This is a genomic window from Microcoleus sp. B4-D4, from assembly GCF_036705185.1.
Classification (GTDB): Bacteria; Cyanobacteriota; Cyanobacteriia; order Cyanobacteriales; family Microcoleaceae; genus Microcoleus.
Map to the genome: position 1 here is coordinate 213521 of NZ_JAUBTX010000004.1, position 57671 is coordinate 271191.

56 protein-coding genes and 1 tRNA gene (1 of these 57 cut by a window edge) are annotated in these 57671 nt (G+C 45.9%); 24 read left to right on the forward strand and 33 right to left on the reverse strand.

Annotated features, from left to right (window positions below):
* The 7 genes from QUB13_RS05610 to ndhC form a co-directional block, all read right to left on the reverse strand.
* Positions 1–1339, reverse strand: the 5' portion of a protein-coding gene (locus QUB13_RS05610) for a class I SAM-dependent methyltransferase (protein WP_333379623.1). It extends 134 nt beyond the left edge of the window; only the first 1339 of its 1473 coding nucleotides appear in the window; it begins with the start codon at positions 1337–1339; its stop codon lies off the left edge, out of view.
* Between the two features lie 68 nt (positions 1340–1407).
* Entirely contained in the window at positions 1408–1863 is a 456-nt protein-coding gene (locus QUB13_RS05615) for a type II toxin-antitoxin system VapC family toxin (protein ID WP_333379624.1), read from the reverse strand.
* Positions 1860–2144 (reverse strand): hypothetical protein, encoded by a 285-nt coding sequence (locus QUB13_RS05620; protein ID WP_333379625.1) that lies wholly within the window; start codon positions 2142–2144, stop codon positions 1860–1862. Before QUB13_RS05620 ends, QUB13_RS05615 begins: the two co-directional genes overlap by 4 nt.
* A gap of 169 nt (positions 2145–2313) precedes the next feature.
* The gene (locus tag QUB13_RS05625) at positions 2314–3084 is read right to left on the reverse strand and encodes a hypothetical protein (RefSeq protein WP_333379626.1); all 771 of its coding nucleotides are present in this window, start codon (positions 3082–3084) and stop codon (positions 2314–2316) included.
* 145 nt (positions 3085–3229) lie between these two features.
* A complete protein-coding gene (locus QUB13_RS05630; RefSeq protein WP_194067010.1) occupies positions 3230–3733 on the reverse strand; it encodes an NAD(P)H-quinone oxidoreductase subunit J in 504 nt (167 codons plus the stop codon).
* Positions 3726–4451 (reverse strand): photosynthetic/respiratory NAD(P)H-quinone oxidoreductase subunit K, encoded by a 726-nt coding sequence (gene ndhK, locus QUB13_RS05635; protein WP_333088609.1) that lies wholly within the window; start codon positions 4449–4451, stop codon positions 3726–3728. Before ndhK ends, QUB13_RS05630 begins: the two co-directional genes overlap by 8 nt.
* Positions 4442–4804: a photosynthetic/respiratory NAD(P)H-quinone oxidoreductase subunit C gene (gene ndhC / locus QUB13_RS05640; protein WP_006635500.1), complete on the reverse strand. Its 363-nt coding sequence runs from the start codon at positions 4802–4804 to the stop codon at positions 4442–4444. Before ndhC ends, ndhK begins: the two co-directional genes overlap by 10 nt.
* A 161-nt stretch (positions 4805–4965) precedes the next feature.
* Between ndhC and QUB13_RS05645 the strand changes: the two genes are divergently transcribed.
* The 7 genes from QUB13_RS05645 to QUB13_RS05675 all read left to right on the forward strand — a co-directional run bounded on the left by QUB13_RS05645 (position 4966) and on the right by QUB13_RS05675 (position 9933).
* On the forward strand, positions 4966–5301 hold the full coding sequence (locus QUB13_RS05645) for a rubredoxin (RefSeq protein WP_194009013.1): 336 nt from the start codon (positions 4966–4968) through the stop codon (positions 5299–5301).
* A complete protein-coding gene (locus QUB13_RS05650; RefSeq protein ID WP_333088607.1) occupies positions 5288–6301 on the forward strand; it encodes a photosynthesis system II assembly factor Ycf48 in 1014 nt (337 codons plus the stop codon). Before QUB13_RS05645 ends, QUB13_RS05650 begins: the two co-directional genes overlap by 14 nt.
* Before the next feature lie 56 nt (positions 6302–6357).
* Positions 6358–6606: a cytochrome b559 subunit alpha gene (gene psbE / locus QUB13_RS05655; protein WP_194009015.1), complete on the forward strand. Its 249-nt coding sequence runs from the start codon at positions 6358–6360 to the stop codon at positions 6604–6606.
* Between the two features lie 20 nt (positions 6607–6626).
* A complete protein-coding gene (gene psbF, locus QUB13_RS05660; RefSeq protein WP_194009016.1) occupies positions 6627–6764 on the forward strand; it encodes a cytochrome b559 subunit beta in 138 nt (45 codons plus the stop codon).
* 9 nt (positions 6765–6773) lie between these two features.
* On the forward strand, positions 6774–6896 hold the full coding sequence (locus QUB13_RS05665) for a photosystem II reaction center protein L (RefSeq protein ID WP_194009017.1): 123 nt from the start codon (positions 6774–6776) through the stop codon (positions 6894–6896).
* A 69-nt stretch (positions 6897–6965) separates the two neighbouring features.
* Positions 6966–7088 (forward strand): photosystem II reaction center protein J, encoded by a 123-nt coding sequence (locus QUB13_RS05670; RefSeq protein WP_006635506.1) that lies wholly within the window; start codon positions 6966–6968, stop codon positions 7086–7088.
* 592 nt (positions 7089–7680) lie between these two features.
* Positions 7681–9933 (forward strand): transglycosylase domain-containing protein, encoded by a 2253-nt coding sequence (locus tag QUB13_RS05675; RefSeq protein ID WP_333379627.1) that lies wholly within the window; start codon positions 7681–7683, stop codon positions 9931–9933.
* 350 nt (positions 9934–10283) lie between these two features.
* Here the strand turns inward: QUB13_RS05675 and QUB13_RS05680 are convergent, their stop codons facing one another.
* The 6 genes from QUB13_RS05680 to QUB13_RS05705 form a co-directional block, all read right to left on the reverse strand.
* Complete coding sequence (locus QUB13_RS05680; RefSeq protein ID WP_333379628.1) at positions 10284–10874, reverse strand: cytochrome b; 591 nt, start codon at positions 10872–10874, stop codon at positions 10284–10286.
* 95 nt (positions 10875–10969) lie between these two features.
* Positions 10970–11794, reverse strand: a complete 825-nt coding sequence (cobA, locus tag QUB13_RS05685) for a uroporphyrinogen-III C-methyltransferase (protein WP_333379629.1) — start codon at positions 11792–11794, stop codon at positions 10970–10972.
* Positions 11791–12525: a sirohydrochlorin chelatase gene (locus QUB13_RS05690; protein ID WP_333379678.1), complete on the reverse strand. Its 735-nt coding sequence runs from the start codon at positions 12523–12525 to the stop codon at positions 11791–11793. Before QUB13_RS05690 ends, cobA begins: the two co-directional genes overlap by 4 nt.
* Positions 12526–12825: 300 nt before the next feature.
* Positions 12826–13509, reverse strand: coding sequence for a manganese catalase family protein (locus QUB13_RS05695; protein ID WP_333379630.1), 684 nt, complete (start codon positions 13507–13509; stop codon positions 12826–12828).
* A gap of 195 nt (positions 13510–13704) precedes the next feature.
* A complete protein-coding gene (locus QUB13_RS05700) occupies positions 13705–13929 on the reverse strand; it encodes a hypothetical protein (RefSeq protein WP_333379679.1) in 225 nt (74 codons plus the stop codon).
* Entirely contained in the window at positions 13838–14290 is a 453-nt protein-coding gene (locus QUB13_RS05705) for a 4-Cys prefix domain-containing protein (protein ID WP_333379631.1), read from the reverse strand. The genes QUB13_RS05700 and QUB13_RS05705 overlap by 92 nt, the downstream gene beginning before the upstream one ends.
* A 118-nt stretch (positions 14291–14408) precedes the next feature.
* On the opposite strand from QUB13_RS05705, the gene QUB13_RS05710 reads away from it, so the two are divergent.
* The 3 genes from QUB13_RS05710 (at position 14409) to QUB13_RS05720 (ending at position 20026) form a co-directional block, all read left to right on the forward strand.
* Positions 14409–14481 (forward strand) — tRNA-His (locus QUB13_RS05710).
* A 351-nt stretch (positions 14482–14832) separates the two neighbouring features.
* Positions 14833–19137 carry an AAA domain-containing protein gene (locus tag QUB13_RS05715; RefSeq protein ID WP_333379632.1) on the forward strand — a complete coding sequence of 1435 codons (4305 nt, stop codon included), beginning with the start codon at positions 14833–14835 and terminating at the stop codon, positions 19135–19137.
* Complete coding sequence (locus QUB13_RS05720) at positions 19115–20026, forward strand: hypothetical protein (RefSeq protein ID WP_333088594.1); 912 nt, start codon at positions 19115–19117, stop codon at positions 20024–20026. Before QUB13_RS05715 ends, QUB13_RS05720 begins: the two co-directional genes overlap by 23 nt.
* Before the next feature lie 276 nt (positions 20027–20302).
* Here the strand turns inward: QUB13_RS05720 and QUB13_RS05725 are convergent, their stop codons facing one another.
* Both QUB13_RS05725 and QUB13_RS05730 read right to left on the reverse strand, forming a co-directional pair.
* On the reverse strand, positions 20303–21583 hold the full coding sequence (locus QUB13_RS05725) for a DUF3747 domain-containing protein (protein WP_333379633.1): 1281 nt from the start codon (positions 21581–21583) through the stop codon (positions 20303–20305).
* Between the two features lie 396 nt (positions 21584–21979).
* A complete protein-coding gene (locus QUB13_RS05730) occupies positions 21980–22972 on the reverse strand; it encodes a ribose-phosphate pyrophosphokinase (protein WP_333088591.1) in 993 nt (330 codons plus the stop codon).
* Positions 22973–23103: 131 nt separating this feature from the next.
* Between QUB13_RS05730 and QUB13_RS05735 the strand changes: the two genes are divergently transcribed.
* From QUB13_RS05735 to QUB13_RS05755, 5 genes are all read left to right on the forward strand, one after another.
* A complete protein-coding gene (locus tag QUB13_RS05735) occupies positions 23104–23307 on the forward strand; it encodes a hypothetical protein (RefSeq protein ID WP_333379634.1) in 204 nt (67 codons plus the stop codon).
* A gap of 82 nt (positions 23308–23389) precedes the next feature.
* Entirely contained in the window at positions 23390–23848 is a 459-nt protein-coding gene (locus tag QUB13_RS05740; protein ID WP_333088588.1) for a GatB/YqeY domain-containing protein, read from the forward strand.
* A 509-nt stretch (positions 23849–24357) separates the two neighbouring features.
* The gene (locus QUB13_RS05745; protein WP_333379635.1) at positions 24358–26028 is read left to right on the forward strand and encodes a serine/threonine-protein kinase; all 1671 of its coding nucleotides are present in this window, start codon (positions 24358–24360) and stop codon (positions 26026–26028) included.
* Positions 26029–26087: 59 nt separating this feature from the next.
* Positions 26088–26795 (forward strand): dethiobiotin synthase, encoded by a 708-nt coding sequence (bioD, locus tag QUB13_RS05750; RefSeq protein WP_333379636.1) that lies wholly within the window; start codon positions 26088–26090, stop codon positions 26793–26795.
* A 140-nt stretch (positions 26796–26935) separates the two neighbouring features.
* Positions 26936–28147, forward strand: coding sequence for a M20 family metallopeptidase (locus tag QUB13_RS05755; RefSeq protein ID WP_333379637.1), 1212 nt, complete (start codon positions 26936–26938; stop codon positions 28145–28147).
* A 74-nt stretch (positions 28148–28221) separates the two neighbouring features.
* On the opposite strand, the gene QUB13_RS05760 is transcribed toward QUB13_RS05755, so the two are convergent.
* Together QUB13_RS05760 and QUB13_RS05765 are read right to left on the reverse strand one after the other, a co-directional pair.
* Complete coding sequence (locus QUB13_RS05760) at positions 28222–29202, reverse strand: aldo/keto reductase (RefSeq protein ID WP_333379638.1); 981 nt, start codon at positions 29200–29202, stop codon at positions 28222–28224.
* A 476-nt stretch (positions 29203–29678) separates the two neighbouring features.
* On the reverse strand, positions 29679–30995 hold the full coding sequence (locus tag QUB13_RS05765) for a glycoside hydrolase family 10 protein (RefSeq protein WP_333379639.1): 1317 nt from the start codon (positions 30993–30995) through the stop codon (positions 29679–29681).
* Between the two features lie 279 nt (positions 30996–31274).
* Here QUB13_RS05765 and QUB13_RS05770 point away from each other — a divergent pair, with 279 nt between their 5' ends.
* The 3 genes from QUB13_RS05770 to QUB13_RS05780 all read left to right on the forward strand — a co-directional run bounded on the left by QUB13_RS05770 (position 31275) and on the right by QUB13_RS05780 (position 34285).
* Positions 31275–32555 (forward strand): FAD-dependent oxidoreductase, encoded by a 1281-nt coding sequence (locus QUB13_RS05770; RefSeq protein WP_333379640.1) that lies wholly within the window; start codon positions 31275–31277, stop codon positions 32553–32555.
* A gap of 125 nt (positions 32556–32680) precedes the next feature.
* On the forward strand, positions 32681–33340 hold the full coding sequence (locus QUB13_RS05775) for a DUF2834 domain-containing protein (RefSeq protein WP_333379641.1): 660 nt from the start codon (positions 32681–32683) through the stop codon (positions 33338–33340).
* A gap of 195 nt (positions 33341–33535) precedes the next feature.
* Entirely contained in the window at positions 33536–34285 is a 750-nt protein-coding gene (locus tag QUB13_RS05780; RefSeq protein WP_333379642.1) for a gamma-glutamyl-gamma-aminobutyrate hydrolase family protein, read from the forward strand.
* 7 nt (positions 34286–34292) lie between these two features.
* Here the strand turns inward: QUB13_RS05780 and QUB13_RS05785 are convergent, their stop codons facing one another.
* The 7 genes from QUB13_RS05785 to QUB13_RS05815 form a co-directional block, all read right to left on the reverse strand.
* On the reverse strand, positions 34293–34481 hold the full coding sequence (locus QUB13_RS05785) for a CPXCG motif-containing cysteine-rich protein (RefSeq protein ID WP_015176827.1): 189 nt from the start codon (positions 34479–34481) through the stop codon (positions 34293–34295).
* Positions 34465–34926, reverse strand: coding sequence for an SRPBCC family protein (locus tag QUB13_RS05790; protein WP_333379643.1), 462 nt, complete (start codon positions 34924–34926; stop codon positions 34465–34467). Before QUB13_RS05790 ends, QUB13_RS05785 begins: the two co-directional genes overlap by 17 nt.
* 13 nt (positions 34927–34939) lie before the next feature.
* Positions 34940–35293 carry a helix-turn-helix domain-containing transcriptional regulator gene (locus QUB13_RS05795; protein ID WP_333379644.1) on the reverse strand — a complete coding sequence of 118 codons (354 nt, stop codon included), beginning with the start codon at positions 35291–35293 and terminating at the stop codon, positions 34940–34942.
* 4 nt (positions 35294–35297) lie between these two features.
* Positions 35298–35630, reverse strand: a complete 333-nt coding sequence (locus QUB13_RS05800; protein ID WP_194008965.1) for a type II toxin-antitoxin system RelE/ParE family toxin — start codon at positions 35628–35630, stop codon at positions 35298–35300.
* A gap of 121 nt (positions 35631–35751) precedes the next feature.
* Complete coding sequence (locus tag QUB13_RS05805; protein WP_333379645.1) at positions 35752–37389, reverse strand: B12-binding domain-containing radical SAM protein; 1638 nt, start codon at positions 37387–37389, stop codon at positions 35752–35754.
* A 302-nt stretch (positions 37390–37691) separates the two neighbouring features.
* Positions 37692–38201, reverse strand: a complete 510-nt coding sequence (lspA, locus tag QUB13_RS05810) for a signal peptidase II (RefSeq protein WP_194008963.1) — start codon at positions 38199–38201, stop codon at positions 37692–37694.
* Between the two features lie 197 nt (positions 38202–38398).
* Complete coding sequence (locus QUB13_RS05815; protein WP_194008961.1) at positions 38399–38977, reverse strand: biotin transporter BioY; 579 nt, start codon at positions 38975–38977, stop codon at positions 38399–38401.
* Between the two features lie 730 nt (positions 38978–39707).
* Here QUB13_RS05815 and pstS point away from each other — a divergent pair.
* From pstS to pstB, 4 genes are all read left to right on the forward strand, one after another.
* Positions 39708–40874: a phosphate ABC transporter substrate-binding protein PstS gene (gene pstS / locus QUB13_RS05820; protein ID WP_333379646.1), complete on the forward strand. Its 1167-nt coding sequence runs from the start codon at positions 39708–39710 to the stop codon at positions 40872–40874.
* 260 nt (positions 40875–41134) lie between these two features.
* Entirely contained in the window at positions 41135–42091 is a 957-nt protein-coding gene (gene pstC, locus QUB13_RS05825; protein ID WP_333379647.1) for a phosphate ABC transporter permease subunit PstC, read from the forward strand.
* 34 nt (positions 42092–42125) lie between these two features.
* Positions 42126–43019, forward strand: coding sequence for a phosphate ABC transporter permease PstA (gene pstA, locus QUB13_RS05830; RefSeq protein ID WP_333116385.1), 894 nt, complete (start codon positions 42126–42128; stop codon positions 43017–43019).
* 116 nt (positions 43020–43135) lie between these two features.
* On the forward strand, positions 43136–43936 hold the full coding sequence (gene pstB / locus QUB13_RS05835) for a phosphate ABC transporter ATP-binding protein PstB (protein ID WP_194067040.1): 801 nt from the start codon (positions 43136–43138) through the stop codon (positions 43934–43936).
* 168 nt (positions 43937–44104) lie between these two features.
* Here the strand turns inward: pstB and QUB13_RS05840 are convergent, their stop codons facing one another.
* The 9 genes from QUB13_RS05840 to QUB13_RS30390 form a co-directional block, all read right to left on the reverse strand.
* A complete protein-coding gene (locus tag QUB13_RS05840) occupies positions 44105–47353 on the reverse strand; it encodes a helicase-related protein (RefSeq protein WP_333379648.1) in 3249 nt (1082 codons plus the stop codon).
* A 150-nt stretch (positions 47354–47503) separates the two neighbouring features.
* On the reverse strand, positions 47504–50347 hold the full coding sequence (locus QUB13_RS05845) for a DUF1156 domain-containing protein (RefSeq protein ID WP_333379649.1): 2844 nt from the start codon (positions 50345–50347) through the stop codon (positions 47504–47506).
* A gap of 1 nt (position 50348) precedes the next feature.
* Entirely contained in the window at positions 50349–50849 is a 501-nt protein-coding gene (locus QUB13_RS05850; RefSeq protein WP_333379650.1) for a PIN domain-containing protein, read from the reverse strand.
* Positions 50846–51130 carry a hypothetical protein gene (locus QUB13_RS05855; RefSeq protein ID WP_333379651.1) on the reverse strand — a complete coding sequence of 95 codons (285 nt, stop codon included), beginning with the start codon at positions 51128–51130 and terminating at the stop codon, positions 50846–50848. The genes QUB13_RS05850 and QUB13_RS05855 overlap by 4 nt, the downstream gene beginning before the upstream one ends.
* A gap of 150 nt (positions 51131–51280) precedes the next feature.
* Complete coding sequence (locus QUB13_RS05860) at positions 51281–51664, reverse strand: hypothetical protein (RefSeq protein WP_333379652.1); 384 nt, start codon at positions 51662–51664, stop codon at positions 51281–51283.
* A gap of 4 nt (positions 51665–51668) precedes the next feature.
* Positions 51669–52097: a DUF7680 family protein gene (locus QUB13_RS05865; protein WP_194067044.1), complete on the reverse strand. Its 429-nt coding sequence runs from the start codon at positions 52095–52097 to the stop codon at positions 51669–51671.
* Complete coding sequence (locus tag QUB13_RS05870) at positions 52097–55321, reverse strand: ATP-binding protein (protein WP_333379653.1); 3225 nt, start codon at positions 55319–55321, stop codon at positions 52097–52099. Before QUB13_RS05870 ends, QUB13_RS05865 begins: the two co-directional genes overlap by 1 nt.
* A 58-nt stretch (positions 55322–55379) precedes the next feature.
* Entirely contained in the window at positions 55380–55505 is a 126-nt protein-coding gene (locus QUB13_RS05875) for a hypothetical protein (protein ID WP_333379654.1), read from the reverse strand.
* Between the two features lie 40 nt (positions 55506–55545).
* Complete coding sequence (locus QUB13_RS30390) at positions 55546–55809, reverse strand: NblA/ycf18 family protein (RefSeq protein WP_442921518.1); 264 nt, start codon at positions 55807–55809, stop codon at positions 55546–55548.
* Between the two features lie 136 nt (positions 55810–55945).
* Between QUB13_RS30390 and QUB13_RS05885 the strand changes: the two genes are divergently transcribed.
* On the forward strand, positions 55946–56542 hold the full coding sequence (locus tag QUB13_RS05885) for a phycobiliprotein lyase (protein ID WP_194008955.1): 597 nt from the start codon (positions 55946–55948) through the stop codon (positions 56540–56542).
* 303 nt (positions 56543–56845) lie between these two features.
* Positions 56846–57601, forward strand: a complete 756-nt coding sequence (locus QUB13_RS05890) for a phycobilisome rod-core linker polypeptide (protein WP_333379655.1) — start codon at positions 56846–56848, stop codon at positions 57599–57601.
* Positions 57602–57671: the final 70 nt, after the last annotated feature.

Below are 57671 nucleotides of genomic sequence, written 5' to 3' on the forward strand. Positions count from 1 at the left end.
ATGAATTCAAAAGCTCAAAACTTTTACGTGCGATTCCCTCGTCTTCAAAGCTGAGAAAATAAACAGTATCATCAAAAATTACAGGTTTATTAGTAATTGCACCAATTAATCTGAAATCCAATTTTTTATAAAGTCCGCAAATGGCTATTTTCCAAAATTTAAAACTATAATCGCCAACTCCAAAAACAGAAAAGCGAGGATTATGTTGATAAATCTTGCTTTTGCGATTGTCTAAATATTGTGCGTTTTTTTCGAGATAGCACCCAGTTTTAGGAGCTATCTGGCTGATATATTCGGTTGATTCGCCAATAAATTTTTGAGTTACTAAAATATAGCGATTTGTGGCATTAATTCGATTTTGAGCGACATCCGAGCCTTTAAGTAACGGAAATAGATAAGTTTCCTCAAGTTCGACAGCCTCCCCAAATCCATTGACAAAAAAATTATCAATTTTACGAATTTTACGAAATTCCATCACATTCGAGCAGTCATGTTTGACACCAGATCGCCATTTCACCCCTGAATTTACAGCATATAAATTACTCAATTTATTGAAAGAATCTATATCTTTAACCAGGAGATTGTTGTGATATCCGATTCGATGGCAGTCAGAACTTTCTAAACTGCTAAATACATCGCAGAAGTAGTTTTGTGAGCTTGAGTCAAACTTGCAGAATAACAGACAGGCATCAACATTTGCATCAAAATACTTTTTAGCATCTATTTTGTAAGTTGCACAGCTAGCGAGATTAAGTTTTTTTGAATGAATGTAACTCAATAACTTTCTAGCCACGGAAGTCTTGCAAAGCATTGCCAGAGTGGCGTCACGATTTTGCAACCATTGCACCACCTGAATTAGCATCCATTCTGAGATATCGAAGTTACTTTTACCTGTTAGTGCGTCTAAGCCCGTGTGCTTTTGAAAATTACTTTTTTTCGGCAAGTTTTCACTGCGAATAGTTCCTTGTTGTGAGTTTGTTACCCAAGGAAAGTTGCCAAGTACCAGCACCCTATGATTAAAGCGGTTGATTAATGATGTCCAGTCAAACTCAAAAAAATCTCCGTGCTTAACCTCATATCTTTCATCCTGTAGCAATTCATGCTTAGCTCTTAATTCTCTTAAATAACTTTGATTGATTTCAACCCCGATCATCTTGCTGGCGGATGGAAACGAATTTGCAGCAGCTTTAATGAAATTACCTATCCCGCAAGTTGGCTCAATGATGACTTTGGGGTTAACATCAAGTTCTATCAATTTTCGGCACACCATCTCGGCTAATTCCAGCGGTGTCTGAAAATCCCCATATTCTAGTTTGGTTTTGCGATCGTTGGAACTCATCGGTTAGAGTTATAAACTGCGATCGTGCTTTTATTGCCTTAGCTATCTCTCCAATCAGCGCCAGAATCTCAACCGAGATTGATATTTTGCCATAAATCGGCGGTCGCAAACCTAGAAAGATGACCAACATTTGTTGTCGCGATTACAACATCCACAACATCAAGAGTCGTCGCCTGTGCTGCCAAAATCATATCGCTGTCAATCGTCTTATCACCTGCTGTCGGTTGTCCTTGCTGACGAGCTTGTGCCCAAAACATCGCAGCTTGTCGCATAGCAGCAGTTGTAATGGGTAAATACTCCACCAAGTTAGCTAATTCATCTAATCGAGCAATACCCCTTACCTTATTTGCTCGCAGCAATTCTCGGCGAACTTCATAATCGGCTATTTCGGGAATAATAACTCGAATATTGGATGTTGTAATAAGTCTTTGCAACCAGCGAGTACAAAGAGTGCTTTCAGGAGATAGCTTTGGATTCGTAACTAAACCAATTGGTCCTGCATCCAGAAAAACGACTCTGCTCACCAAGTTACACCTTTTAATTCAATAGGAAATAGCTTGCGTTCAGATAAACGATCTTCGTCAAGAGCCTGAATCAGATACTCACCTGTTTCTTGCTGCTCTTCGGCATCTTCTTCATCCATCCAAGACTGAAGCAGATTAACCAATTTTGCCTGCTTTTGTTTTAGCAGAATATATTCTATCAGCAGTTGCCGAGTGTATGCTTCCGTCGAAAGCCCTTGCTCTTCTGCTCTTTGTGTTAAGTATTGCTCTATTTCTGGTGTCAGGGTGAGGGTGAGTGTCATAGGTGTTTTTATAGCAGCACTCTTATACTTTACAACCTACTAGGCTAAGCTGGCGATCGATCGATCACTTGGGAGCATTGACGTAGAAACTTCGATCTGTTTCAATTATTAGAGCGGCTTTAACGGCCAAGCTCACCGGATGCAGATAATTTTTGGGATTCAACGTCATCTACCTTGAAGATTTAATCTTATCAATAACCTGCAACATTCTCTTTGCACAGGCAACTGCCTGATCTGGGGTTTGGCACTCTGAGGCTCGGATTCGCTCAATATGAACCCCCTCATGAGCAAGCATAGTTGTCCTATCATGTGCTTCTGCTGGTGTTTCGTTGTGTACAGTATCACCATCTACTTCTACAACGAGTACAACACCGTTTTTAACAATGACAAAATCTGGTTCAATTCTTCTGTATTTTTCACCACCTCTAATGAAAACGGGTAATGGAGCAAAGGATACCCCAAGTGATTTAAGAGCTTTGTAAAAAAGTACTTCGTTCTGAGAACGAAACAGAAGCCCGTCTACTGTTCTCGAAGGTATATTATCAGACCTAACACGACCTTGATTATTGACACCTTTACCTGTGACCCAATTCTTTGATTTTTCGCGCCACTCCTCATCTGCGCTCAGAATTGGACTAATACTTAAATAAGCTAAATCATCATCTGGGTATGGTTTGAGAAGTATTCTTGCCTTCTCCAGAATTAGATTTTCACATCCTTCAATATCGTCATAAATTTGCGAGTAAAGGCAATCAGGAACTTGAAGATAGAGGTGGTAAATGTTTTGGTAGAATTCTTCCCGACACCAGACGATACTATACTCTGCATTTGCTAGGATAGCCACCTCACGCAAGCAACCTTCTGAGGCAAATAGCCTTGCGCTTGTCGCCAGGAGAGCTTCAATATCATTAATGAGTTTGCGACTTGGGTTTGAGGTCATGCGGAGGTATTATAATTCTTAAACTAAGAAGATCACAAAACATCGCCCTACAGCAATAGATTAAAAAAACAGAGGGAGAGTTTAGCATAAAACTTAACCCCAAAAGTCAAATTTTATGCTCTAAACCCGCCCTCGCAAAACTCCCTTAATAGGCGTCTTGCAATTCGTAGAAATCAGGAGAAATGTAATCTTTCCGCAACGGCCAGCCTACCCAATCTTCGTTCATCAAAATCCGTTTCAGATTCGGATGTCCTTCGTAGACTATGCCGTACATATCGTAGGATTCCCGTTCTTGAAAGTCGGCTGCTTTCCAAATCCAGTACACTGATGGTACTCTCGGATCTTCGCGGGGGATAAATACTTTGACGCGAACTTCTTCGGGATGGGAAGCATTATCTGTCAGCTTAGCCAAGTGGTAGACGCTGACTAAATCTTCTCCAGGGCCTTGGTCGTAGGCGCACTGGCACTGCATATAATTGAAGCCGTAGGCATACAGTGCTGTTGACATCGGAATTAGGAATTCGCGATCGACCTTTAATATCTCCACGCCCAAATTATCGGCCGCTAAAGCTTCGTGTTCAAAGCCATTTTGAGTCAGCCACTGAGAAACCTTCCCAGCTTCAACAATCGAGGTTTCTGTCTCAGCCACGTTGTACCTCCTGTTTTTGTCCTGCAAGCAGGGCGGGCGGTACTGGCATTCCCATTGCTTCAGTCAATTCCTTCGGCGGGGCCATCCGGCCGGGAATTGACAAATATTTGCCGTCCAAAATGTCATCTACTACTTTCATTTTGTGGGGTCTGGTGTAGTAGCGGTGGGTGGGCAGCAAGTTGCCGCGTTCCTGCATCGAGTCGTTGGCGATTTTTTTCCGCAGTTTGATAATTGCGTCAATAATCGCTTCTGGACGGGGAGGACAGCCGGGGATGTACACATCTACGGGAATCAGTTTGTCAACGCCTCTGACTGCTGTGGGGGAGTCTACGCTGAACATTCCGCCGGTGATGGTGCAAGCGCCCATCGCGATGACATATTTGGGTTCGGGCATTTGTTCGTACAGCCGCACCAAGATGGGGGCGTACTTCATGGTAATTGTACCGGCGGTGATTAACAAGTCGGCTTGCCGGGGACTCGATCGCGGTACTAAGCCGAATCTGTCGAAGTCGAAGCGCGATCCGATTAAAGCTGCAAACTCGATAAAGCAGCAAGCCGTACCGTAAAGCAGCGGCCACAGACTGGAAAGTCTCGCCCAGTTGTAGATGTCGTCAACCGTGGTTAGGATGACGTTCTCTGATAATTCGGATGTGACTTGCGGGCGCTCTGCCGGATTGACAATTAGCGATTTTTGTGATGTGTCTGAACTTAAGACCATTCTAAGGCTCCTTTGCGCCATGCATATACAAGAGCAATAACGAGGATCGTGATAAAAAACAAGGCTTCGATAAAAGCCAAGAGTCCTAGCTGGTTGAAAGCTACCGCCCAAGGATATAGGAAGACAGTTTCTACGTCGAAGATGACGAAGACCAGGGCGAACATATAATATCGGATGTTGAACTGAATCCAGGCTCCGCCGATCGGCTCGACGCCAGATTCGTAGGTAGTGCGTCGGTCGTAGGGACGACTTTTGGGCCGTAGTACCTTAGACGCCGTGAGGGCGAGGATAGGCACTAGGCTCGAAATTAGCAGGAAGCCTAAAAAATACTCGTAGCCGCTGAGTGCAAACACGGTGAATAATTACTGCCTCGGTGAAAGGGTTTGTAACTCTATCTTTACATTATATGGATTTTGCGTAGCTAGAATTACGAATTAGTTGAGATTAATCGTCCATATTCTGCAATAATTTTTAATGTATCTTTTAAGATTAGCTTACGTACCCTTTTGGAGCTATGAGCGATCCAGCCACTGAGACTAAAACCCTCGATCGGCACGAGTGCCGCGCCTGCGGCTACGTCTACGATCCGAAAAAGGGAAATCCTAAAGTTGACATTGCCCCTGGCACGGCTTTTGAAGATTTGCCCCAAACTTGGGTTTGTCCCGTTTGCGCGGCACGCAAGTCCATGTTTCAAAATCTCGGTCAGCAGGAAGGGGTTTCGGGATTTAAGGCAAATCAGCGCTACGGTGTCGGTGTCAACGGTATGACCGAAGGTCAGAAAAGTTTGCTGATTTTTGGCGGCTTGGTCGTTGGTTTCTTGTTTTTACTTAGTATGTATGGTTTGCAGTAGGACGATTGTGAGATTTTGGCAACGAATTGTAATGTTATTGGCGGCTGCGCTCATTTGTACGAGTTGCAGCACGATCGGTTCTGTGAGTTACAACCCCTGGCAGGTGATATCCTTGCCGACGGAAGCTAATTTGCAGGATGTTGCCTTTACGGGCAATCCCGATCGCGGCTGGGTTGTCGGTTCGGAGGCAACTCTGTTTGAAACGACCGATGGCGGCACGAACTGGAAGCAGATAGTTCTGGATATTGATGAGCCGAGGTCGCGTTTTTCGTCGGTGAGCTTTTCCGGTTCCGAAGGCTGGATAGTCGGCCAGCCTTCGGTTTTGCTCCACACTACCGATGAAGGCAACTCTTGGACGCGGATTGCTTTGAGTGCTCAGTTACCGGGTTCTCCAAGTACGATCGCCGCCTTGGGCCCGAAGGCCGCCGAGATGACGACGGATGTGGGGGCAATTTACCGGACTTCTGACGGTGGCAAAAATTGGAAAGCTGTCGTTCAGGATTCCTTTGGGGTAGTTCGCAACATCAACCGTTTTGAAGACGGGCAATATGTGGCAGTTTCCTCCAAGGGCAATTTCTATTCCGTGTGGAAACCCGGACAAGAAGCTTGGGAACCTCACAACCGCAATAGTTCTCGCCGCCTGCAAAATATGGGCTTTACCAAGGATGGGCGCTTGTGGATGCTCGCCCGCGGCGGTCAAATTCAATTTAGCGATCCAGAAAGTGCCGAAGGTTGGGCAAAACCGTTTTTTCCCGATCGCAAGGCAAGTTGGGGTTTGCTAGACCTGGCTTACCGGACTGATAATGAAGTTTGGGTAGCCGGCGGCGGCGGCAATTTGCTGTGCAGCTTAGATGGCGGGAAAACTTGGCAAAAAGACCGCGAAGTTGAGGATGTTCCCGCTAATTTTTACAAAATTGTCTTCATGGGGCCCGATCGCGGATTTGTGCTCGGCGCTAAGGGCACTCTACTGAAATATCAAGGTTCAGCACAAGCTGCTTGATAGTAGAATAGTAATAGAGATTGTCTGTCGATTTGTTGTTGAAAGGAGGATTCTAAATGTCAGGTACAACTGGAGAGCGTCCGTTTGGGGACATTATTACAAGTATCCGTTATTGGGTAATTCACAGCATCACCATTCCGGCTTTGTTTATTGCTGGATGGTTGTTTGTGCAAACCGGTTTGGCTTACGATGCTTTTGGCACTCCTCGCCCCAACCAGTATTTCACAGAGCAGCGCCAAGAAATCCCGATTGTCTCGGATCGCTTTGAAGCTAAACAACAAGTAGATCAGTTCATTGCCAAGTAATTTAACAAGGAGTTGGAAAAATGACTAGCAGAACGCCAAACAATGAGCCGATTTCGTATCCGATTTTTACGGTACGCTGGTTGGCAGTTCATACTTTAGGTGTCCCAACAATTTTCTTTTTGGGCGCGATCGCAGCAATGCAATTTATTCAACCATAGGAGTTTACGATGCCTGAACGCATTCCTAATCCCAACGAACAACCCGTAGAGTTAAATCGCACTTCCCTTTATTTGGGTTTGTTGATGATTTTTTGTCTGGGTATTTTGTTCTCCAGTTATTTCTTTAACTAACTGGTGACGCTAGTTTGATGTCTGCAGTTCGATGAATTTGTTTTGCTGTGAATTAATGAGGTGATGGCTATGTTTAGTGAAAGTGGCAGAATTCCTTTGTGGCTGGTAGCTACTGTCGCAGGCCTAGGTGTTCTGAGCATTGTGAGCCTTTTCTTCTACGGCGCTTATGCCGGTTTGGGTTCTTCGATGTAAGGAGAATCTCGCGTATTTTACGCCTCAAACCCCCCTAAAAAAAAGGGGGGTTTAATTATGCGAATTTGGTTGGTAAATCCGGGATAAATATTAGAAAAAGTGTTGATTATTTGGCAAGTTTATGATATTAAACTGCTTTTGGTCAATAAACCTGTAGGGACGGGTTAACCAATCATATCGTTTCCGGTTGCATCGGAATAATAAAATCGAGTCAACAGTCAGTAGGGGCGGTGCCTGTGAGTGCGGGCCCTCTTAACAGTCAACAGTCAACACTCAACAGTCAACAGTCAACATCATAAGGAGTGTTACCGGAAATGATATCACCCTCTCATATCATGTCCACACTACGAACCCACGAGAAAATCTCGCCCGAAACCGGGTTTCCTTCGAGAGATTTCGCCACCAAACCGAGATTTTCCCAGAAACCAGGTTTCTGAGCCCCAGGGGCAATCTCGCCCGAAATCCGGTTGATTTCGAGATATATCCATAAAAACTGGATTTTTATCTCATCGGGCCTGCTTTGGGTATTAGCCAAAAGTTGCGAGTAGAATAGTGCAAGAGCCGATCGCTCGATCGTAGTCCATAGCGAAATATGACCCCACCGCAGCCGCCCCGCAAACCTCAAACCGTCTTGGGTGCGATCACCCAAGCAGTCCAGACTATTGCCAAGGTTAATTTTAACCAGCTAGCCCTGAAACCGAATGCCAAAGTACCCGAACTGTGGGTACAAGATGCGGGTGCAGCTAAAGCTGAGGTTTATCCGCTATTGGGCGATCGATATTTATTAGGTCGATCGTCCAAATCATCAGATATTGTAGTTCGCAATCCCGTTGTGAGTCACGTCCACCTATCCCTGTCGCGGGATACTCGGCGGCGGACTCCTTTTGTGATCAAAGACGAAGACTCAACCAACGGCATTTACTCCGGCAAAAGGCGAGTTAAAAGTATGTCCCTGCGTCACGGAGACGTGTTCACCTTGGGCCCGCCGGAACTCGCCGCCGCCGTCAGAGTTCAGTACGTAGATCCGCCGCCTTGGTATTTGGAATTTGTGCGCTACAGCTTTTACGGAGTCAGTGGCATCACCGCTTTGATTGCGGTGTTGGTAGGTGTCGAATCCACCAAGTTTCGAGTGCGGCCTCTGCCGAGAAGCATCAACGGCCCGGTGATCGTTTACGCCCGCGACGGACAAACTCCCCTGCGCCCTCCCCAGAACAACGCCCACGTAGAATTAAAGGGATTGCAGGATTTTTCGCCTTATTTGTCCAAGGCGGTACTTGCTTCGGAAGACAGCCGCTACAATTGGCATTTGGGTGTAGATCCGATCGGGGTTTTGCGCGCACTTTTAACCAACGTGCGCGGCGGAGGAATTCGCGAAGGCGGCAGCACAGTGACGCAGCAGTTAGCGAGGAGTTTGTTTCGAGATTATGTGGGAACTCAAGATTCCGCCGGACGCAAATTGCGGGAAGCCGTAGTTGCGTTGAAACTGGAGAATTATTACAGCAAAGACGAGTTATTGCTGACTTATTTGAATCGCGTGTTTTTGGGAATTGACCTCTACGGTTTTGAGGATGCGTCTCGGTTTTATTTTGGCAAGTCGGCGAAGGATTTAACTTTGTCGGAAGCGGCGACTTTGGCGGGTATTTTGCCCGCACCAAATAGTTTCAATCCGATTCAAAATTATCAGTTGGCGGTGCAGTATCGCGATCGGGTGATCGAACGGATGCGGGCACTGGGGACAATTTCTCAGGAAGAAGCCGATCGCGCGAGGCGATCGCGAATCGACATCAATCCCAAAGCCCGCCAATATCTGCAAAGTACGATCGCTCCTTATTTCTACAGTTATGTATTTGACGAATTGGAGTTTTTGCTGGGAGAACAGTTAGCCAGAGAAGGCAATTTTATAGTAGAAACAGGCTTGAATCCCAGCCTGCAAAAAGTAGCCGAATCTTCCCTCAAAAATGCCGTAGAAAATGCCGGAGCCAGTGCAGGTTTTTCTCAAGGAGCCGTAGTAACTCTCAATACTGCCACCGGGGAAGTCTTAGCATTAGTTGGGGGCGTAAGTTACCTGCAAAGTCAGTTTAATCGGGCTACCCAAGCATTGAGACAGCCCGGTTCTACATTTAAGATTTTTGCCTATACAGCAGCCATAGAACGCGGAATTTCACCCACCAAAACCTATTCTTGCGAGCCGCTTTCCTGGGGCGGACAAAGTTACAGCGGCTGCGAAAGAACCAGCGGCAGCGCTGATATGTATCGGGGCATAGCACAGTCGGAAAATGTAATTGCTTTGAGAGTAGCACAAGATGTCGGTTTAGACAATGTAGTGGGAATGGCAAGACGTTTGGGGATTACATCTCCACTGCGTTCTTCTCCTGGTTTGGTGTTAGGTGAAAGTGAAGTTAACGTATTGCAATTAACGGGTGCATTCGGGGTTTTGGCGAACCGGGGTTTGGGCAACCGCCCCCACGTAATCAAGCGAATTATTGACAGCAGCGACTGCAAAGATCGAAATGATTTTAACAGTTGTCGGGTGATTTATGACTATCAAAAAGATAGCGTTGCCAACCGGCAGTTAGTTTCTGAAGCTGTAGCGGATACGATGACGGATATGCTGCAAGGTGTGGTGCGGGGAGGTACGGGGAGCAGTGCTGCTTTGGGTTTGGGAGAAGCTGGAAAAACAGGCACGACTAATGATAATAGAGATTTGTGGTTTGTCGGTTATATTCCGAGCCAGCAAATGGTGACAGGAGTTTGGTTGGGGAATGATGATAATTCTCCGACTGCGGGAGGCAGTGCAAATGCTGCTCAGTTGTGGGGGGAATATATGCGGCAGGTGGCGCGTTAAGTCATTAGTCATTAGTCATTAGTCATTAGTCATTAGTCATTGGTCATTTCGGTGGCGCACCTGATACCAAATCGGGTGGATTACCATAACAAAAACGGTTCGTAGTGCGGACTTGCATACGCTTGGAGTTGGAGAATCTAAGGAATGAAAATTTAATAACTTAAGCGATTGCTCGTTGCTCGTTACCAGGAAGAGCCTGGTAATGCAGATAGGCGAGGCTCTGCCTCCTTTTATCTGGCAACTTACAGGAGAGAGGACTGTAGGAGGTGTTTAACTTATTAACTTTTCGCTCCTAAGCGGACTAAAGTCCGTACTACGAACCAATTGTTGCAAAAGTTTTGAACATTGTATTAACTCAGGGATGCTTTTTTTAGGGCTTGGGTGGTTCGCCTCCAGATCGATCGCACATATTTTCGTTGGTCGATCGCGTGGAGTACAATAAATGCCAGGAAAGTATAAACCATCCAGAAATGGATATTTCTTGCCAAATCTACAACCGCTGCATTTTGAGGAAAGATATCGGGCAGCGTTGCAACCCAGAAAAAAGGGACATTCCCGCTTTTGTAAGAATTAGAGAGGAAAAATCCGCTCAGGGGAACCGCTACCATAAACAAATAAATTGCCGCGTGCAGTAGAAAGGTGCGAATCCACTCACCTGTAAACTTGGGAAGGCGGCGCGTATACTTGCGCCACCACACCCGCTGCAAAATGAAAATACGCCAAGTTAGCAATGCCATTGTCAGCGCCCCAAGCGATTTGTGCAAGCTATAAGCGTTGCCTTGCAATGGTGTACTGTCTGGCATTTTTACCATCAAAAGTCCCCCAGCCAGCAGCAGCAGATAACAGGTTGCCATCACCGCGTGCATTGACCATAATTGCTTGAAGGCTGAATTCGATCGAGGTTGGGGCTTTGTTGCTTGCGGAACTAATTTTGAACTCATCAAATATCTCCTAGACACACTTGCAACCTCAGAAACCCGGTTGAGTCCTAAATTTTTCGTGAGGGTACAGCAAATATTTCCTAGAAACCGGGTTTCTAGCCCGCGATGCTCAAGTCCTGAGTCCGAGAAACAGGGCGACATCCAGACAAAATAGAGTGCAAATTAACTACATTTCCGATGACGGCGATCGCAGGTGCTGAAAATCCAGTAACCTCAACTTGCTCTACAATTGTACCCAAAGTTCCGATCAATTCTTCTTGTTCCGGCCTGGTTCCCCAGCGCACTAATGCTACGGGCGTTTCTGCGCTCAATTGGGCTGCGGTTAACTCACCGATAATGTGAGGCAAATTGTGGATTCCCATGTATACTACAATGGTTTCGGAGCCGCGGGCGATCGCCTGCCAATTTACCTCCGGCCGATATTTTCCCGCTGATTCGTGGCCTGTGACAAAGGTGACTGAGGAACTGTACGATCGGTGTGTCAGAGGAATTCCCGCATAAGCCGCAGCCGCAATCCCCGAAGTTACACCGGGGACGACTTCCACCGCAACTCCAGCTTTTACCAACTCTTCCATTTCTTCGCCGCCGCGCCCGAAAATAAAAGGATCGCCGCCTTTGAGACGAACTACGATCGCATTATCTTGAGCTTTTTCTATTAATAACTGAGTTGTTTCGTCCTGCATTAACGAGTGGCGGCCTTTGCGTTTTCCGGCATCAATTTGTTCTGCTTGCGGGTTGATTGCTGCCAAAATTTGATGGCTGACTAAAGCGTCGTAAATCACCACATCCGCACACTCTAACAAAGCTTTTCCCTTCAAGGTCATCAAACCCGGATCTCCGGGGCCCGCACCTACTAAATACACTTTGCCTAAAGACATTTTTCTGGCTTCCTTTACCTCTTCTGTGCCTCTGCGGTTCATTTTTGAATTAAATTCCCAATTAAATCTGCTAATTCTGCACTTGCGCCTAGAGGGTTTGCCAGATGAAGTTCCGCCGCCGCAAATTGCTGCTTTAACTGTGCGACATTTTTGGCGATCGCATCTGTAATTCCTCCATTAAATAAGAAGTATGGCACAATCCCTATTTGCTGCTGTCCACCGCGAACCAAATTATCAATTTGTGCTTCCAAACTCGGCTTTACCGACCAATAAGCCGTCAGTGCACCGAGTTCGCTGGCGATTTTCTCAACTGTCGAGTTACCTCCGGGGCGGCGGCTGCCGTGAGATAGTAAAATCCATTTTGGCAATAGCAAATTGGGAAGAAAAGCCACTTCTTGCATCTGACTTTTTAGCAATTTCGTTAAGCCCGCTTCCTGGGAACCTAAATGCGGGCGCAATTCAATTTTTAGTGTGGTACCAAAAGTTTTTTGGGCAGTTTCTACCTCTGCGGGTATGTCTTCGGCGACGTGAACTCCGGGTAATAAAAATGCGGGCAGGATTTGCAATTGTGTCAGCCCCAGCGACAGGGTATGTTCGCCAAAACTGCAAATTTGTTCGTGCAGCGGCGCGGGGCCGAGTTCTAGGGTGGCGGTGGCTACTGCGGGGAACGAGGCGGCTAATTTTTGAGAAAGCAGTTGACCGAGGTTTTCCAAAGCCAGTTGGGGTCTGGGGTCGCGGCTGCCGTGAGATACTAATAAATAGGTCGATCGCAATTTCAATATGGATTTGATGTTAATGTTCGATCGGGATCTGGACTTGCGCACAAAAACTCAAGTCACGTACCTTACAAAAGTTCGATCGGGATTTCAAATAATTATAACACCGTAGGGCGCTTGACTTAAAAATTACTCAACACAAAAGTTCGATATCGTAGGGTGCGCGGCTTGAAAATTACTCAACACTGCGCTTAAATTTTCTAAGCCGCACACCTTACAAAAGAAGGTGCGCGGCTTAAAAATTACTTAACACATGGCTTAAATCTTCTACGTCACACAGTTTATGCAACTCTCAAATTAACCTTTGGGAGCTGGATCGGCAATGTATTGGAAAGTAGGTTCAGAGTTCCAAGGGCCGCGTTCATCCTTGCCATTTGTGGACAAGTTAAAGTAGAGATCCACAGTGGAATCTGGCGGAATATTGCCGAACAAAGGATCGGTGAGTTTGCCCAGCGCTTCCAGAGCTTTCATGAACATTTCAGTGTGAGAAATTTCGCGAGTCAGCAGAAAGTGCAGGGTCTTTTTCGTTCCCGTATCCGGTGCTAGTTTAATCAATTCTTCGTAAGTTTGGCGAGCTCCTGCTTCCGCACCGATATTAGCGCGCAAATCGCGCACGACATCGCCGCCTTCGTTGACATAAGCAGCGCTCCAAGCTTGACCTTGGCTGTCCAACAAGTGCGGGCCTACACCGCGCACCGCAAACAAAGTGCTTTTGTAAGCTTCTGTTTGGTCAACGTTTTTGGTGTGCATTTCTATGAGTTTGCCAACCATTTCTAAGTGGCTGAACTCTTCTATTGCAATATCTTGGAGCATATCCTTAATCCCTGCATCTTCACAGTGAAAGGACTGCACCCAGTATTGCAGAGCTGCTGTCAGTTCTCCGGTTGCTCCGCCAAACTGTTCTAGCAGCAATTGGGCAAAACGGGGGTTTGGTTGGTCTACAGTCACCGCAGCCATTAATTGTTTTTTGTGAAAAAACATGGATTGATACCTCTCTTTAATTCTGTTGCTACAGTCTCAGGATTGCAGACTTGTAGCTGTGTTCACCTTCAGCATCCATTGTGCGACAAGCGATCGCACCGAACCTCGGTCGCTGGTTACATCTAACGACACAAATTTCTCTGCTTTCAGGTAGAGTTTAAACTTAAAATTTTAGTTAGTTAATCGGTATAAACATTACGATTTAGGATCGCTATTATTGTCGCACTCGGTTAATTTGGCTGACAGGGCATCGAGGTGTCGCAGCCACTGAATGCCACCTACCCAACTGCGAGATGGGATGTGTCCGATTGGTGCTTGCTGAGTAAATTTAAGTTGTCCTGAAGCAGTAGCAGAGTTGTATGTCGGCCAGTTTACCCGATTGCAAAATCGGATATAATCTCCCTCGACGCTTTCGTAAATCTGCTGCTAGGAAAGTTTTGCCAAATCTACCTTTCCCTAAAAGTTGAGTCGGTCGATATCGCTGTCTCAGCAACAGGTGATAGCCACAGTTTAAGCAAAGTTTTGCAGTGTTGGGGTTTTCAGGTTGTTGACATTCTCGATTGAGACAGTAAGTCATATCGATTTTAGATTTTAGATTGAAGAATGTTAGATTGTGAAGAATTTTTATTAAATGCACTGCTTTTGTTTTCTCTTTCCTTCGAGGCGCGTTATTCTCAGCAGCGCGAAGGAGCTGCCACCGCCGGGCCCGCCCGACTGCTCTGGAAGCGGGATATTTGCCGGTCGCGAACAGGGAAAATTGTGCTAAACTCTTGCTGTGCATGGAATTTGAGGCGCAATTGATGCGATCGGTTCAGGGACGCTGAAAAAAAAAATCAAAATTTTTTTGCTTGACCCCTAGACTTTTTCGGGAATATAGTGCTATAGTTAGAAAAGTTATGGCGAGTGTAGCCAAGTGGTTAAGGCAGTGGTTTGTGGTACCACCATTCGTGGGTTCAATTCCCATCATTCGCCCTTTTGATTATATTGTACAGGTGCGATCGCCCGTTGGGTGCTTAGCTCAGATGGCGGTTGAAACCCCATCTATACAAACGATTTCCGTACCAAGCGGACTTAAGAAGATAACGTGATTTTCGTTTCCCGGTCTTCAACCCGCACAGGCGGGTTTCGTTTGTATAGACGCGGTTTCTAACCGCCCGGTTTTGTACAAACCTATGTGCTAATCTTAAATCCAATCTAAATGCAAGGCAGAGCCTCTGGATCTGCGTTACCAGGCTCTGCCTGGTAACGAGTTAAATCCTACAAACCGATGTGCTAATCTTAAATCCAATCTAAAATCTAAAATCTAAAATCTAAAATCAAAATATGCCATCTTTAGTAGCAGAAGATTGGGGATATAAATTTAGTGGCGATCGCACAATTAATAAATTTATTCGGGATATAGAAGGAGAAGCCGCTTTAGCGAAATATTACGATTGGGAATGCAGAGAACGCGCCCAACTTTTGATGTCGGAAATAGCCGGCACATCCCACAGTCTTTTCTACGTGCGCCGCCAAAAGGTAAATGATAGATTTTCTGAAGAAGAAATTTGGGAATTGATTCTTGCTACGGATGGAGATAATTTTGAATTGCCAGAATTGTTGCAAAAAGCCGATCGCACTTTGCGATTGTTAGCAACAGTACGCACAGAAGACGGAATCGGCGGATTGAAATTGCTGGATGCTGGTTTGGTGGCGGTTCCCAGAGGCAGAAAAGATGGCTATGTTTTGCCGGTGCAGTTGCGACTTTTGCCGCAAACTCGCTCGCCAATTCCTGCAAAGTCGATCGCCCGCATCCAACAAATACCATTTTGGGACGACAGACACATACCGACTACCGAACAATTAAAAGTTTGGCACACTTTCTTAAATGTGGAAAAACGCATCGCCGAAGCGCGTCAATTTTGCGTACCTTTCCGCGCCCACAACTACGGTTCTGGCTTAAAAACCGTAACTTTTGAAATAGATCGCAATTCTGCAACTCTTGACGGCTACGATGAAAATCCCTTACAAATCGGCGACTTTCGCGAAAGGCTAAAACAAGCCAGAAATGAAGATATTATCTTATTTGATTCGCCGCCCGGAAGCAGAAGTTCGCGCGATGGCGAAACTTTGGGTAGCATTGCTGAAATTGAGTTTGAACGCGGTAAATTGCGGATTAAATTAGATTTTGATTTGGGCGATCGCATGGCAGGTGGCAGATATCAACTGCCCAAACAAGGATTTTTGTATTTTGAAGCTGCAGGCGATATCAGTCAGATCGATCGCAAGAAAAAAGCTTTAAAAATGCTGACTGACGGCCGCGCTCAAAATCCGTATTTGAGCGAATTTTTATTCGACTCTTCCCAGGCTAGAATTCCCGATAAATTAATTAAATTGGATCGGGAAGATTTATTAAATCGCAATGCTAATGACGACCAACTCGCCGCTGTTGAAATGGTGCTTTCGGCGCGGGATTTAATTTTGATTCAAGGGCCGCCGGGAACTGGAAAAACGACGGTGATTGCGGAGATTTGCTATCAAATTGCTCGTCAGGGCGGGAAAACGCTAATTGCTTCCCAGGCAAATTTAGCCGTTGATAATGCTTTGAGTCGGTTGGTGCACAATCCGGCGATTCGGGCTTTGCGGAAGGGAAAAGCTCATAAGGTGCAGGAAGAAGGCCAGCCGTTTTTGGAGGAAAATGCGATCGGCACTTGGCTGCAAAATACGGCGATTGATTGCGAACAAAAGCTCTCGCAGCGCCAGATAAATATCACATTTTTGCGGCAGTTGCTGGCAGATTCTGACCGATTTAATGCCTACTTTGCCACGGAAAAAGATTTTTTTAAGCAATTAAAGCACCTTCACGACGGCAAGGCAGATATTGAGGAAAAATTGACCGCGCAAACAGCAGTCTATGAACTAAGTTTAACGGCTAAAAGCGAGCTTGATTTTTTGGTTGATGGCTTAGCAAATCTGCTATCTGCGCCGGATATTAACTGGGAATCTTCGGAAGTTGCCGAGTTTATGCCGAAACTAAAACCTTATTCTGAAGGTAATGTTTTAGTAGAAAACTTTATGGCAAATGTGCGAATTTGTGTTAACCACGCTATTCAAATTGGCTTGGATCGCCCTATGTGCGGCGCGTTTGGGATTGCGGTTTGGTTGCGGGAAACTGTAGCAGCGCAAATGTCGGAATTTAAGGCGGCGGGCGATCGCGCTGATGAGGTTTGTCAGGCTATGTCAGCGGTTGCGGAGTCTTTGCGGGTGTCGCGGCAGTTGTCGGAGGCTGTGAATCAGCTACAGTTGGGGGACAAGCAAAATCAGACGCACCGCCACAATCTCGAACAGAAAATCAAGAATTTGGAACTGCGAAAAACGGAAATTGCCGCCGTTGTCGTCAGCGTTGCAGAGTGGATTGAGACAGCAGATGCAACACTTTATAAGGTTGTGCAATCTTGCTGCGAAACTAACGCGATGCTGACTGATGAAATGGTAGAATTGCCTGCGGGATTGCTGAAAATTGCGCGATCGCTCAAATTGCCGAGCGTCCCTCCTAAGAGTAAAGTGAATTTACCCGATTTGGAAAGACTGCAAAACGCAATTTCCCATGAAGCCAGCGCGGGTTTTAAGGACATTCAGGGGCAGCAATTCCGGTTTAGCGAGTTTTTGCACCTAAATTTGAGTCAAACGCCGCTCGTGCTCGCTGCGGGCGATCGGGCGCAATGGCAGCAACTAGCCAAAGACTTCGCCAGCTACGCCCAAATCAGCCCCAGCCAGCGCAAATTTATCGTAGAAAAAGCGAACAATTTATTCAGTAAAATTCAACAACTTTACAGTGAATCCTTTCAGCCCAATCAAATCCAGACAACTTGCGATCGCCTAGTCAAAGAATTGCTACACAGCATCCTCGCCAACGCCCGCCAGTGCATAATTCCCCTCAAAACCGAAACCGAACAACAACTGATCAAACAGCAACAATTATTAGATAAAATCGGTCAAACATTGAATCAGCAGCAAATATCTGCCGCCCAAAATCAGGTAGAAATAGCGCAGCAAGATGCGAATTTAAAAATTAGCGAAGTTACTAATTTGTTGCAAGCAATTGTCGCCCAGCCAAATGTACCTGAAAGATTGCGGAGTTTAGCCGAACAATATCTCGCGCAAAAGTCTAATATTTGGGAGCAACCGCAGCATTTTGTCAAGCAAATTGATGCTTGGAAGTTGAGCGCGATCCAGCTTGAAAAATCCATTGCTGACTTAGATCCTTTCGGGATTTTGGAAAATATTAAAAGCCGTCTTGACGAGCAATTATTACCGCTGCAAACAACCAGCGCCGGTTTGCAGCAGCAACTCGCACAACTTCAAGCAGAATTAAACGACATTACGGCTAAACTGCAACAGCAGCAACCAACAGCCGAATTAATAATTGAGAGAAATTGGTGGGAGTCAGCATGGCAAAGTTTCCCGGAAAAATACAAACCAGAAATTCCCAATGTCGAATTATTTGCCGTGGATTTTTTACGCAAAATTAAGCGTATTTTCAATAATTTTCAGAAGGAATTAGAACGAGAAGAAACAGCATTAAATCGTTCTCAAATTTTTGTTACAGATTGGATCGAAAAACTTCGCCATCCATCGGAAAAAGACCGCAACGATTTAAAGCAAATTTATATTGACAATGCTAACGTCATCGGCATTACCTGCGTGCAAGCTGCGAGTTTTGATTTTAGCAAAAACTTTCCTAGCTTTGATGCAGTCATAGTTGATGAAGTTAGCAAATGCACTCCGCCAGAGTTATTAATCCCAGCTTTGAAGGGTAGAAAATTAGTATTGGTGGGCGATCACAGGCAATTGCCGCCGATGTTCGATCGAAGTACGATCGATGATATCGCCGAAGATATCGGTTGCACTGGAGATGAACTTAGCTTTATCAAAGAATCGCTGTTTAAAGTATTGTTTGAAAATGCTAGCGACGGGATCAAGAAAATGCTGACAACTCAATACCGAATGCACCCGCAAATCATGGGCGCAATCAATCAGTTTTACCAACAAAAACTTAACTGCGGGATTCTGGAAGCCGATACGAGACGCGCGCACAATCTCGCAGGTAAAATTATTCAAGAAAACAATCACCTCCTCTGGGTGAAAACGCCTGTGGGACAAGGGTTTGAGGAGGAGAAACAGGGGACTTCGCGGCTGAATGTCAAGGAGATTGATGCGATCGAGCTTTTGTGCGAACAGATGGAAACCGCTTGGCGGCCTAAAATATTAGAGGGTGAACCGCCGAAGGAAATCGGAATCATTACTTTTTACGGCGCACAATTGAACGCCATTAAAGATAGAATAGAAGCCGAAAAGTTTCCTTCTTTGAGCATCCGCACTGGTACGGTTGACATATTTCAAGGCATGGAAAGACCTGTAATTATTGTCAGCACGGTGTGCAATAATGTTAGGGGTGATATTGGATTTGCTAAGGAACCGGAACGGGTGAATGTGGCATTTTCTCGCGCCCAGGAATTGCTGGTAGTTGTCGGCTGTCACGATTTATTTACCCAACAAACAGGTACTGTGGGAAAAATGTATCAGGAAGTTTCAAAAACGGTGCGTCACTGGGGAGGTTTTGTAGATGTTTCTAGCGTCCTCAGCTAAATCAATTGACTCGAATTTAAGTTCGCTAGCTGCACAAATCGAGCAACAAAATCCTGGTTTGTCGGTGTTGGCGGCGCGTCAATTGAGGTTTGCTATCCGCCAAACTCCGCTGGAGGTGACTGTTAGCGAACCGCGCGAGTTTAACGTGTTGGAGGAGTTTATTTTGCGGGCTGGTGTTGAGTTCGATCCTGCGCCGACTTTGCAGGAATTGGCGGATTTGTTGGGGTTGGATTTGGTTTTTGTGAAGACTGCGGCGGCGAATTTGGTTGGTTTGGAGGTTTTGGAGGTGGCGGATAATGGTAAAATTGCGTTAGCGAAGCCCTCGAAGAGGATCGCCCCGCAAGGTCAAGATTTTTGCGAAAAAGGTATGGTTAGTCGATCGCACGTTCAATCAATTTACGCGATTTCCGATCCTTTAAATCAAACTCTCACCTTCAAATTCGATGCTATAGCAGCAGAATCCAGCGATTTACCAGATTTAGCAGAATTAGTATCGCTGGAACATCAAATTACCGACTTTGCCGATTTAAGCATAGCAGAAATCCAGCCGTTAATCGAAGCATCCGGCCTAGGAATTCACGTCCCCGAAAACGGCAAAATTGTCTCCAAGTGCGATGTCATCGGCGACGATTTAGATGTTTTACAAACCGTATCAATTTTTGTGTTGCTGGATGGAATAGAAAATAAAACTACCATTCAAGCCCGACAGGGAAAGCAAATATTAGAAACAGCATCAAACTTTCTCAACCAACTCGAATCTCAGCAGAAATTGCTGAATGAATTGTGCAAATCAACGGAAGAAATTGCACAGCCTGAGTCAGGAACAATCCCGGTTCAAAAAACTCGCAAAAAGTCATCTACAGCCGCAGGAAAAAAGAAGAAACCCTAAAAGTTGCGAGTCCCCAAGAAAAGAGCGGACTCGCATTCTACACGCGCAATCCGTTTTTGTTATAGTAATCTACCGAACACGATTTAACTAATTCCTAGATTTCAGTATTTTCTATCCTGTAGGTGCGTCATATCAATTCCGGTTCACTCCTCATGATGTCAACAGTCAACAGTCAACAGTCAACAGTTAACAGTCAACAGTGAATTTACTATTCCGATAAAGAGAGGATTTGATATCAGTCTTAAGATTGCTAAACTGACGCACCCTACGATATTTCTACTGAGCCTTAACGCATTTCAGCATCCGCAAAGTAGCCGCCGCCCCGTAATTCCGCTTTGCAGAATCATCGGGAGCAAACCGATTCCCAATTTCGTTAAGAGGAGAAGCTACACCACAATAACCAGACATTTGATTGATAATCGCAGCAGCCCAATGATTCTGAGTATCTGAAAAAGTTTTAGGCTGCTGTTTAGCCAATAAATTCGGCTGCATTCCCCGCGCCAACAAACCAAATTCTGCAGATCTTCGCATCACCGCCATCAATTCAGCGCGAGTCACAGGCTGCGTAGGTTTAAAAGTTCCATCTGTGTAACCGCTGACTATCTTATTGTCTCGCGCAAATTGAATTTTTCCCGCACTCCAGCGTGAGTTATCAACATCGCTGTAGGGACGGGAAGCAACTATGCTGGGAAATGCGATATTAGCACCTTGTATTCCTTTCAAGGATTCCAATACTAAAGATACTAATTGCTCTCTGGTGACAGCAAGTTGGGGCCGAAAGGTATTATCTTGAGCAAAGCCCGCTACAAATCCCAGCGCGACAGCTTCTTTAATTTCGGAAGCGTAGATATCAGTTGCAATATCTCCGAATGTAGAAGATCCAGTATTTCCGCCAGTATTTCCGCCAGTGTTTCCTCCGGTATTTCCTCCGGTATTTCCACCAGTATTTCCTCCGGTATTTCCGCCAGTATTTCCGCCGTTATTTCCTCCGGTATTGCCAGTTTCTCCCGGCGCGTTTTGACTGGTTGTGAAATAAAAATGACCTAATACTTTGCCTTGATAAGCTCTTTTACTAAATCGCCAGCCCGGATCGAGGGTGATTTTCATAAAGCCGTTAACATCACCGTTTGTCCGGCCGATAATTATCGGTTTAACGTTGGGATCTAGGGAAGTTCCCATGAGTACAACATTGCCATCAATTTTTTCCAAACTTAGGCTGTATTTTAATGCTAAATCGGTGCCGCCCATGCGAATAGAAAAGCCGTTGCTGTCTGTGGCGCGGCCGCAAATGCCGGTGAAATCAAAATTAACTAATAAGGGATCGATTCTGACGGGATTAGAGCCGTTTTCGCTCCAGCATTGCCGTTTGTCTGTTACTTGTTCTACAATTAGCAATTGATAGCCACCGAAGGGGCGGGGTTGGGCGATCGCAACTACTCGCTCTTGGTTAATTTCGGTTTCGTCAAAAGTAAATGCTTTGACTGGGGCGATCGCGCCTAGTGTTAAAATTGCTGAACCTGCCAGTGCGGCTGCTGTTCGTAGCAGTAAATGTTTCATAGTTTTTCCCTCTTTACTCCTTGTGTTGATGAGACATACCTAGAAGATTAAAAGGTCGCGGTCTTCTGACAACAAGATAGAATTTTACCATCTGTTGTTCCGTTGATGCGCCCTGAGTCGGAGAAATATAATAAAATTCAATACCGTGCAAATTAAATCTGAGCCAACCTAGCCTCCCAACTATCGGGGGGACAAGAGTATTTTATTTCGTCAGCCTTTTTTAGAGGATGTGATATCAAATTCTCTCTTCATCGGAAGAGTAAATTCACTGTTAACTGTTAACATCATGTATGAGTGCAACCGGAATTGATGTGAGGGGAGATCCTATAAAAAAATGGTGCGTTACACGCTGGTTAACGCACCTTAAAATAAATATTAAATAAAGGCCTTTTATGCCTACCGGAACATACTGCTAACAGAACTATCTTCGTGAATCCGCCAAATAGTTTCGCCCAGCAAATTCGCTACCGAAAGTACCGTTAACTGTTCAAAACGGTGTTCTTCAGGTACAGGAATTGTATTCGTAACAATTACCTCTTCCAAGACTCCGCTAGACAAACGCTCGATCGCCGGATGCGAAAATACTGCATGAGTAGCACAAGCATAAACCTGCCTCGCACCCTCGCGGCGCAACAATCTGGCACCCTCACAAATCGTGCCGGCAGTATCGATCATGTCGTCCACCAACACAGCAGTTTTGCCACTGACATCACCGATCAGGTTCATCACTTCTGCCACATTGTGAGCTTGGCGGCGCTTGTCAATAATTGCCAGGGGAGCATCGCCAAGCTTTTTGGCAAATGCTCTCGCCCTAGCGACTCCGCCAACATCCGGCGAAACCACAACAATATCCGACAACTGCTTGCTCGCCAGATAATCCAAAAGCACGGGCGAACCGTAAACGTGATCGAAAGGAATGTCAAAATAACCTTGAATCTGAGCCGAGTGCAAATCCATTGCCAAAATGCGACCGGCCCCTGCTTCAGTAATCAAATTAGCCACTAATTTTGCAGTAATCGACTCTCTGCCGGCCGTTTTGCGGTCTGCCCTAGCATAGCCGTAGTAGGGAATGACGGCAGTAACTTGTCTTGCAGAAGCGCGGCGACAAGCATCGATCATGATTAATAATTCCATGAGGCGATCGTTTACCGGACAGCAAGTTGGCTGAATCAAGTAAACATCACAACCCCGAATCGATTCTTGAATTTGAACGTAGAGTTCGCCATCCGCGAACCGCTTGCGAACCATCGGCCCCAAATCGATCCCCAGATAGCGAGCCACCTCTTGGGCGAGGGGAATATTAGCGGAACCGGAAAACAGCCGCAGACGGTCGTTGCCAGAAATCGGCGACTCGGGAAGCGGAAGCGGTAAAGTAGCAGAACGGATCACAGCAGGCCTCTTGCAGGACGTTTATTCCACCGCTATCTTACCATCTTAAACTCGAAATATTAAGTCATTATTTTGATAGATTTAACTTTCGGAGCGATCGCAAGTGTTAATTTAGACGAACTGAATAGGAGTTGCAGAATTACGTCCAAGAAACCGCGTTTCTACCAAGTTCTGTACTGCCAGAAGTGCGATCGCCCGCCGGCCCCCTGCGTCTCAAAATTCTGGCGACAGTTAATGTCCGGGCCCTGACTGGAAGTTGCGATCGCCCAAAATTCGGTCAAAGGCCGAAAGCATCCGGCTTCAATAGTGATAAAAATGCGACCGACAGACAATAAACTTGAAAAATACTGTAAAAAAAGTTAAGAATCGGAAGCATACTCCTGATTTTTGATATTGGGCAAAGCAAGGTAGAAATCGATGAGCTTAAGAGAACGGATTGACGCAGAAATCAAAGCAGCCATGAAGTCCAAGGACAAAGTTCGCTTGGAAACAGTGCGCGGCATCAAAAAATTTATTCTCGAAAAAGAAGTCAGCTTGCGTCCTTCCGGGCAAGAGACGCTGACAGAAGCTCAAGAATTGGAAATTTTGATGCAAATAGCCAAACAGCGCCGGGATTCGATCGAACAATACCGCAAAGGCGGCCGCGAAGACTTAGTGGCACAAGAAGAGGCGGAGTTAGTAATTGTGGAAGAGTATTTGCCGCCGCAGATGTCAGACGAAGAGGTGAGTCAAGTGGTTGACGAAGTGATTGCCTCGGTGGGCGCTACTTCTGCAAAAGAGATGGGCAAGGTGATGGGCAAGGCAATGCAGCAGCTTAAAGGCAAAGCAGACGGTAACAGAATTCAAGACATGGTGAAAGCAAAGCTTAGTCAGTAGTCAGTAGTCAGTAGTCAGTAGTCAGTAGTCAGTTGGTAGTTGGTAGTTGCTCGTTACCAGGCTCTGCCTGGTAATGCAGATCCGGAGGCTCTGCCTCCTTCAGTTGGCAGTTGGCAGTAGTCAGTTGGTAGTTGGCAGTTGACTCGTTACCAGGCTCTGCCTGGTAATGCAGATCCGGAGGCTCTGCCTCCTTCTTTCTTGCAACTTACAAAAGAGAGGACTGTAAGAGGTGTTTAAGTTATTAAGTGTTCGATCCTTAGTTCAGTAGTCAGCAGTCAGAACCAAGAATGTATGGGGATTATCCCGCTGCGTTAAGCGAAGCTATCCCCTAGGGAATCGCCCCTACTTAAATTTGCTGATTTCTCAAAGTTGCGTAAAAAAATGTAAAATGCTAACTTTGGTCGGGACTGGGAACTACAGACAGTGAAGTATGTTCGAGAGCACTAAAGACCTAGCATTACTAGGTCTGCGAGCGATCGCCTATTTTTTAACAATTTCTACTTAAACTTATGCAGCCACCTATTGCTATTGGAACTCTCCTACAAAACCGTTACCGCTTGGTGAGTATTTTAGGTCAAGGGGGATTTGGCCGCACTTATTTAGTAGAAGACGAGGGGCGGTTTAAAGAACGCTGCGCCCTAAAGGAATTGATTCCGGTGCAAAGCGGGCCTTACGTTTTGGAAAAATCGAAGGAATTGTTTCAAAGAGAGGCGACAATACTTTACCAAATTTCGCACCCGCAAATTCCCCAGTTTCGGGCAATATTTGAAGAGAATCAACGTTTGTTTTTAGTGCAGGATTACGTGGAAGGGATGACTTACCGCGAACTGTTGCTCGATCGCACTTCAGCAGGCGGCAGATTCAGCGAAGCCGAAGTCTTGATATTTATCCGGCAAATGCTACCGGTACTGGCTCACATCCACGCCCGCGGCATCATCCACCGCGACATCTCGCCTGAAAATATCATCCGCCGGGAAAACGACCAGTTGCCGGTGCTGATTGACTTTGGAGTGGTGAAAGAACTCGCCACCAAAGTCCAGTCTCCCGAAGGAACAGCCCACGCGACAACAGTCGGTAAAATCGGCTACGCGCCGATGGAACAGTTGCAAAGCGGGCGCGCAACTGCCAGCAGCGACCTGTATGCTTTAGCTGTAACGGCGATCGTCCTGCTGACGGGCAAAGAACCGCAGGAATTGCTCGATCAAAGAACCCTGCAGTGGAATTGGCAGCAGCAAGTGCAGGTGAGCGCGGGCTTGGCGGCGGTACTGAATCGGATGTTAAATCGCTCTCCGGGCGATCGATATCAATCTGTCAGCGAAGTAGCCAAAGCACTCGACGGAAAAACCAACCCTCAGCCTAACCAGCAAACTTTACCGCCAGCGCCAGCAGTAGTGCCGTCAAACGCTTCGCTAATCGCCACGGTAGCCGTGGGCCGGCCGCCCGATCCCGATCCCGCTCCGATCGCCCCTAGTTCTTACCCGCAAAACCAACCTGAACCCCTAATTCAGCCCGCTGGCGGCTCTGTTTGGGACAATCCCGTTGCTGCGATCGGATTGCTAGCAGGCTTAGTAATCTTGACTGGCTTCGGTTCCTGGGCCTTAGTAGGCTCATTTCTCAAAAAACCGACACCCAAACCCACTCCGACACCACCACAAGTCATAACTCCGACACCGATCCTAAATCCGATACCAAGCCCAGAACCGTTACCAACTCCCAGCCCAGAACCTTTACCAACCCCAACCCCAGAACCGTTACCCGAACCGAGTCCAGAACCGTTACCAGAACCAAGCCCGGAACCTTTACCGGAACCAAGTCCAGAACCTTTACCGGAACCAAGTCCAGAACCTTTACCGGAACCAAGCCCGGAACCTTTACCAGAACCAAGCCCCGCGCCGACTCCGACACCCAAACCGACACCAGCCCCGTCACCCAAACCGACTCCGACACCCAAACCGACACCAGCCCCGACACCCAAACCGACACCGACACCCAAACCGACACCAGCCCCGACACCCGTACCAACTCCCGCGCCGTCGCCGGAACCCGCACCAACTCCCGCGCCGTCGCCGGAACCCGCACCAACTCCCGCGCCGTCGCCGGAACCCGCGCCAACTCCCGCACCAACTCCCGCGCCGTCGCCGGAACCCGCACCAACTCCTGCCCCCTCGCCGGAACTCTAAACTTTTGGCAAGACAATGTAGAGTGAAGTTGAGGCCAATTACTTGTTAGCTATTTGCCAATGAACTCGTTGCTGATTGCTGGAACTGATACCGACGCGGGCAAAACTGTTTTGACCAGCGCTCTGGCTGCTTATTGGCAAATGTATTTCCCCGATCGCAGTTTGGGAATTATGAAGCTGCTGCAAACGGGTACGGGCGATCGCGAACTCTACACCCGTTTGTTTCGTCTCGACCAATCCCCCGAAGAACTCAATCCGCTGCACTTTGATGCGCCTCTAGCACCGCCTGTGGCGGCAGAACGGGAAGGGAGACCGATCGAACTCGAAAAAGTCTGGACGGCGCTGCAAAGCCTCTATGAGCGCAAGGATTTTGTGTTGGTGGAAGCTTTGGGAGGGCTGGGTTCGCCTGTAACGCGGGAACTGACGGTGGCCGATATTGCCAGGGATTGGCGGCTGAGGGGAGTTTTGGTGGTACCTGTGAGGCTGGGGGCGATCGGGCAAGCTGTGGCAAATGTTGCTCTCGCCAGACACGCGGGTTTTAAGCTCAGAGGAATTGTCCTCAATTGCGTTAAAGCTTGTTCTGCACAAGAAATTGCCGACTTGACACCAATAGATTTGATCCAGTCGCTGACTCAAATGCCCGTGTTGGGTATTTTGCCTCATTTAGATGACCCAAATGACCTGACAAAATTAGCAGCATCAGCTTCAGAATTAGATTTAGAGCGATTACTTCCGGGGGTTAATTTAGTTCCTCAGACTTCTAAATAACCCTATTCAAAACACCTCTCTTTCTCTGCGTACTCTGCGGCCTCTGCGGTGAAAAATTAAGATTTTATTTTAACCGCAGAGAGCGCAGAGAGCGCAGAGTAAGACAAGAGAGAGCTTTGCTGCTATAAGGAGAATGAAAAATGGTTTCTACTTTACCGAATTTAACTGATGTCGATTTATCTCAATTGCGGCTGGAGATTAGAAACTTGCAGCCTCAGTTAGTTGAATGGCGGCGGCGTTTGCACGAAAAGCCGGAGTTGAGTTTTGATGAAAATTTAACGGCCCAATTTGTCTCGCAAAAGTTGCAAGAATGGGGGATAGAGCATCAAACTAATATTGCTAAAACTGGTGTTGTCGCCACTATCGACAGCGGCAAACCGGGGCGGGTTTTGGCAATTCGGGCTGATATGGATGCTTTGCCGATTCAAGAGGAAAATGAGGTGGATTATCGATCGCAGCATGATGGTATTATGCACGCTTGCGGTCACGACGGTCATATTGCGATCGCCCTCGGTACAGTTTGTTATCTCGCCAAGCACAAACACAGCTTTTCGGGTCAAGTAAAATTTATCTTTCAGCCCGCCGAAGAAGGCCCGGGGGGCGCAAAACCGATGATTGAAGCGGGAGTTTTGCAAAATCCTGATGTTGATGCGATCGTCGGCTTGCATTTGTGGAACAATCTACCATTAGGCACTGTAGGCGTTCGCAGCGGGGCGCTGATGGCTGCTGTAGAAGTTTTTGACTGCCGGATTTTTGGCAAGGGCGGGCACGGTGGAATGCCACATCAGACAGTAGATGCGATCGTCGTTACAGCCCAAATTGTCAGCGCCTTACAGGCAATTGTCGCACGGAACATTGACCCGATCGACTCAGCCGTAGTAACAGTCGGCAAATTCCACGCAGGTGACACCCACAACGTCATCGCCGACACCGCCCAAATCGGCGGTACAGTGCGCTATTTCAATCCCACATATCAAGGTTATTTTGCTCAACGAATCGAGCAAATAATTGCCGGAATTTGTCAGAGTCACGGCGCAAATTACCAACTCGATTATTGCTCGCTTTACCCGCCAGTTATCAACGATGCGAGCATGACTCAATTGGTACGCAGCGCCGCCGAATCGGTTGTAGAAACTCCAGCAGGAATAGTGCCGGAATGTCAAACAATGGGCGGCGAGGATATGTCATTCTTTTTACAAGAAATCCCCGGTTGCTATTTCTTTTTAGGCGCGGCAAATCCCGAAAAAAACTTGGCTTACCCGCACCATCACCCGCGCTTTGATTTTGATGAAACTGCCTTGGGGATGGGTGTAGAAATGTTTGTGAGGTGCGTAGAAAAGTTTTGCAATTAGCTTTTTTCATAGGTTCGCAGTCAGGATTTTAGTCCTCTGATTAATGCGGACTAAAGTCCTCACTACGAACCGGGTTATCTCGTTTGAAAGATATTCTGCACCATTTTTTTATCCACACTCGCCGCCGCCTTGTCCAATTCTGCAATCTCGCCGGAGTCTAATTCCCAGCCCAAAGCACCAATATTATCCCTCGCCTGTGCGGCCGATTTAGCGCCGGGAATGGGAATAGTTTCTTTGCAGATGCACCAGTTGATTGCTACCTGCGAAACAGTCTTGTTTCTGAATGCCGCTATTTCTTGCAAACACTCCAAAAGCGATCGCATTCCCGGAAGTAGCTGCTTGCACGCCAAACCTCGGATACCTTTAGGAAGAGAGCCATTTTCCGAGTATTTACCCGTCAGCAACCCCAAGGCTAGAGGACTGTAAGCAATCAATTTTATCCCCAATTCATCGCAAACATCTTTCAAGCCGAGTTCTGTTACCGGATAGGTGGAAAGTAGGGAATATTGCACTTGTAAAGTAACAATTGGAATTTGGCGCGAGCTAAATCTTTGATGCACCCATTTCAGCCGTTTCGGCCCGTAATTAGACAAACCTACACCCTTAACCAATCCTTGCTCGTAAAGGTCGCCTAAACCGTCCAAAAGAGCCCCCTCTTGCCAAGGAGCGTAGTTAGCTGTAGACCAGTGCATTTGCACCAAATCTACATTTTTTCCGAGCCGCGAAGCCGAGGCTTTACCAGCAGATATCATGGATTGTCGCGTCAGCCTCCAAGGATAAGCTGCTAGTTTTGTCGCAATACAAATATTGTCTTTATTTGCACCTTGATATTGTTGAGAAAACTGCCCCAAAAGCTGTTCGCTGCGTCCGTTTAATTTTCCTGTTCCGTAAGAATCGCCGGTATCGAACAAGGTGACACCGCTGCTGACGCAAAGATTGAATGCAGCTTGCAATTCCTCGTCCATACTTTCATCGTAACCCCAGAGTAATCTATTACCCCAGGCCCAAGTGCCGCAGCCCATTTTTGGCAGTAAAATTTTTTGGTTAGTTTGCATTCTTATTGATGGTTGTTATATTAACTCTGCTCTGAAATCTTGCACTTCTGTCAAAAAGTGAATTTTATTGTGGGCCTTTAACTAATGACTAATGACTAATGACCAATGACCAATGACTGTTAGTTGTTAGCTGTTAGCTGTTAGTTGTTATTTGTTAGTTGTTATTGGGAAGTGAGAATTGGAAATTGGGAATTCGTAGCCAATAACCAATAACCAATAACCAATAACCAATAACTAATAACCAATTCCCAACTAATGACTAATGACTAATGACTAATGACCAATGACTGTTGACTGTTAGTTGTTATTTGTTATTTGTTAGTTGTTATTTGTTAGTTAGTTGTTATTGGGAAGTGAGAATTGGAAATTGGGAATTCGTAGCCAGTAACCCATAACCAATAACCAATTCCCAACAACTAATGACTAATGACTAATGACTAATGACTAATGACTAATGACTAATGACTAATGACTCTTTACTTTTGTGATGTGGTTGGTGAGGGCGAAGGTGCGGAGTCTTTTGTAGGTTGCTGGGGCTTAGCTTTGGGGTCTGGTTTGGGTGGCGGCGGCGGTGGGAAAGTTGCCGCGCGTCTGGGTATTTGTAGCGCTGTTCGGAATGCAGAAAACGGGAAGAAAGCACTAAATTCAGAAAGCCGATCGGCAATTGGTTCCGGCGCATCTTCCCACAAGCTTTCGTAGTAGAAGAAAGCTGCACCTAAGCCGTATTGTTGGACGGCGCGCACCTGGGATTGAATTTGCTGTATCGCTACTGGGCGATTTCTTAAACCTGTCATAATCCCAACTCCGGTGGGAATTTTTTGCTGTGCTTCTCGCATTTCGGGACGGCTAATTTTGTCCACAAATGATTCTAGATTGGGACGGTACACTTGCACTATTAGTTCGTCTGCAATATCGAAACGCACCCAATTTAGCCAATCTTGCAGGTGATGTTTGTAAGCAAATTCGTAGTAATTGGGAGAAATTGAGAAGATAGCGTTGGGTTTTACTGCTTTTACTGCTTGATTTAGCTGCGACATAAAAGCGGTGATTTTATTGGCTCGCCATTTCACCCATGCTGGATCTTCAAAATCTTTGGGCGGTGCTTTTTTGGTTTCTTTGGTATACAAAGCAATGGTGTATTCATCGTAGCCAAATTCTGATGGCAAACTCATGTGGTCGTCAAATTGAATGCCGTCGGCGTTATATTGGGTGGTGATTTCTAGTACGAGTTCGGTAATGAATTCCTGCACTTCTGGATGAAATGGATTAAGCCAAACTACTTCGCCACCTGCGCTGTTTGATGTTTGGCTGCCGTCTTGTTTTTGTGTCAGCCAATCGGGATTGTTTAATGCTAATTCTGAGGTGGGAGGAGTCATAAAACCAAACTCAAACCAAGGAATTACTAGCAGGCCTTGGCGGTGGGCTTGGGCAATTAAATCTGCGAGCATATCCTGTCCGTCTAACCCTCTGTAAACAAATGGTTGAATGTCTCTTTGCTGGGCGACTAGGCTGGGATACATTGCATAGCCAGAGTTCCAGGCTACGGGATATATTGTGTTGAAATTTAACCGCTTTAATTTAGCGATCGCATCTCCTAGTTTGTGGCTATCTCTGAGGATGTCTTTGTCGTTTGTCGTCATCCAAACTCCGCGAATTTCTTGGCGGTGTTGTTGGGCGATCGCCGGAGTTAAGTTATTAACCAGCAATACTATAATGAATGATATCGCAAATAGCAGCGGAAAAATTGTTTTAATCGATCGCTGCCAACTGCGAGGAATGATGCGTAATGTCATAGTTGTGAATGGTTAATTAGCTATAAAACACACCCCGGCATAATTTGGTGATGAAGTTTGCTCGTTCTACAGTCTACAGCAATTTGTGCTGAATGTGCGATCGCCGTGCCGGTCAAATATAATCTGGGATTCAGAGGGTAAGTCAGAGCATTTTGTCAAAGTGCTGGGATATAATTAATTACGCGCTGCAAATTCTCCTGACCGGACAGTGCGGTCTGCGGGAGTGCGAGTGCTGTACAATATTTGTGGTGAAAAATCTCGATCGAACATATCTAATTTGTGAAACATTTAGTCTTAATTGGTGGCGGCCACAGTCATGCTATTGTATTAAAAATGTTCGGCATCAAACCGCTGCCAGGAGTGCGTTTGACTTTGATTAGCGATGTCTTGTACGCGCCTTATTCGGGGATGCTGCCGGGGCACGTTGCTGGGTTTTACGATTATGATGAATGTCACATCGATTTGCGATCGCTCGCGGAATTTGCCAAATGTCAAATATTGGTCGATCGGGCGATCGCGATCGACTTTAGCAAAAATTTAGTTATTTGTCAAACTCGCCCTCCAGTTAATTTTGACGTGCTTTCTGTAGATATCGGCAGCACTCCCGCGACTCTATCGGTGCCTGGTGCCGCAGAATATGCCATTCCAGCTAAACCGGTACCGGAGTTTTTAGCTAGCTGGAATCAGTTAATTTCCGAAAGACAAAACCATCCCCAAAAACCGCTGCGGATCGCCATTGTCGGCGGCGGTGCAGGCGGCGTAGAATTAGCATTGAATATGCAATCTCGTCTGGCGAAGGAAGAAGGGTTCGGCAGCGGATTTTGTAACGGATTTAACGGATGGATTTTTAACAACACAACAGGAAAGTTTAAGCAGGAAGAGGGATTAGAAATTCACTTGTTTCACAGCGGGGCTGAATTGATGCCGGGACATAACTATAGAGTACGTCATCGCCTCAAAGAAATTCTGATTAGTCGTGGCATTAAAGTACATTTAATGGAAAAAGTCCGTGCCATAGAAAACCAAGAAATGATTGAAATAGCATCCAATGCCCCATGCCCAATTCCCAATGCCCAATTCCCAATTCCCAAGGCCAAAATCTGTTGTGAATCGGGTTTGAAAGTTGAGTGCGATACCATTTTTTGGGTGACACAAGCTTCCGCAGCCAATTGGATAAAAGAATCGGGTTTAGCCACCGACTCAAAAGGCTTTATGCAAGTCAACGATTGCCTGCAATCAGTCTCTCACCCCAACGTATTTGGGGCTGGAGACATCTGCGCGATGGTAAATTATCCCCGTCCCAAAGCAGGCGTGTTTGCCGTGCGTCAGGGCAAACCGCTGTTTGAAAACTTGCAGCATTTTTTATTGCAAAAACCGCTGAAACCGTTTGCACCGCAGTCAAAATATTTAGCCTTAATTGGTACTGGGAATAAAAGGGCGATCGCCTCTCGCGGCAATTTCATGTGGGAATCACCGTTATTGTGGTACTGGAAAGATTGGATCGATCGCCAATTTATGCAAAAATTCAGCAATCTGCCCAAAACCCGCAATACCAAATAGCAATACATTCAGCTATTCTCCCATCTTTCTCCGCGCCCTCTGCGCCCTCTGCGGTAAACAAAAAAAGTCTGATTCAAAAACCCTTAAGCTTGCTATAGTAAGATCGGAAGCAAGAAAAACTAACTATGTTCAGAAAAATTGGATTTTGGCTGCTGTGGATTGCATTCAGCACCTACGCCTTTGTATTCGCACCACCGGATAGCCCAGAAACGATCGCACTAATTACAAATCTTGCCACAGGCCAAATAGCAGGCATCAACCCTTTAATTGTAGCCTTGTTCAACATCATGGGAGTCTGGCCACTCATCTACAGTTGCGTCTTATTTGCTGACGGTAGAGGGCAGAAAATACCTGCATGGTTGTTTGCAACCTTATCATTTGGAGTCGGCGCATTTGCCTTGCTGCCTTATTTAGCCTTGCGCGAACCGAAGCCAGAATTTACAGGCACTAAAAATATATTTTTAAAAGTATTAGATTCCCGTTTTACTGGGATTGTCCTAACATTAGGCGCTGCTGCGTTAGTTGCCTTTGGCTTGACAAAAGGCGATTGGTCTGATTTTATTGTGCAGTGGCAAACCAGCCGCTTTATCCATGTAATGAGTTTAGATTTTTGTATGCTTTCCCTGCTATTTCCTGCCTTATTAGCCGACGACATGGCGCGCCGAGGAATGCAGAACTCTACAGCATTTTGGGCAGTAACATTAGTGCCGCTATTCGGGCCGCTGGCTTATCTGTGTACGCGCAAGTCGTTGCCAGAAAATGGTGCGGAAACTGTTACAAATTAGACAGCAGTACAGGGAATTTTTAGTGTAATCTAGGAATCAATCACAATAAATCAGACAAGAAACAGGCAAGATGCCTGTTTCACAATAAGTAAGTTTTATTGTGGGATGAACTTCTAGCCAGCTCGTAAAAGACTGATTACAAATAGTGCAAAATCTGAGTATCAATCTAGTTAATTATCTCTAACTCTCTAGCAAATGAAGAAACATCCGATCGTTGGTATCACAACTTACAACCGCAGTCTAGCAGGAGAGTATTGCTTAAATGGATCGTATATTGATGCAGTGCAAGCGGCTGGTGGCATTCCGATTTTGTTGCCACCCAATCAATTAGATGCAGCTAGTATTTTTGATGCAGTAGATGGTTTAATTTTTTCCGGGGGCGGAGATATCAACCCCGAAATTTATGGCGGTTTGTGCGATCGCACAGTTTACTCAGTTAACGCAGAACGCGACAATTTTGAATTAAACTTAGCTAAGCTAGCTTTGAAGTCTGACATACCTGTGTTGGGGATTTGTCGTGGAATGCAAATGCTGAATGTAGCCAGCGGCGGCAGTTTGGTGATTCATGTACCGGATGCTTACGGAGAGGATGTTCGTCACGGTACCGGAATTCCCCCGCGCGCGATCGAGCATACCATTGAAATTGAGCCCAACAGTCGCCTCGCAAAAATTATGGGAAAAACTTCAACAACCGTTGTTTCCTGGCATCATCAAGCAGTGCGGAAAGTAACATCCGATTGGCGAATTGTAGCCGATGCACCTGACACTTTGGTAGAAGCAATGGAACACTGCTATCACCCTTGGATGATAGCAATTCAGTGGCATCCAGAAATGTCGCCAAAATGTGCGGTAAACTCTGGAATTTTTAAGGCTTTCGTAGAAGCAGCCGCTTCAAGATTTATGAATTCCACCAAGTCTGCATCAAATGCAATTCATACATTTTGATAGTCACTTATTCTTGATAGTCAGTATCAATTTCAATATCCAGGGTATCTTCATCTATTCTGACATACAGAACATTCGGGCGACAGCAAACCTGACAATCTTCGATATAAGATTGCTCCATACCAGCGCTGATATCAACAAAAGTTGTACTCGGTTCGCCGCAGAAAGCACAGTAATATTCAGCCGTTGTTTGCATTTTTTTCGCACTCTCTTTTTGTGACTTCGTGGCGGTAGCGAAACATATCTGTTAACCGCATTTCCACCCACCAACCTAACAGCAAATCGACAATCGGGCCGCCCGGAATCGAAAATGCGATCGCATCTGTCAATCGAGTCTGGCCATTTTCTTTAGTAAACTCGTGTCGGTGAGTCCAACGCGCCATCGGCCCCTCAGTTTGTTCGTCAACAAATAAGCGATATTCTTCGCACTCAGTATGAGTCGCCACCCATTTTACCGGAATCGGCCCCAATAACAGCCGAAATTCTGATACCGCACCCACATCAAGTCCCCCCTCGCGGCGAATAATTTTCACCGGTTGCCAAGGCGGAGTCAAAAGTTGCAGAATATCCGGTCTTTCGTGAAAGTTCCAGACAGTTTCAACGGCAGAATTAATTAGGGATGAATATCGAAAATTAGGCATTTGTTGAATTGAGCTAAACAGTTAATTCGGATCTAATTTCAGCATTTGCAGTATGATCCTCTGTATCTGTACAAACAGCAACAGTTAGTTTCAACCCCAAAGCATTCAGCCAAGTTCCCAGATTATAAATCGCATCATTTCCTTGCTGCGACAGCAATTCATCCAGTCTTTTTAAGTGCCATTCATATTCTTCAGGAGTCATTTTCGGTTGACCCAAAGCTTCTGCTACATCGCCCAGAGCAAGTTTCAGCAATTCAGGTTCCGGGTCGATTTCCTCTATAGTCGCCGTTATATAGGCGGCTGACAATGCCGGGTTTTGTCTCAGAGATTCAATCAAAAACGGATGATCTGGGATACTTTTAGCCATTGTTTTAAATCCTGTTGTAATCTGTCCAGTATTCTTTTGCTTGGAGGATATCTCGGTTTTGAGTGCTTTTATCTCCACCGCAGAGGAGAAGCACAATTGTTGTTCCAACTTGCCCAAAATAGATTCGGAAACCAGGGCCATAGTCTATTCTGAGTTCGCAAACTCCTTCTCCAACTGAACGATAGTCTCCCAAATTACCAGTAACAACCCGATTTAGCCTAGATCGAATCTTGGCTTGAGTGTTTGTATCTTTGAAGGAATCAAACCACTCAGCGAAAGGTACTCTGCCATCTGAGGTGACATAACGCTGAATTTCCTTGGGTTGGACTTCTGGCATAATTGTATTATAGTACGTCGCTCCTTATTTTATATTGTTAAGTTAGCTTTCAATCTACTTACTTGCAAAGATGCGATCCTCTTCGAGGGCTTCGCTAACGCACTTTCGCATCCGCTATTTCTTAACTCGTCAACTGCAAATCCTCCATCTTAAAATAACTCCTAGCCTCGGCCAAATGTTTTTTCAAAGTCGCTTCCGGTAGCGGCCCTTTTAAATGACTCCAAGGTAAAACTCGATCCAAGTTCCACTCTTGAAAAACATAAAAATCCATCTCCGGCAACTCTCCCCGCAATTCCTTAAAAGCCCGTCGATAACTACCCAAAGTATCGCCGTAATGCCGCACTAATTCTAACAGTTTAGACAAGCGCCGATCGCCCTTCGACAACAAACCCTGAATTACCGACCAGTTATAGCTTTCAGGTCTAAATTCTAAACCTAACTTCCGCAATTCTTTATCTAAAAACTTCAGCCTCTTCTCCGCATCTTTATTCACTCCAAACCACTGAAAAGGAGTGTGAGATTTCGGGACAAAAGTGCTGCATCCAAAAGTCAAACGCAAACCGGGAACCGCTTTTTTGATCGCCCGCATCATCGCCACCGTCTCCTCCAAATCCTCCATTTCTTCACCGGGAATTCCCGCCATCCCGTAAAGTTTAATTCCCTTTAAACCGCCAGATTTAGCATTAATTGCAGCTTGGATAATTTCATCGTTAGTGAGTTTTTTATTAACAATTTTGCGGAGGCGATCGCTACCGCTTTCCACCGCAATCGTCACAGATTTACTATCTCTGTTTGTCAATATTTCTGCCAACCTAACTGTCACCGTATTCGTGCGTACCGAAGAAAGACTCAGCCGCACGCCGTCGTATTTTGGATGATTCAAATGTTCCAGCAACTGTTCAAATTCCGGGTGTTGAGTCACAGAAGCACCCAACAAACCCAAACGATTAGTCACAGCTAAACCACGATCGATCGCCGGAATTAACGAATCCTCCAAACTCGCAGTTCTAAACGGCAAAGTCAGATAACTTGCTAAACAAAAACGGCACATTTCTGGACAACTGCGAACCACTTCCACCATATAAATATTTTCCCAAGCTGCCTTTTCTGTCACCACAGTAGAAGCAGATAAAGTATTGCCGCGATACGTCTGTTTTTCAACCTCACTGGGAATTCCAGAATCGACAGGCTGAATCGCTTTAATCCCCTCAGTCGCATCCAGATAAGTTACTTCGTACAAACTGGGAACATAAACCCCCGGAACTTGGGCTAAATAGCGCAATTTAGTTTGTCTGTCTGCGGTACGAACTTCTTTACAAGCATCAATAAAATTGTCAATGAGATGTTCGCCATCTCCCAATAAAATCACATCAAAAAAATCTGCAAAAGGTTCTGGATTCGCCGTAAAAACCGGGCCCCCGCCGAATACTATGGGATGGCTATCAGTTCGTTTAGATGCCCAAATCGGAATGTCTAGAGATTCCAGTAAATTGAGAATATTTACATAGTCAAGTTCCCAAGAAAGGGAAAATCCGAGTAATTCTGGATGTCGGGGAAGTTGTTCGCGGATATCAGTAAATAAACGGCTGACTTCAATATCCGATCGCACAGCCAAAGTAGCCCATACAATCTGATAGCCGAGACTGGTGATGCCAACCGTGTACTCGTTGGGAAATGCAAAAATAGTCGGAATAGCATCAGCATCGGGGGTTGCTGGGGCAAATAGCAGGCGTTCTTGAGCAAAAGGATTAGGAGTCATGGGCAAGTTTAACTTTAACAATAGGTTTGTTACTATCTTATTTTAAGTTATTTTTAAAGTTATTGTATGGTGTATAATTTATGAATAGACTTGCATGGTACTCAGTCCATTTCAATTATTGAATTGCAATTATCTGCGTTAATCTGCCTTCAATCAGCGGTTGCCCGATCGAGCTTTTATGTAGATAAAGTATAAATTTTAAACATAAAATAATAATCGCCTAGCGCAGCCTAGGATTAGTTAGCAGTTACATCTGTTACATCCGCTTTTACTAATCCGTTTCCGAACTTGGTGTTTCAAAGTTACTCTGAAATAGAATTACTCGCGTCTCGGTTTTTCGGCGGCGGTGGGCCGTGAAAAGTCGCAATCAGCAAACAGATAATCCCAGCATTAATAAACACATCTGCCAGATTAAAAACCGGGAACCGAATTATCCGAAAATCCAGAAAATCTATAACGTGGCCCAAAACAAATCGATCGATCCCATTACCCAGCGCGCCCCCCAAAATTAAACCGTAGCCAGCTTGTTCCCAGCGGTTAATTCGCGGCCCGAACCAAGCCAACACCATCAATCCCACACTCACCCCCAAAGACAGCCAGCGCAACCAACTCGCCCCGCCATTGCTAAACAAACTAAAAGCCGCACCAGTATTAACAACATAAGTGAAGTGAAATATCCCTGGTAACAGCGGCTGAGTCTGCGGAGGAATTGTCAAGTCAAAATTTTGCACTACCCAAAACTTGCTTAGGTGGTCTAAAACTAAACTGATAATAGCAGCAACCCAGAACAAGGGATTTCTTTTAAAACGCATGGATTAGCCAATAGAAGATGGGGTATCGGGCATGATAGAATTTACTCAAATCTCGCGTTTCATTGCGAGGAGAATGCAGTGCAGCAAAGCAATCCCAACCGCAGCGAGATGATTTTCCAGTTTCGCAATGATAGTATAACATTATTTGACACAACAACCAATTCCCAATTCCCAATTCCCAATTCCCAATTCCCCAATCAATAAAACATCAAGCGGCGCAAAGTAAATGATAGCAATGCGATCGCACAAACCACTGCCAATTGTCCCGGCAGGGGATAAACCGAATAGGTCAGAATTTCATTTAATAAAGGTACTTTTTTGCCAGGAATCAGCAAGTAACTAAAAATTAGATAAATTAAGCCGATCGCGTGAACTGTAAATAAACCGCATAAACAGCTAAAAGCCATAGATTCCAGTCGCGAAGCCACCTTAAAAGCGACCCAGCCGCACACCCAAGCACCAGGAATAAAACCCAGCAAATACCCAAAACTCGCTTCTTTAAGATAGCCGATGCCGCCGCCTCGATCAAAAATCGGCCACAAAGTTAATCCTAATACCAAATAGGCAATTTGCGAGAGAGCAGCAGCATTTTTGCCGCCCATGCAGCCTACTAGCAACACGGCTCCAATTTGATAAGTCACGCCTAAAGAGTACGCCTGCAGTCCGCGATCGTCCCACAACCCGATCGGCATTGTCACAGATGCAGGCAAAAAATTGCCTCCAATCGTTAGGAGCAAACCAATAAAAGCCCAGATTAATTCAAGAGGAGCAGGCATTATAGCAGATGTTGAAGGAAGAAGTCATTAGTCATTAGTCATTGGTCATTAGTCATTAGTCATTGGTCATTAGTCATTGGTCATTGGTCATTGGTCATCACGAAGAAGGAAGAAGGCAGGAGGCAGAAGGAAGGCAAGGAAGAAGAAGTCAAGAGGAAGTTACAATCGACTGTTTATGTTTGTGCAATGCCAGAACGTCGTAACCGTCAGGGCGGTTGCTATATCGGTTCTCTAAAAAGTGAGGTATGCTTTTAGGCCCTATGCCCTATGCCCTATGCCCTATGCCCTATGCCCTATGCCCTATGCCCTATGCCCTATGCTTTTAGGCCCGATGCTTTTAGGCCCGATAGTACCTCATCTTTTTGAGACTCGGCTATATATCATCAGCATTGAGCGGATGCAGGCTGGAGTGCCGGCAACTTTTAAGTTCTCAATACTAGCACTACTGTCAAAAGAACCACTATTGTATGGTTTTCTGGTTCTCAAACCTGGATATTCCGATATTTTAATGGGGAATTGTTCGCAGCCGGGCGATCGCACCCTTGTTTCCCCACCAATTTATCTTTCACTAATCTCATAAAATTACACTTGTCAAGCTCATCAATGAATTAAATTAATCTTGGTTAACATTAGATTAAGATAAAATGTAAATATTTTTAACCTAAGCTTTACTTTCGCGCGATATGCTATGGCGGGACACCCGTATAACGATCGCAGATTTTGTATACCTATGCTTTTTCGTCTGAACCTGATTAATCCGAATCGTGTGACAACAGCAATGTCCGCTGTGGCGATCGCCCTCAGCTTAGCAGCTTGCGGCGGTGGCAGCACAACCAGCAGCAGTCCCAGCTCCGGCGACACAGCAGCATCCCCCGTTGCAGCCACAGGCACAGCCGCAAACAGCAAACTCACCCTAGCCTCAGACGTAGCCATAACCGCAGCAGGCGCCTCATTCCCCGCCCCCCTCTACCAGCGTTGGTTTCAAGACTTCAACAAAATCCACCCCAAAGTACAAATTAACTATCAATCAGTAGGCAGCGGCGCCGGAGTCGAACAATTTACCAAAGGCACAGTAGACTTTGGGGCCAGCGACACCGCCATGAAAGACGACGAAATCGCCAAAGTTCCAGCAGACAAAGGGGTGATTTTGCTGCCCATGACAGCCGGCAGCATCGTCATCGGCTACAACCTGCCAGAAGTACCCCAACTCAAACTGCCCAGAGACGTTTATACAGAAATCTTCCTAGGTAAAATTACCAAGTGGAACGACCCCAAAATTGCAGCAGCCAATCCCGGTGTAACATTGCCAGACCAAAACATCACCGTCGTCCACCGTTCCGACGGTAGCGGTACCACCGCCATCTTCACCAAACACCTCAGCGCCATCAGCCCCGACTGGAAAACAGCAGTAGGCGAGGGCAAAACAGTACAGTGGCCCGTAGGCGTAGGCGCAAAAGGCAACGAAGGCGTCACCAGCCAACTCCTGCAAACAGCAGGCAGCATCGGCTACATCGAATATGGCTACGCCAAAAACAACAACGTCAAATTTGCATCTTTGCAAAACAAAGCAGGCACATTTGTAGTACCTACAGACGATTCAGCTTCTCAAGCTTTAGCAACTGCGCCCCTGCCCGAAAACCTGCGAGCATTTATCGAAGACCCCGAAGGTGCTCAATCCTATCCAATTGTCACCTACACTTGGATGCTCGTTCCCAAAAAAGTTGCAGACCCCAACAAAGCCAAAGTTATCGAGGCAATGGTGGAATACGGCTTAACCGAAGGTCAAAAAGTTAGTGCAGAATTGGGTTACGTTCCTCTGCCCCAAAACGTCAGAGAAAAAGTTGCTTTGGCAGCCGACGGCATCAGCCCCGACTACAAGATTGAGATTGGTAAATAGTTATTGAAGTCAGTTGACAGTTGACTGTTGACTGTTGACTGTTGACTGTTGACTGTTGACTGTTGGCAGAGGGAAAAAGGAAGAAGGAACAGAGATATTTATGTAGGGGCGGCTTTAACCAGAAATACTTTTTCAAAAGTTAGGGAAGGCATCTACCCGCCCCTGTGTGTGTGATTTGATTTACAGTCTTTGTTTCTGCTTCGTTCTAGATTTTTCGGAAAAATGCGATTTTTCGTTACAGTTTTTTGAGACTTTTGTATATGATTTCAGATAGTAACACCGCTCAACCAGAGAAACGTTCCCGCTCTCGGATAGAAAAAACCTTAGACCAAGGCTTTATCTGGCTGACTCGGATTTTGGGAATCGGAGTTGGCGTAATTTTGCTGGTAATCGCGCTTACGGTTGCTTTCAGAGCTTTACCAGCGATTCAACAGTACGGTTTGGGCTTTCTGTTTAGCAGTGATTGGAATCCGGTTAAAGAAGAGTACGGTGCGCTGCCGATGATTTACGGGACGATCGTCAGTTCTGCGATCGCGCTCCTAATTGCAGTACCATTAGGAGTAGGGACTGCCATCTTTTTGAGCGAAGACTTTTTGCCGCTGCCAGTGCGTACAGCTTTAGTTTTCTTAGTAGAACTTTTAGCCGCCATTCCCAGCGTAGTCTACGGCTTGTGGGGAATTGCTGTATTGATTCCCATTATTAGCAACATCGGAAAGTTTCTCAACGGTAACTTCGGATGGCTGCCGATTTTTAGCACATCGCCAGTTGGCCCAGGAATGTTACCCGCCGGAGTAATTTTGGGGATTATGACTTTGCCCATTATTACTGCTATCTCCCGCGACTCTTTAGCAAGCCTCCCGCCCGAATTGCGACAAGCATCTCTGGGTTTGGGAGCTACTCGCTGGACAACAATCTTTAGAGTCCTCGTACCGGCCGCTTTTTCCGGCATTGTCGGCGGAATTATGCTAGGCCTCGGCCGCGCGATGGGAGAAACGATGGCCGCAACGCTGTTAATTGGAAATTCCAATCAGTTAAGTGCTTCTGTGCTAGCTCCTGCAAATACTATTGCTTCTCTGATGGCAAATCAATTTGCCGAAGCTTCAGGATTGCAAGTGGCTGCCCTGATGTATACGGGGCTAATTCTGTTTATTATGACGCTGATTGTCAATATTTTGGCAGAGTGGATTGTTTCTCAAGTAAGAGCGAAGTACAACTAGAAGTTTGGCACAATTTCCTACATAGTTTTAGTTTATGTCAAAGAGCGTCTCCGATGAGAATCCTTTTGGATCGAAAACAGGCAGTTTAAAGAGGGTTAAAAACAGCTCGCAAGCGCTGTTTAGTATGGCGATGACTGTACTGGCTGGCTCGGCTCTGGCGATAACTCTGCTGCCTTTGTTTGCAGTGCTTTCCTACGTAGCCATACAAGGTTTTAATCGCCTAAATTTAGACTTGTTCACCAAGCTGCCCCCCGCACCGGGACTGTCGGGAGGCGGTATCGCCAATGCCATTCTCGGTACATTAATGACCGTAGGAATTGCTTCTCTAATTGCTGTTCCTTTTGGAGTGTTGGCCGCCGTTTATTTGTCGGAGTTCAGCAGCGGCAAAATCACCCGCTGGGTGCGCTTTGCTACTAATGTCCTCAGCGGCGTTCCTTCGATTATTGCCGGGGTATTTGCCTACGGTTTGTTCGTGGTAAATATGGGAGGTTTTTCGGCAATTGCAGGGGGCGCGGCGCTGGCTGTGTTGATGTTGCCGACAATTGTGCGAACTACTGACGAAGCCCTACAAATCGTCCCGCAAGATATTAGATGGGCGTCGGTGGGTGTGGGTGCTTCTAATTATCAAACAGTGTTGCAGGTAGTTTTGCCTGCGGCAATTCCGGCTATCTTAACGGGTGTGACGCTGGCAATTGCCCGCGCTGCTGGAGAAACGGCTCCTTTGATTTTCACAGCGCTAAATTCGCCTTTTTGGCCTGCAGGATTTGATAAGCCAACTCCGTCGCTTTCGGTTTTGGTGTACAACTTTGCAACGGTTCCTTTTCAGGCACAGAAAGAGTTGGCTTGGGCTGCATCTTTGATTTTGGTGTTTATGGTTTTGCTGACGAGTATTCTTTCTCGTTGGGCTACTCGCCAAAAGGTTTATTGAAGTCATTGGCAGTTGGCAGTTGGCAGTTGGTCTGAAAGTATTAGCTAATAACAACTAACAACTGACAACTGACAAAATTCGCTGGTTCTGTAAAAATTAAGAGGATAGTTATTTGTATGATGATGGATTTGGACAAGCAGACGGAAACTGTTTTACGGACTGAAAATATCAATATTTTTTACGGCGGTTTTCACGCGGTGAAAAATGTTTCGCTAGAAATTCCTAAAAATCGGATTACTGCTTTGATCGGGCCTTCTGGCTGCGGCAAAAGTACAATTCTCCGATGTTTTAACCGCCTCAACGATTTAGTTAACGGTTTTCGTTTAGAAGGCAGAATTCATTACCAAGGTCAAAATCTTTACGATCCTGATATTGATGCTGTGGAGGTGCGCCGCAAGATTGGGATGGTGTTTCAAAAGCCCAATCCTTTCCCGAAGTCAATTTATGACAATATTGCTTACGGTGCGAGGGTGAATAATTATAAGGGAGATATGGATGAGCTGGTGGAAAAGTCGCTCCAACAAGCTTATTTGTGGGATGAGGTTAAGGATAAGTTAAAGCAAAGCGGTTTTTCTCTTTCGGGCGGCCAGCAGCAGCGTTTGTGTATTGCTAGGGCGATCGCGATTAATCCTGATGTAGTGTTAATGGATGAACCTTGCGCTTCTCTTGACCCGATTTCGACGATTAAGGTTGAGGAGTTGATGCGGGAACTCAAGGAGAAGTATACTATCGTAATTGTGACTCACAATATGCAGCAGGCTTCTCGGGTTTCTGACCTGACTGCTTTTTTCAATGCTAAACTTTCTGACGATGGGAAGCGGTTTGGCTATCTTGTGGAGTGTGACAAAACTGAGGTAATTTTCCAAAGTCCGAAGGAAGAGTCTACTTTGGATTATGTAAGCGGCCGTTTTGGTTAATAGTTTTTCGTAGTAATACCAATTTCCTCAAGTAGCGCTAGATATTACCCCCCCAACCCCCCCGCGAGTTCGGGGGGGCTAAGACTTCATCAGCACATCTTTAGGAAAATGGTATAAGGACTTCAGTTTTTGTGATCGCACCTGGTAAGATGCGAATGGTCGTCCTCACTACGAAGTCGGTAAAATGCGGACGGTCGTCCTCACTACGAACCTTTTTGCAAGGTTAACCATTTCTTCAAATAGCGGATTCCCGAAACTCATTAACTGCAATGATGGATTTTCTTCGTAAATATCTGGGTAAAATGTAATTGCATTTATGGTGTTTTTATAACTCAGTTGAAAAGTTTTATCGCCCTTTTTGTCAAATTTCGCACCCATTTGCTGGAAAATCGCAGAGTTGACAAACAAATTTTCGATAATTTCCGGTGACAGAGAAGTTGGCGGCAAAGGTTGACGGATTTCTATCAAGTCTGATTCTACATCCATTGCTACCATTTCATCAAGTCCAAGACGCAACGGCGGTGCGTCTAAAATGCGATCGAACTCTCGCAACAAAACACCCTCTTCTTCGGGATCTGCACTCATCACGGCCTGTTCGATGAAAGTGGGAACTGTTGCGAGAATTGGTTGCAAATTGCCGACAACGCTTTGAAAAGCATTGATCCGATCGCGCAATTTCCTATAAACCTTCGCCTCAACAGTGCCGTCATAGTAAAAATTGTGTATCCTGACTGTATCATAAATCTGTCCGATGCGATCGAGTCTGCCGATTCTCTGTTCCACCCGCATGGGATTCCAAGGCATATCATAATTGATTAAAACCCCGCAGGTTTGCAAATTTAGCCCTTCGGAAGCTGACTCGGTACAAAGTAAAATTTTGATGATTCCTTGAAGGAATTTGGCTTTGATTTGTTCCTTCGGAAAAGTTCGCCATTCCCCATTTTGGTACAACTCTCCCCCGCGCCCGGAATAGCAAGCAATCTGAGCACCATATAATTGTTGTAAAGCACTTCTGAGATAATCCATCGTGTCGGTGTATTGCGTGAACACGATCGCACTTTCGCGCTCATTCAGTTCTTGACGCAAGATTGTGATAAAGTGGGAAAGCTTGCTATCTTCCCCGGTATTCTCGAACCGATCGAGCAAATCGACTAAATATTTAATTTCTTCCGGGTCTGCTGGTGCAAAATAACCTTCCATACCTTCCAAAATCACATCATCCGCATCATCTAAATCCTGAAAATCATCCTCAGTAATGCTAATCCCTTCGAGGCGGCGCTGTAAGGATTCGCGGATGGCATAAAAGGAACTTGTCAGCCGTTTGCGGTAAAGAGTCATCAAAAATCCTAACGCCTTACGGTTGTCTTTTTGCGCTAAATTGTAAAAATGGCGGACGTAATTGCTGACGGCGAGATAAAGCGGCACTTCGCGGTTGTTTTCTAAAGTAATCGCATTATCTCTGACTTCGCGGTGGGGAATATCTCGTTCCAATAATCCCCGCTGATAGTATTGGCGTAAGGTGTCGCGGGTGTGGCGAAACATCAAATCTTTGAGGGGAGTATTCACTGTCAAATATTGGCGGGAGGCGGCGATAAAGGCTTCGTCATCAGCGATTTGTTGCGGGTTGACTCGCTGGTTTTTTTCCCAGACATCGCGCAACTTATAATATAACAATCGATCGCGCTTTTGGAGATATTCCTGCAACCGATCGCACGGCAAACCTCCTTCCTGGAAGTAACCGACAGACATCTGCTGCCAAAAACGTACATTCTGGCGATCGGGCTTTGCCGACAGCGTGCTAAAATAATTGCAGAAATTCTCACCATAAGACCAATGTCCGCGCAGTCCCAGAAGGTGCAATAAATCGAAAACTTCGATCGCATCAATCTGCATCGGCGTAGCGGATAATAACAAAAGCGATCCGCTTTTTTCCTTTAACTGCTGCATTAGCTGAAGCAGCCGGTTCGGCGTTTCCTTGCGGTTTTGCGGACTTTGACGGCGGGCGTGATGGGCTTCATCGAGTACCACCAAATCCCACGGTTGCGCGTCTAGGAGTTCTTTTGTGCGATCGCTCCGGCGGACTAAATGAGATGATGCTAAAATCAGATTCTGGGAATTCCAAATATTCTCTTCCCCAGACACACTTTTCTCCCCATACGGATTCTTTAACTCACCTTTGTTGTAACTCCAAAAGTGCAAATTAAATTTTTCGCGCAACTCTTCGTGCCACTGCGGCTGAATGCTGGCTGGTGCTAAAATTAACACGCGCTTGACTTTTTGGCTGACAAGCAAGTAACGCAAAATTAACCCAGTTTCGATAGTTTTTCCCAAGCCAACTTCATCCGCAATTAGGAAACTCTTCGGGAAACTAGCAGCCACTCGACGCAGAATTTTAATCTGATGCGGCCAAGGTTTGATGGGAATAGATTTCAAACAATAATCGAGACAAGTTGGTGAAGCATACAAATTGAAAAGCGGTTCAAACTTAGCATAATCTTGAGATAACTCAAAATCCCCAATAACTCCCCCTAAATCCCGACTCCCAACATCCGTTACATCCGCTAAATCCGCTACAAAATCCGTTGCCTCATCCGCTACATCCGCTACAAAATCCGCTGCCGAACCCTCCTCATCCGCTACATCCGCTACATCCGCTACATCCGTTACAAAATCCGCTGCCGAACTTTCTTCCCGATTCCACACAGGCTTACTACTGGGCGCGTAACTGAGTAGCTTATTTTTCACCGCTTCCGGCACTTCAAAAACGCGCACATTCGGCGATAAATTGTTCCACAACTGTTCAAACCGAAAAATCTCTTCGTTCACTCGTTCTGCATCTCGGCCGCCTTCCCAAGCACAATAAACATGGAAAGATTCAACATTGCTTTCCCAACCGCTGAGAGATTCGTTATTAGAACCGCTAAAAGCTAATTGCGCGCCCTTGCTGTCGGTAAAAATGCCGACTTTTTCGTGAAATATATGCTGGCGATCGAGTAAACTTTCACTATCTACTGGTAAACCGTTAGATTTGAGGGGAACGGCGATTTTAATATCGAGATAACTGTTTTGAATCAGCCAACTGAGGATTTCAAAATGTTTGAGTTGCGCGAAGGTTTTGGGCGGCTGCAAATCCGTATCGAGGCGGATGGTAACAGCATCTCGCAGGGCGTAACCTTGTTGGATAGCTTGCAAATCTTGCGGGCTAAACTGACAGCCCATGATTAACCGCATCCGCCCGCAATTGTGCAGCATTGCGCCCAATCCCTGCGCGACTTTGCTGAGGATGGCGCTGTTGAAAAAGCCGGATTTACGATCGTACTTAACAGCACATTCTAGCGCGGGAATGTAGAAATCGGCGATCGGGTTATTTTCATTGCTAGAATAACTAATCCGCCAGGGATAATCTTGTAAATTCATGTTATTAGATTATTTGTTATGTCCCACAATCTTCGCTCCCCCTAAATCCCGCTTAAGAAGGGGGCGGGCACGGGGGCACCGCCCCTACAGAATTAAACTCTTGTCCCCCCCTTCTTAAGGGGGGGTTAGGGGGGATCTCTTCTCATTCTTTCAACCACCTACATTCAAATCCAAACTCAATTGTCCCTCAAAGGGAATATCCAATTGTTGATAAAAAACCTTCGCCTTAATCTCATCCATCACCAACCACAAATCCAACAAAGCCTTCTCCTCCGGTATCCGCTTCTTCTCATCGCCCAAACGCGGAATCACTTTCAGCGCCACCTCAATCGCCCGCATGAAATTATCATTATCCGTCAAATTAGCTTTCTTCATAAACTCGCGCACAATTTGAATATTTCCATCCTCCTGATACAGCGCAATAATTGCGTGCAATCCATCCACTAAATATGTCAGCGAAAAATCTTGCGGATTCACCGAAAAAGCACCTTTTTTCAGGCGCTGTTTCGGAGTCAAAAGCTTGCAAGTGCCGCTAACCGAGTCAATCAATTTGTATTTTTTGGCTAAATCAACGACATCGAAACCGCCCACGGCGAGGGCGAGTTGTCGCGCTTCATCGAAGGGGAATTCGACGGCGCGGAAGGCATCCCAGGCGAGGAAATACCACTGAGTTAGCGCGTCAAAACCCGCTGTATCGGTTTGTACGAGTTTGCGGAAACGGTAGTTTGCAATCGCTTTTCTGGCTTCAGCAAAAGCAACTTCCGGGCGCACTTCTTCGCCGCTGCTGTTGAGGATGGGATAGGAACGGCTGAACACGTTTAAAGCGGGGCCAAAGGCGCTTAAATAAAGGTCGATTCCCGTGATTTTGTTGGCTTCAAATTCCGGGGCGCGCTGTTCGACGAGATTGGCGACTTCCGGGCGCAAATCGTCCCACCAAGCTTGGGCGGCGTTGGTGTCGCGCTTGCGGCAAACTAAAAGGACTGTACTGGAAACTGAGTTTTTCTTGGCTTGGTGGAGGTTTTGGGGGTTTTCGGTACTGACGGCCCAGGATGCGGTAATCTCGAAACCGGCATCGATGAGGGATTTTGTGAGCACGTCCCAAGCGCCCGATTCTTTGTGGTTGAATTGGACTGTCATCGCGCCGTCATCGCGCAAAACTCGGTAATATTCGCTAAAAGCTAGGGCCATTTTTGCTTCGTAATCTTGGGCGGCGAGTTCGTCGGGAGATGCGCCCATATTGCGGAAGCGCGACGGATTCGCCACGGCTTCTCTGTCTTTGTCGGTGAGTTCTGAGTAGAATAAATCGGGGAAGATATCGCCTAATGTGCGCTTCATCCAGACATAGAAGAAATCGGAAATTTCGGCATATTGGATTGTGGAATAGTAGGGCGGGTCTGTGATAATTGCATCGACAGATTTGTCGGGAATGTGGTAGAGGCTATCGGCGGATGCGGCATTGATTTGGATGGTTTTGGGGTCGTATTGTTCGATTCCTGGGAGGCCGGTTGAGTGGGGTTTTGTGCCGAATAAAGCGCAAAGATTTTTATAGTCTGACGCAAAAGCATCAGCACATGAATGCCATAATTGACCAGCCCCATTAACTTCTGGATAATTCCACATTAAATTAAGGGAGTGTTGTGCTGATCCAGGCTTACAACCAGCCCTCGCTGCATCCCAGTGGGCTAATCTACAATTTGTATCAACACATCTATCTAATACTAAAGCTAGATAAGTAATAATCGCCTCTACCTTCTCCAATTCATACTCAGCCTGTAGCAGCGCCTTAGCTTCGTTGATAATTTCTACATAAGTGACAAGCGTTAGCAACTGGCGAGGATTAAAGAGTTTATCCCATCTATCCATTCCATAACGTAATAATTGATCTGTATTAAATCCTGTTGAGATAACTTCGTTAGGCAAATTATATGAGCAAATTTTTTGATATTTATCTTCAAGAATATCTTGTGCTTTATTTACTCCTTCTAAATCAAAGTCTTTGGCGAGTCTAAACTCTAAACTCCCTTTGCCTTTTTTGAAAGCAATTGCATATAGTTGATATTTTAATTGATTATCAATGCCATGTTTCATTAAATATTCTTGTTCAATCACAGTATCGCAATTCGGGCATTTACCAACACTTCTGCTAATCGTATTATAAACACTCGGATCGTACTCACCCGCATCGGTTTGAATCGTCGTATCCTTGCCTTTCTTCCCCTTCACCAACTCAAAATCAACCCGCTTCTGTGCCAAGTTAGGAATCGGTTTCACCGCACACCATTTATGTAAATTCTGCTTTTCCGGGCGCTTGTACAACCACCAATTCGGGCTCAAAGGCACAACCGACTGACAACTCGGACAAACTACCGTATGCGCCCACAAATAATTCTGCACAGTTTCCTCACCTTGACTTCCCCCCTTAGCAAGGGGGGATTGAGGGGGGTTAGAAGGGAAAAATTCCGCCAATCTTTTCTCGGCTTCATCCCCCACCCATTGCACCCATTTATCAATATCCTCCTGCAAATCCGGGCCAAATTTCAGCGGATATTCCATAGCCGCCTTCATCGTCACCACCGCCACCGGATTGAGATCCGACGCCAACACATTCAACCCGTACCGCGCCGCCTCAAAGGGAATGCTTCCCCCACCCGCAAACGCATCTAAAATAGTCGGCGTGCGATTCCCCCACACCTTTTCGCAATAATCGTGAACCTTCTTAATTCGCACCGAAGACGGGGGAGTTTTGTAGAGTTTAATTTCCTTCCCCGGTTCCAATCCCAGCAAATATTCAAACTCTTCTAAAGAAATCTCAGCGGGTAAAATCGATGCCAACACCGAAGCGCGAGAAAAGGATAAAGGTTTGCGGGAATACCAGCGATGCAATCCTTTAAATGGATTGCCGCCGTGTTCGTAATTAACCTGCTCGTTTAGCAGATTTACGGGCATGATTTTCTCGATGAATAGTTTGGGGCGTTTTTTGAGAAAGTCATTCATTTTACTTCCATCCATAAATGCGAATATTATTAAAATTAATCGTGTCAATCCCTAGTTTTTGAAGGTAATTAGCTAACTTTAAATCATCAGTCAGTACGAGATATTTATTCTTAGCAATATTGATTATACTACAATCCGTTAAACCAAATTTAGTAAAACTGTCTGTCTTAACAACTTCCTGACTTTCCAGATAGGATTCATTTAATCTGGTCACTCCTTCAGCAAATACAGACAAACATTGAGAACGTTCGGGTTCTCCAAGCTTATTCGCTAAACTGTTAACTTCTGTCAGGATGTTTGGAGTTGTAACTATTTTGTTAAAATAAGACAAAATTTTCAGCAAAAAATCGTAATCTTCTGGCAAAAAATTTTCGGTGCGATTAAATTTTGAAATTCGCTCCCGGTTAACCGTACCAACAAACCATAGCAAAAGGATATTTGTATCAATTAAAATTCCTTTTTGTTTGTATTTCTGAAATAAAGAAGGAACAATATCTTTCATACTTCGCGAATTTTCATAGACTGCACTTCCCCAGTTATGGCATCTATTTTAAATATTTTATACTCTCGTTCATAATTTTTAGTTGCAATCAAATCAGCAAGGGGATTGCTTGTTTTATCCACAGGTCGGATAAACCCCAATGTAATAAACCAGTATTTTTTATCTTCTGAAAGCTCTGCTTCTTCCAGCCTCAACTCTTCGGTATGATAACCTATCATATCTCGCAGAGAACCAAAATATTGTTGAGCAGCACCTACTGCATTTCGCACATTAATAGTCATAAGAAATTCACCTCTTCAATAATTTACTTGTTACCGGACTCTGCCTGGTAAAGCAGATCCAGAAGCAGAGCCTCTAGACATCGGTTCCCAGGCAGAGCCTTGAAACCAGTTTAAAGCAGGGGGGGTTTGGTTATCCCAAAAATTCTTAGATCAACCTTCAAATACCTCTGCCTTTTCAATGATAAACCATTCGTGGTACAATACTGCTAAGAAAAACTCTTCTCCTTTCGGGCGATCGCACACAGCCATATATCCCGATACAAACATATCATCGTCAAAAGTTGTATCCTTGAGAAAAAGAGTCAGCGAGTTGCCATCGGCGCTCCAAATCGCCCGCAAAATCGTGATATTTTGGTGACGAGATGCTTCAACGGGCAATAACACCCACCGCCCCTCAATTTCGATAAATTCCGGTTCGCGGTATCTAAACTCAGACTCCCATTTAAACGGCCCTTCATGCTTCTCAATAATCCGATCCCACCGCACTGTTTTAATCTTGGCTAAAGTTTCATTTGACAAATCAGCTACTTTCATCAGATTAATCTCCCAATAATATTCGCAAAGCTTTCAAAGCATTTGAACGATTGCCATTAGCAATTTTACCAAACCAATAATGTGCCTCTTCATTACTCATCGCCATAATCCCTTCTGCAATATTAGCAATTCGTTCTGTTTTCGATAGCGGTTGCAGCGATTGAAATAAAATCGCCAAACTTACGCCAGATTCTTCTGATAATATATAAGGCGTTTGTCGCTGCTGAGATAAAGTTTTTGGATCGTAATTATTCGCTTTGAGAGTGGCATAAATTTTTTGTCTCGCCAAAACCAGAGCATTTCCTTTGAGTCGCCCCAATTTTTTAGCCGCCGGACGCTTTTTCTCTCCCGCTTTCTTGTAGGCGCATTGATAGAGTTCCAAAGCGAAATTATTGTTGTCAAGGCAAACAACTTTTAACTGAAACTCCTGCATCAGTACGTCACCCTTGCCATTAAACTCAACCTTTCTACTGGATTGCGATCGAGTGTTTGTTTGATACTGCTAATATCCGAGGCATTTGCTGGCAAAGCTGGCTTGAATTCTAAGGTGATTTTCAAACTAACAGTTGCTTGCGCTTCGGGGCTGTTCAACAAACTGTTGATAGTCGAGAAAAAGCTCTGAAATCCCCGCATCTGTCCTTGATATTCCAGCCGCACAAATTGGTCGCCAGTTTGAATGGTTGCGGTTTGGTCGATTTGCGGTTGCCAGCGCTGCAATAGGGCAATTGCTGTTCCCAATTTGCGATAATCCATGACTCGATCCACAGACAATTCTAGCATTTCGATGGCTTGTATTTTGTTGTCGCTGATGCGATCGCCCAAACCTGCAAAAACCACATTCACCGTGCCGTCGAGTTCGATAACCGTCGGTTTCGCCTCCCACAAAGTCCCCTGTAGCGCTTCCACAACATAAGGAGAATTACCATCTCGCGCGTTAGGAACTTGAAGATTTAGATTGACATTGGTTGCTTTTTCTGCTGTCTCACCGTTACCGTAATCGGCCACCACACGAAAAATACTGTTATTAACAATGGTGGCGTCATACTCATCGGAAGGGCGGAAATTTCCCGGCACTAAAGTATTATCTTGATACAAACTAACCGTCAGTGCTCCTTTCGCTTTCCACCTGACGCGCACGGGTTTTGCCGCTTCTGTACTCGGCATCAATTGAGCGCTGAGTTCCACTTCTTTCGGCGCTGGAGGTTCGAGAATGCCGCGTCTGTACAGGATCGGACGATCGCTAAACTCGATCGTCTCTGGCAACACCAACACGCTATCATCGGTTTTGATAAATAAGCGTTCCCCAACTTTCATATCCCAATTCCCCATTTTCAAACCTTGGCGAATCGTCTCCCGCAACATCGAAACTTCCGCATCCAGCAGAATATTCAAACTCAAATCCTTAGCAAAAGCATCGCGCAGCGCCTTCGTTGTCCAATTATCCAAACCCGCAGGCCAAACTTTTTGCAAGATAAAAGCCGGCGCGAAGGGTTTAGCTTCATCCGCGCGAATTTTGCCGCAATCTTTCAGGGCTTTCAAAATCACATCCTGCTGGTTGCTATTGCCTTTCACCGTACTGGAATCGTGGGCGGTAAGAGTGTAGTGCATCAACCCTTTCGGTGCTTTTACAGGATCGTTTGCAGGATAGAATAAATGGCGGTAAGCATTAGTCAAAGACACTCTCACATCTAAATCTTTCGTGCCTTTCAGATCCTTCAATTTCTTTTGCTGGCTTCCCGATAAATCTTCCATCCGGTTCGGGCTGTTGAGAATATTTTTAATTGCTTGATATTCTCTGCTATTTTCGATCGCCTTTTCAAATTCTAGCCGATTTGCCACCAAAAACAACAACCGATTCCGGTAGGTGCGAAACTTCCCCGACTCGCCGCTGTTGTTAAAAATTCTCTCGACTAATGGCGGCGCTGCGTCGGTAGAAGCATTCACCGTATCTGCGTCGAAGTCGATCAAACACAGCGCCACATCATCCGCGTTGTCGTCTACATCTCCGGGACTTTGGGGATTAGAAACCAAACTAAAAAGTCTCTTAGCAAAAATGCTATCCCGGCGCGTTTGCAAATCTTCTTTTGCCGCCAAAACCCCGACTTGTTCCTTTTCCTCGGTAATAATTTTGTTAATCGAAGGTTCTTCCTTAAACCTGGCCAAGGAAGTTATCGGATCGAAGTCTAAATACCAGGCTACCTTAGTCAGGGTTTCTAAAACGCGATCGACAAAACCGCTATCAACCCCCGGAGTCAGCAGCGACAAATTCAACTCAGCGAGGCGAATCCCCGAAGAATTTCCCTGAGTCAAAGAATGCAAAAATATGGTTCTACTTATCCAAGTAGAAAACGGCGGTTTTCCGGCTGCTGTCCATTCCGCGTCTTGCAATTGTGCGTAAGCCGGCCTACCATCAGGATTGTAGATATCCGCGCCGATGGGATTCCGCATGGGCGATCGTTGCAACCGAGAGGTAAGATCGTTAGTAATTTCCTTATCCATCCCCACCGGAATGTGATGCGTGTGAATCATGGGCACCCAACCATTGCGATTTTCCCACAAATGCCGCACGACTTGCGCGAAAAGCCGTAAAGCCCCCCGCGTCTTCTGGAATTCAGGAATCGAAGCAATTTTTTTAGTCAGCAGATTGAACAATTCCGGGTGAAACGGATAACTTTGGGCGATCGCCTTTGAGTATGACGCATCTTTGCACCCATCGGGCAAATTAACGCGGCAATTGCGATAAGCAGCCAAATATTCCGATGCCGCTTTTTGGGCCGCTTCCTCACTAACTTTAGCAAACACGCGCTGTTTGACAATGTTGTAAATTTCGATATCTGTAGAAGGACTCAAAACTCGTTCTTGTCTAGCCGAAGCGCGCATCGTTTCTTGCAACTCTGCCGTTTCTTCCGCAAAAGTATCTGCTGTCGAGGCGAGGGAATAAACCAATACTAAATTATCGCAGGCCGCCGCCAAATCCATCAAGGAAAACAGAAAAGCTACAACTTGTTTAGCTAAATCACTTCTGCCAATTTGTTTCGCTTTTGCCGATCGCAAATACCGCGCAATTTCATCTAAAATAATCACAGTCGGCTGTCCGCCCGTCAATCTTTCTAGCACAGAAGTACCGGGACTGACACCGCTTTTGTCGCTACCTTGCACTAACTGATAGCCTTGAATCCCGCCAATTTGGTAAGCAATTTCGCCCCAAAGCGTATAAGTTGTCAAACCGCTGTCGGCATGATATACTCCTTGTTCTGGGTCTAAATCTCGACCATCGATCGCTGCAACGGCGATCGGGCGATCGGGAATAGTATTAATATCTGTAAAGCGTTCCAATCCAGAAATTTCTCGCCCTTGCTTGCAGATATGCCAGAGTGCAATTTCATCGTGAGTTTTGCCGCCCCCAAAACTCGTTTCCAAACGAATCACTCCAGCCCCGGCGCTTTGCTTCATCAAGCGGCCAAAAACTTCACGAATCAGGGTTTTGATGCCGTCTGTGGCGAAAGTATTAGCAAAGAAAGTATTTGGATCTTGATAAACTTGAGGTGCATTTCCTTCGACTACCAACCGCAATTTTGCTGCAAATAAATCTAGAGACAAGTCTCCTGATAAAATTTCCTCTCTCGGTACGCAGGTATCAAAGATTAATTGCAACATTGATTATTAATCATTAGTCATTAGTCATTAGTCATTTTCAACTGCCAACTGCCAACTGTCAACTGCCAACTGTCAACTGCCAACTGTCAACTGTCAACTGCCAACTGTCAACTGCCAACTGACTAACTAAATATAACCCCACACCTACTAGCATAGCAAGTGCGGGGTTTATTGATCGCAACACTTCAGTTGTGCGCGGCTAGTATAGCGGACGATCGCAACGTTCACATTTTTTTCATCCAATACTTTAACAAATTTTCTTTGACCATGTTCTGCCGCATAACTTCTAGCAAGTATTCCTGAGCTTGGTTTTGGCTCAAGTTTTTGACTTGTTCGCTCAGGACTTGCAGTTTGAACTGCTGTTCCATGCTGAGGCTGGTTGTAGGCATATCCATAATTCGCTCCTCCAGTTTGCTGAGATCGATGCGATCGCGATCGACATCACGTTTCGCAAGATTTGTTGTGTCTCCTACATTGTAAACTATCATAACATTCACTTGACAATATGTCCAAAGTAGACATTTTGAGACTAATTTGTGTCGCAAAAGTACATCTAAGTGGGGGGAGCTTTATCATAAAACAGGGGTAAAAACCGGGAAGCCTAAGCCAAAGGAGCTATTTTGTATGGATGCAATGGAGTTTTTTCAGAGTAGTGCTGGAGAATGGCGATCGCAGCGCAGCACTCACCACCTCGCTTTCCGCCAAGCGGAGATTGGGGATTCAAATATTCAGGTAACGGCCCTAGGTGCGGATGACGCGCGAGTGGCTGAAATTTGCCAGATGCACGAGGTCGATCCGAGTCGGGCTGCTGGGGGAGCATTTGTGACTTGGCACGGCACTATGGCGTGGGATAAGGATGATGAGAATCACAAGGGCTCTACCGTATTCGCGATCGTCCCAGATCCTGAGAATCCGCGGCAGGGTTTGATGTTGCGGGAACGCGGCTATGCGGAAATTGTGCCGGTGGCCGGCCGTTTTGAGATGGATGACGAGGATGCGCTGCTGCTGATTACGGAATACGAGACGATGAGTTCGATCGAGCGTTTTTGGTTTGCCAATCCCAACGTGCGGATGCGGACAAGCAGCGTCAAGCGCTTTGGCGGTTTCAGCACTTCAACTTTTTGCACTGAAATTCGGGTGGAACCAGACTCGGATGCAGCGGCCCCGGCTGCAGAGAAGGAACCCGTTGCTAGTGAGTTTTACTCGGCCCTAGGCTGGTAATTTATTGGGCAGTTGGCAGTTGGCAGTTGGCAGTTGGCAGTTGGCAGTTGGCAGTTGGCAGTTGTCAGTGGGTAGTTGTCCGTTGTCAGTTGTCAGTGGGTAGTTGTCAGCCAACAGCGAACAGTCAACAGCGAACAGTCAACAGTCAACAGTCAACAAATGTTACAGATTGTTGCAAAAAATCAGGAAAACCAGATTTAGATTGCGGGAATCCCCTAATCTGTATGTTGGTTAGTTGTATCGTTATGCTGGCAGCTCGCGGTATCAACTATTTCTGAAATTTGAGATAACGGAGATTATAACGTGGCGCTTCCTTTGTTAAATTACGCCCCTAAGAGCCAAAATCAGCGCGTTGCTGGTTATGAAATAGGGGGCGACGAGCAGCCGAGAGTTTTCACAACTGAAAACGTGCTCTCGTCGGGAGACATGGAAAATTTGATTTGGGCTGGATATCGCCAGATTTACAGCGAACACCAAATCCTCAAGAGCAACCGCCAAACGTTTTTGGAATCGCAACTAAAGTTCGGTCAGATTACGGTGCGGGATTTCATTCGCGGTTTGGCGACTTCGGCTCCTTTCTTGGAGCGGAATTATCAAACTAACAGCAACTACCGATTTGTGGAAATGTGCGTGCAGCGCGTTTTGGGTCGGGATGTGTACAGCGATCGCGAAAAGATTGCTTGGTCGATCGTGGTAGCAAATAAGGGGCCTCAAGGCTTTATTGACGAGTTGGTCAATAGCGAAGAGTACCTGGATAAGTTCGGCTACGATACCGTACCTTACCAGCAGCGCCGAATTTTGCCTCAGCGAGTTGGAGGGGACACTCCTTTCAACTTGAAGACGCCCCGCTACAACGAGTACCACCGCTCGCAGCTTGGCTTCCCGCAAATCATCTGGCAGACAAGCGTTCGCCGTTTTGTTCCTCAAGAGCAGCAAGCGAAGGCTGGCGATCCGTCGAACTATTTGGGTATGGCGCGCAATATGCCGATGCCTGCTACTCCGCCGCAGCGCGTGCCTCTGGCTAATATCAATATTGCCACGATGGTTCCTCGCCGTTAATTGATACTGCTTGGTGCTATTGTTTGTGTCGGGCTATGGATTTAATCGATCGGCTTTTAGTCTGAGAGAG

What these genes read in the sequence shown, in the direction of transcription:
- QUB13_RS05620 (WP_333379625.1), bottom strand. Translation starts at nt 2,144, where the DNA reads ATGACACTCACCCTCACCCTGACACCAGAAATAGAGCAATACTTAACA.
- QUB13_RS05625 (WP_333379626.1), bottom strand. Translation starts at nt 3,084, where the DNA reads ATGACCTCAAACCCAAGTCGCAAACTCATTAATGATATTGAAGCTCTC.
- ndhK (WP_333088609.1), bottom strand. Translation starts at nt 4,451, where the DNA reads ATGGTCTTAAGTTCAGACACATCACAAAAATCGCTAATTGTCAATCCG.
- QUB13_RS05645 (WP_194009013.1), top strand. Translation starts at nt 4,966, where the DNA reads ATGAGCGATCCAGCCACTGAGACTAAAACCCTCGATCGGCACGAGTGC.
- QUB13_RS05650 (WP_333088607.1), top strand. Translation starts at nt 5,288, where the DNA reads ATGGTTTGCAGTAGGACGATTGTGAGATTTTGGCAACGAATTGTAATG.
- psbE (WP_194009015.1), top strand. Translation starts at nt 6,358, where the DNA reads ATGTCAGGTACAACTGGAGAGCGTCCGTTTGGGGACATTATTACAAGT.
- psbF (WP_194009016.1), top strand. Translation starts at nt 6,627, where the DNA reads ATGACTAGCAGAACGCCAAACAATGAGCCGATTTCGTATCCGATTTTT.
- QUB13_RS05665 (WP_194009017.1), top strand. Translation starts at nt 6,774, where the DNA reads ATGCCTGAACGCATTCCTAATCCCAACGAACAACCCGTAGAGTTAAAT.
- QUB13_RS05670 (WP_006635506.1), top strand. Translation starts at nt 6,966, where the DNA reads ATGTTTAGTGAAAGTGGCAGAATTCCTTTGTGGCTGGTAGCTACTGTC.
- QUB13_RS05675 (WP_333379627.1), top strand. Translation starts at nt 7,681, where the DNA reads ATGACCCCACCGCAGCCGCCCCGCAAACCTCAAACCGTCTTGGGTGCG.
- QUB13_RS05680 (WP_333379628.1), bottom strand. Translation starts at nt 10,874, where the DNA reads ATGAGTTCAAAATTAGTTCCGCAAGCAACAAAGCCCCAACCTCGATCG.
- cobA (WP_333379629.1), bottom strand. Translation starts at nt 11,794, where the DNA reads ATGAACCGCAGAGGCACAGAAGAGGTAAAGGAAGCCAGAAAAATGTCT.
- QUB13_RS05695 (WP_333379630.1), bottom strand. Translation starts at nt 13,509, where the DNA reads ATGTTTTTTCACAAAAAACAATTAATGGCTGCGGTGACTGTAGACCAA.
- QUB13_RS05705 (WP_333379631.1), bottom strand. Translation starts at nt 14,290, where the DNA reads ATGCACAGCAAGAGTTTAGCACAATTTTCCCTGTTCGCGACCGGCAAA.
- QUB13_RS05715 (WP_333379632.1), top strand. Translation starts at nt 14,833, where the DNA reads ATGCCATCTTTAGTAGCAGAAGATTGGGGATATAAATTTAGTGGCGAT.
- QUB13_RS05720 (WP_333088594.1), top strand. Translation starts at nt 19,115, where the DNA reads ATGTTTCTAGCGTCCTCAGCTAAATCAATTGACTCGAATTTAAGTTCG.
- QUB13_RS05725 (WP_333379633.1), bottom strand. Translation starts at nt 21,583, where the DNA reads ATGAAACATTTACTGCTACGAACAGCAGCCGCACTGGCAGGTTCAGCA.
- QUB13_RS05740 (WP_333088588.1), top strand. Translation starts at nt 23,390, where the DNA reads ATGAGCTTAAGAGAACGGATTGACGCAGAAATCAAAGCAGCCATGAAG.
- QUB13_RS05745 (WP_333379635.1), top strand. Translation starts at nt 24,358, where the DNA reads ATGCAGCCACCTATTGCTATTGGAACTCTCCTACAAAACCGTTACCGC.
- bioD (WP_333379636.1), top strand. Translation starts at nt 26,088, where the DNA reads ATGAACTCGTTGCTGATTGCTGGAACTGATACCGACGCGGGCAAAACT.
- QUB13_RS05755 (WP_333379637.1), top strand. Translation starts at nt 26,936, where the DNA reads ATGGTTTCTACTTTACCGAATTTAACTGATGTCGATTTATCTCAATTG.
- QUB13_RS05760 (WP_333379638.1), bottom strand. Translation starts at nt 29,202, where the DNA reads ATGCAAACTAACCAAAAAATTTTACTGCCAAAAATGGGCTGCGGCACT.
- QUB13_RS05765 (WP_333379639.1), bottom strand. Translation starts at nt 30,995, where the DNA reads ATGACATTACGCATCATTCCTCGCAGTTGGCAGCGATCGATTAAAACA.
- QUB13_RS05775 (WP_333379641.1), top strand. Translation starts at nt 32,681, where the DNA reads ATGTTCAGAAAAATTGGATTTTGGCTGCTGTGGATTGCATTCAGCACC.
- QUB13_RS05780 (WP_333379642.1), top strand. Translation starts at nt 33,536, where the DNA reads ATGAAGAAACATCCGATCGTTGGTATCACAACTTACAACCGCAGTCTA.
- QUB13_RS05785 (WP_015176827.1), bottom strand. Translation starts at nt 34,481, where the DNA reads ATGCAAACAACGGCTGAATATTACTGTGCTTTCTGCGGCGAACCGAGT.
- QUB13_RS05790 (WP_333379643.1), bottom strand. Translation starts at nt 34,926, where the DNA reads ATGCCTAATTTTCGATATTCATCCCTAATTAATTCTGCCGTTGAAACT.
- QUB13_RS05795 (WP_333379644.1), bottom strand. Translation starts at nt 35,293, where the DNA reads ATGGCTAAAAGTATCCCAGATCATCCGTTTTTGATTGAATCTCTGAGA.
- QUB13_RS05800 (WP_194008965.1), bottom strand. Translation starts at nt 35,630, where the DNA reads ATGCCAGAAGTCCAACCCAAGGAAATTCAGCGTTATGTCACCTCAGAT.
- QUB13_RS05805 (WP_333379645.1), bottom strand. Translation starts at nt 37,389, where the DNA reads ATGACTCCTAATCCTTTTGCTCAAGAACGCCTGCTATTTGCCCCAGCA.
- lspA (WP_194008963.1), bottom strand. Translation starts at nt 38,201, where the DNA reads ATGCGTTTTAAAAGAAATCCCTTGTTCTGGGTTGCTGCTATTATCAGT.
- QUB13_RS05815 (WP_194008961.1), bottom strand. Translation starts at nt 38,977, where the DNA reads ATGCCTGCTCCTCTTGAATTAATCTGGGCTTTTATTGGTTTGCTCCTA.
- pstS (WP_333379646.1), top strand. Translation starts at nt 39,708, where the DNA reads ATGCTTTTTCGTCTGAACCTGATTAATCCGAATCGTGTGACAACAGCA.
- pstC (WP_333379647.1), top strand. Translation starts at nt 41,135, where the DNA reads ATGATTTCAGATAGTAACACCGCTCAACCAGAGAAACGTTCCCGCTCT.
- pstA (WP_333116385.1), top strand. Translation starts at nt 42,126, where the DNA reads ATGTCAAAGAGCGTCTCCGATGAGAATCCTTTTGGATCGAAAACAGGC.
- pstB (WP_194067040.1), top strand. Translation starts at nt 43,136, where the DNA reads ATGATGATGGATTTGGACAAGCAGACGGAAACTGTTTTACGGACTGAA.
- QUB13_RS05840 (WP_333379648.1), bottom strand. Translation starts at nt 47,353, where the DNA reads ATGAATTTACAAGATTATCCCTGGCGGATTAGTTATTCTAGCAATGAA.
- QUB13_RS05845 (WP_333379649.1), bottom strand. Translation starts at nt 50,347, where the DNA reads ATGAATGACTTTCTCAAAAAACGCCCCAAACTATTCATCGAGAAAATC.
- QUB13_RS05850 (WP_333379650.1), bottom strand. Translation starts at nt 50,849, where the DNA reads ATGAAAGATATTGTTCCTTCTTTATTTCAGAAATACAAACAAAAAGGA.
- QUB13_RS05855 (WP_333379651.1), bottom strand. Translation starts at nt 51,130, where the DNA reads ATGACTATTAATGTGCGAAATGCAGTAGGTGCTGCTCAACAATATTTT.
- QUB13_RS05860 (WP_333379652.1), bottom strand. Translation starts at nt 51,664, where the DNA reads ATGAAAGTAGCTGATTTGTCAAATGAAACTTTAGCCAAGATTAAAACA.
- QUB13_RS05865 (WP_194067044.1), bottom strand. Translation starts at nt 52,097, where the DNA reads ATGCAGGAGTTTCAGTTAAAAGTTGTTTGCCTTGACAACAATAATTTC.
- QUB13_RS05870 (WP_333379653.1), bottom strand. Translation starts at nt 55,321, where the DNA reads ATGTTGCAATTAATCTTTGATACCTGCGTACCGAGAGAGGAAATTTTA.
- QUB13_RS30390 (WP_442921518.1), bottom strand. Translation starts at nt 55,809, where the DNA reads ATGATAGTTTACAATGTAGGAGACACAACAAATCTTGCGAAACGTGAT.
- QUB13_RS05885 (WP_194008955.1), top strand. Translation starts at nt 55,946, where the DNA reads ATGGATGCAATGGAGTTTTTTCAGAGTAGTGCTGGAGAATGGCGATCG.